The following is a 57,671-nucleotide window of genomic DNA, read 5'->3' on the forward strand; positions in this document are numbered from 1 at the left end:
GATCAACATCCAGCCAGCAGATGAAACAGCCAATGTGGGGGCGAGCAATCCAACGCTGAGCCTAGGCGCTACCGCTAGTGATGGAGGAACATTGAGCTATCAGTGGTATAGCAATACGGCTAACAGTACCACGGGTGGTATGGCAATCAACGGGGCAACCAGCTTAACGTATGCCGCGCCAACGACAAGTGAGGGAACGACCTACTATTATGTAATCGTGACCAACACCAACAATGGTGTAAATGGAACAAAGACCGCAATGGCGACGAGCAATGTGGCACAAGTAACGGTAAATGCACTGGTTCATGCAGCAGCCCCAACGATCAACATACAGCCAGCAGATGAAACAGTCAATGTGGGGGCAAGCAATCCAACGCTGAGCCTAGGCGCTACTGCTAGTGACGGAGGCACTTTGAGCTACCAGTGGTACAGTAACGTAACCAACAGCACCACGGGTGGTACGTTGATCAGCGGGGCAACCAGCTCAACGTATGCCGCGCCAACGACAAGTGAGGGAACGACCTACTATTATGTGACCGTGACCAACACCAACAATGGTGTAAATGGAACGAAGACCGCAACAACGACGAGTAATGCGGTATATGTAACGGTAAATGCACTGGTTCATGCAGCAGCCCCAACAATCAACATACAGCCAGCCAATGAAGCGGCCAATTTGGGAGCAAGCAGTCCAACGCTGAGTGTAAACGCTACCGTTAGTGATGGGGGCACGTTGAGTTATAAATGGTATAGCAATACCACCAACAGCACCACGGGTGGTACGTTGATTAGCGGGGCAACCAGCTCAACGTATACCGCGCCAACGACAAGTGAGGGAACGATCTACTATTATATAATCGTGACCAACACCAATAATGGTGTAAATGGAATGAAGACTGCAACGACGACGAGCAATGCGGCCCAAGTGACGGTGAGTGCGCTAATCGATGCAGCAGCCCCGACGATTAACACACAGCCAGCGGACGCCACCGTTGACGAGGGAGCGAGTAGTCCAACGCTGAGCGTAGGCGCTACGATCAGTGATGGAGGAACATTGAGCTACCAGTGGTATAGCAATACGGTTAACAGTACAACAGGCGGTACGCCCATCAATGCGGCAACCAGCTCAACATATGCCGCCCCAACGACAAGTGAGGGAACGATCTACTATTATGTAATCGTGACCAACACCAACAATGGTATAAATGGAATGAAGATCGCAACGATGACAAGCAATATTGCTGTAGTTGCCATTCAACAAGCACAAACGTATGTCATTGAGAATATTGCGGATCAAACCCCAGCAGCATTGATTCAGGGCTATGCCTCGGGTAGTCAAGAAACATTAACCAATATCATGAAAAATATTGGTACTGGTACATTGACTAACTTGGAGGTAATATCTGGTGGGACGAATGGGTCGGATTTTGAAGTAACACAACCTACAGTGTCTACCCTTAACCAAGGGGCTGAAACCAACTTCACAGTGAAGGTTAAAGATGGTTTGCCAGCAGGCACTTATACTGCGACGCTTCGTATATCCGCGGACAATATGCTGGACCAGACATTCCAAGTTGTTCAAGCGATCAACTTGCCAAACGCGCCGGCCAATCCTCAGGATTTGGTATTAACCCCTGGAGATCGGCAGGTTCAGCTGACTTGGAGTAATGTGCCGGGAGCGACATATTACGAAGTTTATTTATCAACAGTATCCGGTCAATTTAGCAGTAACGCAATTACCACCGTGACGGATGGGAACTATCGTGTAGAAAATCTGATTAATGGAACCACTTATTTCTTTATGGTGAAAGCAGGCGGATTGGGTGGCTTGAGTGCGGAGTCTAATGTGGCAAGTGCAACTCCACTAACAGTTCCAGAAGCACCATCATCCGTAATAGCAGTCGCTGGTAACGGACAGGCTACCCTTAGCTTTAATCCTCCAACAGACAATGGAGGAAGTGCCGTAACGTCATATGAGGTGAATGTTCTACCAGATAATAGAGTCGTGACTGGAACACGTAGCCCAATAATCATCACGGGATTAACCAACGGAACGAGCTATACGTTTACAGTGAAAGCAAAGAACCAAGCAGGGGGTAGTGAGTCTTCGTTACTATCCAATGCGATCATCCCGTTAGCACCAACAGGTAATGGCGGCAATACCGGTGGCGGAGGAAGTATTGGCGGTAGTGGAGGCAATACGAATCCAAGCCAGCCACCTACATCAGGAACTCAATTTCCAAACCCAGGAAATTCAGGTGTGGATGTAATGGTCAACGGGAAATTGGAAAACATCGGATCAGCAACTTCAAGTGAGCGAAATAGTCAAAGTGTAACCACAATAACGGTAGATTCCGTGAAGCTGGATGAAAAGCTTACAGCTGAAGGAAATGGAGCTACGGTCACCATTCTGTTAAATAAACAATCTGATGTTGTCATTGGGGAACTAAATGGCCAGATGATCAAGAGCATGGAGGATAAAAAGGCAACTCTGAAAATTCAAACGCCGTCTGCGACCTATACATTACCTTCTCAGCAAATCAATATCCAAGCGCTGTCCAATCAATTGGGGCAGTCAATTAATCTCAAAGATATTCTGATTCAAATTGAGATCTCGACGCTTGGAGCAGAGATGCTGCGGGTAATAACAGATGCGACTGAAAAAAATAGATTTACACTTGTTGCCCCAACATATAATTTTGAAGTACGTGGAATTTATGTTAATCGTACGATTAACATTACCCATTTCAATGCATATGTTGAACGAACGATAGCTATTCCTGAGGGAGTAGATCCCAACCGAATCACGACAGGTGTAGTCATCGACACGGATGGATCAGTTCGTCACGTACCAACTCAAGTCGTTGTAAATGATACGAATTATTATGCCAAGGTAAACAGTCTATCCAACAGTACGTACTCCATTGTATGGAATCCGATCGAATTCCAGGATATGCAAACTCACTGGGCTAAAGCCGAAGTGAATGATATGGGTTCTCGCATGGTGATGGAAGGGACAGGCGAAGGTATGTTCACCCCAGAACGAGATATTACCCGGGCAGAATTTGCAATGGTATTGGTTCGTGGCCTGGGATTGAAATTGGATTCATCCAAGAACGTATTCTCGGATATAGCTGCCGATGCATGGTACAGTCGCGCAATCAATACGGCCTATGAATATCAATTACTAGATGGCTTCAGAGATGGAACTTTCCGTCCTGACGACAAAATCACACGGGAGCAGGCCATGAATATTATGGCAAGAGCCATGGACATTACAGGGCTAAAAGAAAAGCTTCCCGTTCAATCGGGATCAACCGAGCTTCAAAAGTATATCGATATATCAGAATCGTCTGTATGGGCAAACAAGGGTATAGCTGAAAGCATACAAGCGGGTATTTTTTCAGGTAGAAGTGATGGTAAGCTCGCACCCAAGGCATATATTACAAGAGCTGAAGTGGCTGCAATTGTTGAGCGGCTTCTCCAAAAATCAGGATTAATCTGATTGCAATTAATCATCGGGGGTTATCCTAATCATGTCAGGTGAGGACATAATTAGGAGGCCTCTTTTTCATGTAGAAAATTCTGTTTAACGGGTCTTCCTCACATTCCTTGTTGTATTTCTGCGGCACATCTCGTACAATTTGGTGAAGTAATTCTGCATTGCGTTAATGTGAATGTGGAGGTTAAAGATTACATCAGGAAGCTGTACACAAGAAAAGGGGAGAATCGTTTGGAATCAAAGCAACTATCTAGAGGGCTAAAGCCCCGCCATGTAGAGCTGATTGCACTCGGAGGTACAATCGGCGTTGGTTTGTTCATGGGATCGGCAAGTACGATCAAATGGGCAGGTCCATCCGTGCTGCTGGCTTATTTATTGGCTGGTATCGTTATCTTTTTTGTCATGCGCATTATGGGGGAAATGTTGATTCAAGAGCCGGTCACGGGTTCGTTTGCAACATTTGCTCACAAATATATTAGTCCGCTTGCCGGATTTCTGACCGCCTGGAGTTATTGGTTCCTGTGGGTTACGGTGGGTATGGCGGAAGTTACGGCGATTGGCATCTATGTCGGGTATTGGTTCCCGGATATTCCGCAGTGGTTGCCTGCACTTGCTGGGGTGCTGATCATTGCGGCGGCAAATCTGGCGGCGGTGAAGTTCTATGGGGAATTTGAATTCTGGTTTGCGATGATCAAGGTGACGGCTATTGTAGCCATGATCGTGATCGGAACCGGGCTCATCTTCTTCGGCTGGGGGAACGGAGGACAGCCAATCGGGCTGTCGAATCTGTTCAGTCATGGCGGATTCTTCCCTGGAGGCATCAAAGGTTTCCTATTTGCACTGTGTATCGTAACGGCTGCGTATCAAGGGGTGGAGATGGTCGGCATTACAGCAGGCGAAGCGGAGAATCCAAAATACACCTTGCGTAAAGCGATCAAAAATATCGTGTGGCGTATTCTTATTTTCTACGTTGGAGCTATATTTGTTATCGTAACCCTGTACCCTTGGAACGAGGTAGGCGAGACGGGTAGCCCGTTTGTGCTCACCTTTGCCAAGGTTGGTATTGTTGCTGCAGCGGGGATCATTAACTTTGTGGTACTCACGGCGGCCATGTCTGGATGCAACAGCGGGATCTACAGTGCAGGACGGATGTTATACACGCTGGCTGAGAATGGGCAGGCACCTGCCTTTTTTAAAAAGCTGTCCAAAGGCGGGGTTCCCCGCAACAGTATCGTCATTACAATCTCCTTGCTGTTGATTGGGGTTGTGCTGAACTACCTGATGCCGGACTCCAAGCTGTTCCTGTACATCTACAGTGCAAGTGTTCTTCCGGGTATGGTTCCATGGTTCGCGCTGGCGTTCAGCCAGTTCCGATTCAGAAAGCGTTGGGGCAACGAGATGGCGGATCATAACTTCAAGTCCAAATGGTTCCCGATCAGCAATTACATTATCATCGTGTATCTGATTCTCGTCATTATTGGTATGGCGTTTAACCCGGATACGCGCTTGCCTCTGATAGTTGGAGCTACGTTTATGGCCATCGTGGTGGCTGGATATTTCGCATTTGGCATCGGAAAAAGACAACGGATAGATGGCGGCGAAGATCGCTAGTCTAATATTCAAAAATCAACTTATATCGTAATATCAACCATGCATTCCTTGAAACGATTGGAGAACCTGAGGGTGATTCAGCGTCATTCAGGGAGTGCATTTTTTTATCCACAAAATTCATGCTTGAATCTCCTGTAAATGGAGGTTTTAAGATGGGAATTATAAAGATTGCACTAAAGCCTATTTACACTTGCCACTTCGATGACAGAACAACCTTCTGATCGCTGTTATCCCCTGATTTTTTTGATTTAATTTTACAAAGGTGAAAATCTGAGGATAAAGGCGAACGCTGTCGCTTCTTCAGATTATTTCTGTCCTCTACGTTCTCGTGTAAATGTTTAGTTCAATTTATATAATAGCTGCTGCGCAATAATACAATTCTGATTTAAACGGTGGCAGAAAGGGAGGCTTTAAGCATATGAGGACAATAGAATGGATTTATCTTATTTTTAACCTGCTTATGTGTGTGGGGGTAATCGGGATTGGGAGACAGCCTCAACATTTTCGGAAAATGGTATGGGGTGGATTCGTCATATCGGGTGTGCTGTTGATCATCCATGGTGTGGTCGAAGGACTACGTTGGCCGATGGTTCCGGCGTATCTGCTCACGTTGGTTCCACTGGTTGTGTTATTTACAAAGGCAAGACGCCAGCAACAGTCAGATGTAACCTCGCTGAACAGTAAACGTACCGGGGCATCTTCTTCCACATCACCTGTGGCGGGGAAATTCGGACGTGTCCGAATCATCGTAACGTCTCTTCTGGTGTTGGTATACGCTGTTGTGAGCATTGGCTTACCGCTACTGTTCCCGGTGTTTTCGTTTGCCAAGCCAGCAGGTCCCTATGGAATCGGAACGGTATCCTACGACTGGACAGATAACAGCCGAGAGGAATTGCTGACGAGTTCTGCCGGTGATCAACGGGAGCTGATGGTACAGATCTGGTATCCAACGAATCCAGAAGCAGAGGGAGCAACAGCCCCTTATGTTAATAAGCCGGAGATCTACGGGAAAGCCTTCAATAAAATGCTAAAACTGCCAGAGCTTTTATTTTCCAGTCTGAGTCAGGTCAAAACACATGCGATTCAGGAAGCTCAGTTATCTGATGCCGAAGCCAAGTATCCGGTTGTTCTTTTCTCTCATGGTCTGCATGGCTATGAAACTCAGAATACGTTCCAAGTCGAGCAGCTGGTCAGTCAAGGTTACATTGTGGTGAGCATTAATCACACGTATAGCAGTCTGGTGTCCGTATTCCCGGATGGACGTGTGGCGCAGTTTGAATCGGAAGGGAAAGAAGGATTCGAGCAGCTGCAATTCAGTTACATGGACAAGTTGAATGAGACATGGGTGCAGGATGCACAGTTTGTACTGGATGAGGTAGAGAAGTTGGCTAAGGGGGACCCGAGTGGGCGGTTTACAGGACATATGGATCTGGACAAGATCGGCATGTTTGGGCATTCATTTGGCGGAGCAACGACAGTACAGATGTTAATCGATGATCCACGTGTGAAAGCAGGCATGAATATGGATGGTGTATTGTTTGGCGAGAAACGTATCCCTGCGGAAGGTGTGGGCAAGCCGTTCCTGATGATGAATGCAGACTCAACCGTTGCAGGTACAAGTGTCATGAGTGACGAGGAGATCGCTGCGATGGGCACGACCCGTCCGGAAGCCGAGAAATATTACGAGGAAGTGTACGCTCGGTATGAGCCGGTAACCGTAGGAGGGAACTTCTGGATGGAGCTGACCAACACCAAACATCTGAGTTTCTCCGACCTCTACCTGATCTCTCCACTGCTCGAATGGACACAGGGTGTAGATGCGCGGGGGACGCAACAGTTGGTCAACGATACGACGATTGATTTCTTCAACCACTACTTGAAAGGGCAATCGCTCCATATGGACAAGGAAGTGGGAGAACATGAATCCTATTCATTAAAAAAAGGTTAAACGTATAAATGGAAGGAGACTGAAATTCAGTCTTCTTCCATTTGTATTAAACGTAACCGCATGCCCTCCTGCAACAGGTTAATGCCATCTACAATCTGGCTCCATTCGGGATTCATCACCTTGCACAGCTTGTTAAAACGCAGAATGCGATCCGTCACAGAGTCGAGCATATATCGGGCCTGTTTGCGAAAAAATACTTCGGGTGTTTCGGCGTGCTCGACACTTGCATACATCAATACAAAGTCCCACACCATGCTTTGCACAGCAGGGCTATCGATTGCCCAACGCTTGTCCAGCACTTCGGTAGTGCGAATGCGAATAGCCTCCATTTTTTTCACCCAGATGTCCGCTTCGACTTGTGGCTGATTCGCCATAATGAAGAATGGAACCTCCAGCCGAGCCAGATCGGCCCAATAGGCCGGATCATTGATCATTCCCTGAATTTCCTTCCAGGCCAGTGTTTGCTGAGCCGTCAGTTTGGTATCTTTCATCATGTATTTATCAAAAAAGTGCAGAAACGACACTCTCCAATCCTGCGGAATGCTGTCCAGCAGATGGGATTCATCCACCTTGGCAGCAACAAATTGTCTTCGCCTGTTCGCATTGGCAGTCAGGGATTCTACCAGACTGGAGATGTAGGTGAGTGACTGTTCCGAATGCAGTGAAGTGTCTTCTTCATGCTGCTTCGCTTGCTGCAAAATGGAGAGCATGGAATTCATCGTGCCGATCTGGGTTTCCAAGGCTTCAATCTGTAGATCCAGTGCCTGTGCTACCGCCAGTTCACCCGACATGAGTTTTCGAATATCCGGTATGCTGAAATTCAGATAACGAAGCGTTGTAATGAGTTCGAGTTGCCATAGGTCTTGCGTTGTATAGAGTCGATGCCCACCTTCCGTATGATTGGAGGGTTGTAACAGTTCAATCTCATCGTAATAACGGATCGTCTTCACCGTGGAGCCGATCAGTTTGGCTGCTTCACCGATGGAATAGGGTTCTTTATTTGGGTTCAACGAGATCACCTCATGTTCTATTATACAATCTCCAGTTAGAGGAGATTCAATGTCAGACGGTTGTCAGGGAATTCTGGCGGGCTTAGTTTAAATTTCATCCATCTCGGTGGAGAGCGGCCGTGGTATCGGATTTACTTATAGTAAAAATAAAGAGGATCGTATATGATTAATATAGGTAAAATAGATATTTATACATAATTTACCTATATTAAAGAAAAGAGGAACTTATATGAGTTTAATGAAAAAGATGAAGTACGGTGTAACTGGTTTTACGCTTGGAGCCGTTTTTTTTGGTGGAATTGCTTTTGGAGCTACAACGAAAATTGAAGTTAGCTTGGATCAGATCAAGTTTATTGTAGATAATGTAGACAAGACACCTTTAAATGGAAAATTCAATAACAATGGCACTAGTGTTCCAGCATCGCTTTCTTACAGCGGAACAACTTACGTACCTTTGAAAATGGTTGGGAACATGGTAGGCAAAGAGGTTGCTTGGGAAGGAAAGACAAAATCGGTCCTGATTGGAAATGTAGTCGGAGAACAAAAGTCTTTAACCGACTTGCCACCGTTAAAGGTATCCTCAGGAGAAATTAAAACTAATGCAAGGATGGAAGTTAAAGGTACAAGGTATACTAATGGAATTAGGACACTTGTATCGGCTTATGATCCTGGTGTGCTGTCACAAAGTTACAATCTAAATGGACAATACAAGCAGTTTAATTTTGGGTATGCTTCAATTGGCACAGGTGGATCGGTAGGTCAAATATCAGTCTATGGAGATGGAGAAGAGTTATGGACCGGAAATGCTGTAACAGGCGTTGGTTTGAATGAGGCTTCTGTTTCCGTCAAAGGAGTACAGGAATTAGAAATCAGATTTGAGAATCAAAAAGGCGAGTATACATACACAGACATAGCTATTATAAATCCCGTCTTGATCAAATAAATTCGAATAACAGACAGCATAGGGGGCTTAGACTAGCGTGCCTAAGAAGACCGAAAACGCTGCCTTAGATCCGTTATAATCCCTTGATTGCTACCCAGCGACGGAGCGAAATTCAAAATCAAATTCACAAAAAGAACCGGCAAGCCGGTTCTTTTTGTTTGCGCCGAAGATTCTACGTGTCGCTGTCTTCTCCTGTAATTTTCAGATCCCTTTTCGACCGACCCGCTGTCTTCAGAAAACACGTAGAAACTGGATCAGCAAGCGAGTCGGTGAAAAAAGGTTCTAGTTGGGTATTATATATTAATCTAGAAATATATAACATATTGGTGCGCAAAGAAAATATGTTCAAAGAATTTCGCTAAGATCGCTTGAGCTGGCGAGAGCGGCGCCTAAAGTTAGCCGAGCAAGCCTAAAAGGCAAACCCAAAATCGGAGAGAAGGCTAAGCCACAAAGAATGCAGTGAAGTGTCTTCTTCATGCTTCCTCGCTTGTTATAAAACAGAGAGCATGGAATTCATCGTGCCGATCTGGGTTTCCAAGGCTTCAAAATCTGTAGATCCAGTGCCTGTGCTACCGCCAGTTCACCCGACATGAGCTTTCGTATATCCGGTATGCTGAAATTCAAATAACGAAGCGTTGTAATGAGTTCGAGTTGCCATAGGTCTTGCGTTGTATAGAGTCGATGCCCACCTTCCGTATGATTGGAGGGTTGTAACAGTTCAATCTCATCGTAATAACGGATCGTTTTCACCGTGGAGCCGATCAGTTTAGCTGCTTCACCGATGGAATAGGGTTCTTTATTTGGGTTCAACGAGATCACCTCATGTTCTATTATACAATCTCCAGTTAGAGGAGATTCAATGTTAGAAGGTTTTCAGGGAATCCGGGCGGGCTAGTTTAAATTCCACCCATCTCGGTTACAAAGGAAAGAGTGCAACTTTTACGAAAACAACTTCTGAACATAAATTTAACATTTACATGATAACGAAGAGCACAGAAATAACCTGAAGAAACGGAGTGCTCGCCTAAAAGCTTTCTGTAAGAAAGCTATATCGGAAGCATACGCTATCCCCAGATTTCCCCCTTATATAAGGGAGAGAAAAAAATCTTGGGATAACAGCGATCGGAAGGTTATTCTGTGATCGTAGTGATCAATGTAAATAACCGAGGAGGAATTGAACATGGCTAATCAAGACCAGCACACCATGCAAGACCCAACGACACAATATCCGAAGGCTACAACGGAGTGGAAACAGCAACAGGATGAGCCGGGGCTCCAGCGTGAGATGACCCCTGTTCCCGATGCGGGTGAGAAAAGTTATAAAGGCAGCGGACGTTTAACGGGACGCAAAGCAGTTGTGACCGGGGCCGACAGCGGAATTGGACGGGCGGCAGCGATTGCGTTTGCCCGTGAAGGTGCGGATGTCGTTCTGGCCTATCTGCCCGAAGAGGAAGCAGATGCGCAGGAAGTTGTGAAGCTGATTGAGGAAGCCGGTCGCAAAGCGATCACGATGCCTGGTGACCTGAAGGATGAGAAATACTGTGAAGAACTCATTGAATCTGCGGTAAAAGAGCTTGGCGGGATTGATATCCTCGCTAACGTGGCAGGTAAACAGCAGTTTGTAGAGCAGATTGCGGATCTGACTACCGAGCAATTCGATGCGACGTTCAAAACAAATGTCTATTCCATGTTCTGGCTCTGCAAAGCAGCTGTAAAACACATGAAGCCGGGCAGCTCCATTATCAACACATCATCGATTCAGGCATACAAACCTTCGCCAATCCTGCTGGATTATGCGACAACGAAGGCATCCATTAACACGTTCAGCAAAGCGCTGGCACAACAGGTGGGTAGCAAAGGGATACGTGTCAACGTTGTTGCACCTGGACCGGTATGGACACCGCTCCAGGTCGTGGGTGGACAACCAGTCGAGAAGCTAGCCGAGTTTGGCTCCAATACACCGCTTGGTCGGGCAGGACAACCTGCCGAGATGGCTCCGGCATTTGTATTCCTGGCAAGCCAGGAATCCAGCTATGTGAGCGGCGAGACACTGAATGCAAATGGCGGTACAGTTAGTCCGTAAGGTGTTAGATAATCCGATTATAGTATCAGAGGATACCATCTCCATAGTGGGGCGGTATCCTCTCTTTTTCGTTAGGACGAGAGAGAGAAATAAATATTTTTATATATGAAAGCGTTCTTATATAAAATGGGGAAGGTACATGGTAATATATTCAAGAACATGATCTTCGCTCCCAGATTTGAGAGTGCGTTGCTTATACAATGAATCTGTTCAGATGAATACACTATGCCTAGGAATCGAAGGAGGAATTCTGTAATGGCTAAGAATGTACTTAAACTAGGTGACCCTGTCATTAGCACGTACACATCATATGGGACATTAACATCCGTTATGCACGAAGATTTATGGCCATGGATTTTCAATAACTTTATACAAATCAGATATGCACATGGATGGGGAATTTTTTCGTTTGATTCTCATCAGTTTCTGCTAAGTACCTGTCCGGGAATTTCCTTTTACAACCTGCCGCAAGAAATTGTAATTAGCAAATGGGGAACATCACTTAAGCAAGTGATTACGGAAGCGATAGATATGGGGTATTATCTATATATTTATGCAGATAGATACTACCTTGCGTGTACAGACTATTATCAAAAAGAACATCTCATGCACGAATTATTGGTGTACGGGTATGACCTGGATCAAAATTTGATATACATTGCTGATAATCTAGATGATGGTAAATTCATACAAACCGTATGTAGTCTGGATGAACTTGAGAAAGGCTACTGGACCATGTCTAATGAGTACAGTTTTTGGACAGAAGTGAGATTTCTCAAGCCTATCCAGAATATCAATTATGCAATTCATGTGGAGCAGATTATTACGGCAATGGAAAACTATCTTAACTCAAGCGAGACATATGACTTAGTGAGAGATCAGAAATACGATTTTGGAATGCAAGCCATTCAACGCATCTTTACCGACATTGAGCAGGCAGCCCTAGTTGGAGAAGCATTGGATTCACGAGTCTTTCATCTTTTGTATGAACATAAGCTACTAATGGAGTTACGTTTATCTTATTTAATGGAGAAATCAATCATTGATCGAGATGAAATCTTTATGGAATTAAGCACTATTCTGAAACAGGACTACTTTAAATTGAGAAATATAGTTCTGAAATACAATATAACGCGTGATGCAAGTACACTAAATAAAATAAGTGAGAGATTGCGAGAGAATCTCATGAAAGAGAAAGCATTTATTTCTTCTTTTATTACGAGATTACAACAGGTTAAATCAATGGTTTGAAGTCATCTAACAATAGAAAAAAATCCCCTTTGCTTGTGAAAAAGCAAAGGGGATTCCTGTGTAACTAAGTTACTTCTGCTCTGGTTTCGGGTCCAGAATGGCATAACTGCCTAGCGTGGCTAATTGTGCTGTATTCAGAAGGGCTTCATCGACCGCAGCGAGGGCTTCACCGGCAGCTGTCATCAACTCATCAGAGTCAACAGGTGAGGCAAAGCGGAGAATAACCCGGTTCTCTCCTTTTTTAAGTTCACTCTCAGCCTTGGTTTTGTACTCATTAATGGACGCGACTTCAAGATCATTCTGCACATAATAATCATTGGCATCACTCTCGCCATTAAACATCGCGAGCTCGGAATCAAGCCAGTAATCTTGATCAGCTATTGTTTTCTGACTTGCAGCAGTCTCATCGTTGGCATTGTACAGGAAGTATGGGATGCCGGAGTTCGTCAGGTTGTTGGTGGCATCGACATGGAACCATTCGTTCCCGATCTTGACCTTGTTCCATGCATGTGGGACGCCGCTGGAAGCGCCCGTTACAACGATGCTTTCCAGTCCCGAGAGATCCGAGAGCAATTTGTAAACGGAAGCATAGCTGGCACATACCCCAACACCTTTGACCAGAATACCGTATGTGGTAAACGAGTCATTGAACTGCGGATCGACATTTTTAAAGTTGTTCTTCTCCGCATTTTCCAGCGCCGCATCATCATACTTCGCGTTATCGTTCAGATAATCGTAGATGGCTTTTCGTTTCTCGTCTTCGTTCATGCCATCCTTGATAATGGAAGCCACCACTTCGTTTGCTTTGGCAATAATCTCATCTTGCTTCTTCTGGATACTACTAGCCGATTCATTGTAATGAATGGAAAGGGTAAGCGTACCATAGTTGTATTCGAAACCTTCCACACCAAGAATCAATGGATTCTGGTACATCACTTTCAGAACCACATCCGAGAGTGTCGTGAAATTTTGAGCTTCGGGGAAAGCTTTTAACGAAATATTATCTTGTGCCGCAATCATGTTTTTGGCTAAAACTTCTTCCAATGCGGAATCTGCATTGATCATTGCATCACCTGTAGCAGGCTGAGGCACAGTTTCCTGATTACCTTGTTCTACATTTTGCTGTGTATTGGATTTCTGTTCATCTACCAGGTTGTCTTCTGCAGCTTCAGGAGCTGGAGCAGGTGCTTCGTTCGAAGTTTCCTCAGAAGCTATATCTGAAGATTTATCAGAATTATCATCGGAAGCCTCAGTAGATAGAGGATCAGTTGCATCTTCTGACGTCCCAGTATCGGTTGTAGACTCTGTAGTTGTAGATTCCACCGCCGGTTCTTCTTCTTTTTCCGTTGCAGACGCAGGTGCATCATGATTGTTGATAATCGTTGGCACATCAGGCGTAGGGACGTAAGGTGTGTCATTCTTTGGTTCCACCAGTCCGTTGCTGGAATCGGCTACGGTTTGCTGAGCAAGTCTGTCCAGGTCTGCTTGGGTCACATTTTCTACGCGCACGTAACTTTTCAAAGCTGTTCCTTTAACGTGAAAAGGAATATTCGTCTCATTGAACTCTGAAATTTCTACGCTTTTGGTATCATAGACAATGGTTTCACGAGCTAGAGAGCCGTCATTGTACTCAACTGTTGCTTTCTGAGGAAGTACATCTATATTCTTTAATTTCTCCCTATACAATTGTTCTTTCAGAGATGTTGGTAACTGGGAAGCAAGCGGAGCTGTAGGGACACCTCTGCTAAAATTGGATTCTTTGCCTCCGCCGATTGCAGTGACATAATATTCTCCTCGTATACCATGGTTCTGAGTGGTAGTTATCATTTCATTATAAGTGCCTAGCCCGCCTTTTCCGTCTCTCAAAAAATCATTGAAAGACGTCTCTGTCGTTACCGCAATATCTAAAGGCAGACTATTACTGAAAGCGTCCTCTGCGCCAGTTAGAGGTACATTGGTTTCGAAGTTGGTTAGGTCAGAACGTTTATAAATTTTATATTCAGTGGCACCTTCAACCTTGTCCCAGACCAACTTGAACCGTCTATCTTTGTCAATTTCGTATCTTAGGTTAGGTACGGGTAACTCCGATTTCACTGTAAACGGAATAATGATGGGCTGATCGAGTAGTGTTAGCTTCTCAGCATCCGGATCATAATTCAGACGAATGTAATAAATGGGGGCACCGCCCCAAGAACTTTGATCCTTGTTCATCATGGAATCTGAACTTAAAACGCCCCATCCAAGAGGTTTAATAGAAACACTATTGTCGTTTGTTTCTGGAATGGCATATACATCGCTTGCTTTGAGTGCTTTAATATCGGTATGTACACTAATAATGTCACTAGCTCGCAGGTTACTTTTACGTAAATCTGCTTTAAACTTGAACGTAAATTCTTCATCCTGAGCTACGTTGTACATCGGCATAATCGCTTGTTCCGATTCGGAGCCGTATTTCTGCTTCAAACTTAAAATGGTAGAACCTTCTACGACTTCTGTAGGATTATTCTCGGACGGACTGCTTTCCTGCTCAGTACTCTGGCATCCAGCCAGTAACAGGGTGAGCGCAAACATAATAAAAAATAGACGTTTCATGATACACCGCTTTCTTGTTTTTCTGAGTTGTTCAAATAGCTACGTTTCTACACACCGAAAGATTATCAGATATGGTTAAAACCCATACTCAATCCTCTTAACGGCTAAACCTCCTATTAATTTCCTGACATCCTTTGCTAGTTTATGGTCATATTGACGCATTGTCAAGGTGAGAGGGTAGGTTTTAAGTCCTGTAGAACAATAGAACAGATGTAATTCCGTAGCGTGTGTTCCATGTTAAAATACAAGAATTACTACATATTTATATATAATCGGATATTTTGAATAGACTGGAGTGGCTCAGATGACAGTAGAACAGATTGTCAGATCCTTTTTTGAAGAGGTCCGATCTGGCCGGAATCCGGATTATGCAAGCAGTGTAATGGCGGAACAGGTACTGGCCCATCAAGTGATATCCGAAGAAGAGGTTACGGTGACCCGAACGCCTTCCGATTATGCGGATCATGTGCGAGAGATGATCGAAGCTTACGGGGAGTTCTCACTTGAGATCCAGGAGTTGCTGACGCAAGGGGATAAAGTCTACGTGCGCTGGAGACAAACGGGTACCCATGTCGGAGACGTGGACGGATATACACCAAGCAACTTACCAGTGATCGAAATTGCGAGCGCGGTATACCGGGTGGCAAACGAACGCATTGCAGAATATTGGATTCAGATCGACAGATTGGGTATCGAGAAACAATTGGAACGGAATCGGAGCTGATTTTTTCAGCTCTTTTTTAGTTTTTGATTTTCTGTAAGCGTTCCCGTGTTATAATGGACCAAGTTGTATACAAGTTACCTAAAACGTTTTCTGCCTTTTGATTTCATAATCTGAAAGCGAGGTTCAGTGATGATTAAAGCAACGGAAGATAATCAGTATGTTGAACTAACAAGCCCGACAAGTTTACCGAAGGCATCCGGATTTCTTTGGAATGAAAAGATGATGATTCATGTAAATTGCCGGGGGTACGCGGTGGCCCAATTCATGCAGCCCGAACCTGCCAAATATTCGTACGCGCCCAACCTGGAAGCGAAGACATTCATGCAACCGGAGCAGCCATACTATGCCCACCATCCGGGACGGTTTGTCTACATTAAAGATGAAGTCAGTGGCGAAATCTTCTCAGCCCCGTATGAACCGGTTCGCAAGCAGGCGGATAGTTATACGTTCGCTGTAGGCAAACATGATATTCACTGGAAAGTGATTCAGGACGACATATGTGTCGAGATGTCCCTGCGCCTGCCGAAGGAAGATGTCATGGAGCTGTGGCGTGTGAAGGTAACCAATCTGTCTTCGAGAAAACGCAAGCTGAGTATCTACCCGTATTATACAGTCGGTTATATGTCATGGATGAACCAGTCCGGTTCCTATGTGGAAGAGTTACAGGGCATTGTCTGCTCGGCGGTTACGCCGTATCAGAAATATCAGGACTATAGCAAAATCAAAACCTACAGTGACAAAACCTATCTGCTTGCAGATCATCAACCGGCCGCATGGGAAGTGAATCAAGAAAGCTTTGAAGGCGAAGGCGGACTTCATCATCCTTCTGGACTTCAGTCGGAGACACTCGCTGGTGGAGAAGCGCGATATGAGACACCTGTGGCCGTATTGCAATACAGAGTAGATCTGGAAGCTGGTGCTGAGCAGGCCTACCGATTTATCTTTGGCCCGGCTCATGATGAGGCAGAGATTGAGAGCATCCGTCAGCATTATTTTGTGAAGCAGAATGAGGAAGGACAGGATGGTTTTACGGCTGCCGAGCAGGAGTATGCGAATTATATTGCGCAAGGGCAAGGGAACATCCAGATTGAGACACCGGATAGCTGGTTAGATAATGTCGTGAATCACTGGCTGCCTCGGCAGATGTATTATCACGGGAAAACAAACCGTCTCTCGACCGATCCACAGACCCGGAATTATCTGCAGGATAATATGGGGATGAGTTACATTCAACCGCAGGTTGCGCGGGCTGCGTTCCTGACTGCATTGTCACAACAGCATATTAGCGGCGCCATGCCGGACGGCATTATTTTGCACCCGGACGCAGAATTGAAATATATTAACCAGATTCCTCATACCGATCACTGTATCTGGCTTCCGGTCTGTATGAAGACTTATCTGGATGAAACCAATGACTATAGCATTCTGGAGGAACAGGTTGCTTTTACAGACAGTGAACAGAAGCTTTCCGTACTGGAACATATGAATCTCGCGATGCGTTGGTTGATCCATGAGCGTGATGAGCGTGGGTTGAACTATATCAATCAGGGTGACTGGTGTGATCCGATGAACATGGTGGGATACAAAGGCAAAGGCGTATCCGGCTGGCTGACCATTGCGACGGCATATGCTTTTAATGTTTGGGCAGAAATTGCTGAACAGGCAGGGCATGGCGATGTTGTGGCAGAATTCCGTCAGGAAGCCAATCAGACCAATGCGGTAGCGAATGAGTATTTGTGGGATGGGGACTGGTATGCCCGCGGCATTACGGATGATAACGTAGTGTTCGGTGTAAGCAAGGACGTGGAAGGACGCATCTATATCAATCCTCAGAGCTGGGCACTTATGAGCGGTGCTGCGGATCAGGATAAACAGGAGAAGTTAATCCGTGCGGTAGAGGAGCAATTGGAGACGCCATATGGTGTCGAGAAACTCGCGCCGTCCTTCACAGCGATGCGGGAAGATGTAGGCCGTGTTACGCAGAAACATCCGGGAAGTGCAGAGAATGGTGCAGTGTACAATCACGCGGCGGCGTTCTATATTTATGCGTTGTATCTGGTGGGCGAGAAGGAGAAGGCGTATCGTTTGCTGCGTAAAATGATTCCTGGCCCCGATGCCGAGGATATCCTCCAGCGGGGTCAGCTACCCGTATTTATCCCGAATTATTATCGCGGAGCCTATCGTCAATTCCCACGTACAGCCGGGCGCTCCAGTCATCTGTTCAACACCGGCACAGTACCGTGGGTGTATCGTTGCCTGATCGACGGATTGTTTGGCTTGCAGGGTCACGAGCAAGGGCTTCAGGTTCGCCCGCAGTTGCCAGAAGATTGGAACGAGGCATCGGTCACGCGTTTGTTCCGCGGAGCTGAGCTGCATGTAAACATGAAGAAGGATGCAACAGTCCAGACGATTGAAGTGCATGTTGACGGTGAACGGATCGAAGGTGACATCATCAAGAATATCCAAGCTGGCGTGAATTATGAGGTGCTGGTGAAGCTGCCTTTGTAGAAAGAGTACGGAGTAGGTGATAAACGGTGTGAAGAGTTTTGGACAATCACTAAGAAAAATTAAAAACTGCCTTTCCTTTATAGAAGGAGGGCAGTTTTTGCTTTCAAGATGTTGTTTTGAATTAATCTGTCTGTCAGACTGAATATGATAAAAGAATTCACAAGCAAAGCTTGATTAGCAAACACTCTATTCTTTGACTCTGTACCAGTAGCTATATATTTCCGAATAACCAAGCTTGGCGTAGAGCTTTAACGCAGGTGCATTATTCGCAACAACTTGCAGATAACTGGAGGTAGCACCTTGTTTTTTTGCCCAATGCAATAGATGCAAGATCATCTGTTCAGCAAGTCCCTGATTCCGGAAATTAGCGTCTGTAATGATATCATACAATCCAATATAGCCACGTTCGATGACACCAAACCCGCAAGCGACGACCTGCCCGTCAATCAACAGCGAGATGAAACCTGCCTTTGTTCGGATATTGTCCAACATTAATTCCGTCGTTTTCCGTTGCAGATCATTCATCTTGTTCAGTCGGCAAAAGTGATCTAGCCACGCTGTGGTCAACTGTTCGTCGATCTGTACAGCTTGGTGTACAGGTTCTTTTATATCATCTAGACTCCGAGTCTGGATATGGGTCAGATCGACAACGCCATACCCTTTTTCTTGCAAAAGCTGGTCGAGATGATCCGGCTGAATAAACGGTGTGATTTTGAATATGGTATTTAACTGATTGGAGGCATAGATGCGCTCACATTCATCAATCTTTTCATGCACATCCAGAGTGGAGTAATGGATAGGTTGAACGGAGTTTGCACGCTTGGTATATCCTTTGGCAAAACGGAGTACCCAACCGTCATATAATAAGGTGGACAAGGGTTGCCAGTGATTAAGGGATAGTTCTTCAATGGTTTTGTATTCTGAATCTATGGTATGCGTCATATCCAACCTCCGATTTTATGATTAAATAATAATACATAATAATGTATAAAAATACAATACGAATATATATATCGTCGAACAGTATGCATTATAGCCGGAGATGGTATACAATTTGATTGAATGAATAATTTCAGAAGCGGAGCGCGTTATGTTGACGATAGAATTAAATAATCACAGCATTAACTGTCATATCCAATACGGCAAACGCAAGAAAGTGTCCATCACGATGGACTTGCCTTATATGGTAACAATCAAAGCACCCAATGGTACCAGTGAAGACATGATCCGGCAACTTGTAGAGCAGCACGGGGATGTGATTTTGAAGAAATCCGCTCTGATGCAGCGGGCGCTCGATGGTCCTCAAGCCAAGGAATACGAAGATGAGGGCAAGGGGAAGTTTCTGCTTTTTGGCAAGGAGCATGCACTGCATGACTTAATCCCTGTAGAGGGGCTGACAGAAGAAGAGCTGCGAGCGAATCTGAAGAGGTTTTATTTTGCCGAGTGTAAACGCAAGATTGGGGAGCGCATCGGACGTTATCAGCAAGAGTTGAAGGTGAAACCGAAGTCAGTAGAGATCGTAGATTCTCCCACCAAGTGGGGCAGTTGCAGCTGGGACAAAAAACTTACGTTCAATTACCGCTTGGCAATGGCGCCACTGGAAGTGATCGATTATGTCATCATTCATGAACTTTGCCATATTCACCACATGAATCATGATCGCTCCTTCTGGCGGCGGGTTGGCAGTATCATGCCGGATTACAAAACAAAAGAAGATTATCTGATGCGAAATGGTCGGGCCATGACGTTGTAATTCCAGACCCAAGCTTTCACTTGGACACGATAGATCCCTCTATTATTATTCTTAAAATCCGCGAAGGTCCCACTGTTTGCAGTGAGCGGCTTCGCGGATTTTTGTTGTGTCTGGATCAGGAGTGGGTTACTTGAACGCCGTATTGTTTGAAAAAATGAGTAACCGCATCCATGTCCATTCGGTCATTGAACAGATGCTCAGGATAATAGATGCCTGGAGCCATAGGCTTGTCCGTTGGCATCATCAGTATCTTCTCGGCTTGCACCGCAGCGCCGAGTGCAGTCATATGAGTTTGACCGAGTGGGTCAGAGACTGTCATCGTTCGTTTAACGTCGTTTCCTTTTGCATCCATCCCTTTCAATTGAATGACCAGATGATGTGCACTCCCGGTTCCCGGATTATAGAGCAATTTCCGCCGGAATGGCTGGAAACGTTCACCACTGATCATCTTCCACACTCCGGTTTTGACCAATCCGGCGAGTGCATAGGTAGATACTTTACTATCGAATGAAATACGGAAACTGGCGGAATCGATATGGCTGGTATGAGGCAAAGTAACGTGATCGGGTGTATCCAATCTGTAACATGGGGTCGTGTACCCGTTCGGAAAATGTACTTTAACCGGATCTGTCATGGGATAGACAAGCCGGTTCATGTTGGATTCGGTCACCTGAAAGGGAATACTCATCCGATCCATAAAAGCTGCTGAGTCAGGCCCGGCTTTATCTCGCAGCGAGTACAGGGCATGAATGTTTACTTCGACATGTTGCAGAGTGTTAGAAAGTATCATGGCAAATAAAGAAGCTGTTCCTGCCATCCATCCAGAGGATAGCACTACAGGGGCATGAAGTTCCTCCTGTTCTACTGTACGGATCGCTTGATTGAACACCTCCGTCCAGCGTGTTACATCGATAAGTGGAATTTTTCTCCGCACAGCCGATACCAGTAGCCGATCATCCAGATCGTTCACTGCATTAATGATTAACGATATATTCTCTCCTGCGTGAATCAGTGGATCGTCTGCATTGGTATCAACAACAATCGTTTGGACACGATTGGATGGAAAAGGTGCTGCTTTACCCGCAGAACGACCTCCCAATACCAATTCCAGATCAGGATGCCTGTCATGCAAAATGCGGGCAAGCTGTGCACCTACAGCACCATAACCTCCAGCGATAAGAACTCTTTTTCTATTCATTCGATAAACCTCCGTTGATATGTTTATGTGCTTATACGTTTAAACTATTGAACATAATAGAGTGAAGAAAAGGAATGCAGTACACCAGCGCGGTATGCGCTAGCTCTGACATTCCACTTCCACGAGATGAACGAGCTGTTTGAGTATTGCGATCGCATCGTTGAACTCCAGTTTGTAATACATCTCCGTACCTTTTTTCTGAACCGATAACAGCCCGGATTGACGCAATATTTTCAAGTGATGAGAGACCGTAGGGCGTGACATGGGAATATGCTCTGCAATCTGGGATACGTTCATGCTCTCTTGATCAATGAGCAGCGATATGATTCGCTGGCGAACGGGGTCTCCCAAACCTTGAAGATAAGGACTTAGATTCTCGAAAATATCAATAACTTTTTGGTTACCCATCGATTCGTTCATGGCTCACTCCGTTATAATGTTTAATTGTTTAAACGTATTATAATGCTTAGTTCACTTAAAAATCAAATTTAACATTCCAAGTTGCAGGAAAATAGCTGTTCCGCTTGTCCATTTGAAGTACAATAAGAGCAAATATGCCCGTACCACGAATCCATTGATGTATCCGTGGTGGAAGGAGTCCAAGATGGCTGAGAGTAACCATTATTCGGTGCTGGTAGATGAATATATCTCGGAGTTTACACCTGATGTACAGGTGAGATTACAAGCGTTAAGACAGATTATTCGCGAGTCGGCTCCGAACGCCGAAGAGAAGATCAGTTACAAGATGCCTACGTATGCACAGCATGGGAATCTGGTTCATTTTGCCGCATACCAGCATCATATTGGGTTTTACCCTGCTCCGAGTGGGATTCTGGCATTCAAGGAGGAACTCTCTAAATACAAAGGGGCCAAGGGATCTGTCCAGTTTCCGCTGGACCAACCATTGCCGGAGGATCTGATCCGCCGGATTGTGGAGTATCGGGTGAAAGAAAATGTGGAGATCGCGCTGGAAAAGAAACGCAAAATTAAAAAGGACGAGAAGTGATCTTCAACAATTAGCTAATACCCTACCCTATACTTTCAAAAGAATGGACATATAGACCGTTACCTTAATCAAAGGGACGGTCTTTTCTGTCTGCATACGCATGCCGATCAGTACCGATTGCAAGCGTTACTCCCTTTCAGCGATTTTTCAGCCAGAGCCATTATAATACTCACGGAATCCTGTAATGGAAAAGGAGTTTTGGCATGTCTAAGATGCTGCATAAGTCGTTTTATCTCATTTTGCTCGTGTTTGTTGCTGTGTTTATTGCTTCGTCCTTGGTGGTTCGGGCCCAGTACAACTACGCCTTGTATGGGGACAATCCCATTTTGGGCATGCAGCAGTGGAGTATTTTTCTCCCGGTCATTCTTTTGCTTCTTGGTTCAGGTGTCGGGTTATATGCGCTGTGTCTGAAACTGAACAAATACAGTCCGAAAGTTGTCATTCCAATCGTGCTGTTATGTTCTCTGACCCTTCAGATCATCATCATTTTCGTATTTCCGAGAGTACCTACCGATGATTCGCAGACCGTTCTTTCACTGGCGATGAACATGCTGTATAACCAAGACTACTCTTCGTTTGAAACGGGTGGTTATCTGCACATGTTCCCGTTCAACTACTCGATCGTATTGTACCTTAAGACGTTGCTATATCTGTTTCCCGATAACTACCTGGTCATCAAACTATTTAATATTTTGTTTTCAACATTAACGACTTTAATGATTTATCTTATTTATAAACAAGTGAATGACAGATCCACGGAACGTGATTACGGTGTGTTGATCTTTGCAGCAACGTACCTGCCTGCCTTGTTCCTGAACAACCTGATCTATAACGATGTGATTGCCACAGCATTTCTGACATCTTGTCTTTACTTTATCATTCGTTTTGTGCGTGAAAAGTCTTGGAAAACAATCATCCTTGCCGCCATTTTTCTCGCGATGGGCAATTACTTTCGAAGCATCGGCGTTATCTTGTTAATCGCAGCTATCATATATATCCTGCTGAATATGCGGAGCATCGGAGTGAAGAAAGTTGTCATTTCCATCGGTGTGCTGGCTATGTTGTTTAATGTACCAACCTGGACTCAGAATGCGGTTCTTCAATCTTCCGGTGCTGTGAGCGAACCTGTTGGAGAGAATGCCGCGCCAGTCTATATGTGGCTGAATATGGGGATTAATCTGGAGCGCTTTGGTTTCTGGGACAATATGGAGAGTTATCAGATCTATCAGAGGCAGGCCAACTACAATAAGGCCGAGAGCGCAGCATTGTTCAAACAGGAGATTGGCAGCAAGCTGTCCGAAGCAAGTGCGAGTGACTTGGTGCAGATGTATTACAAAAAGATCATATGGACCTGGACCGAAGGGACATACCAGATGGACCGATACGGAATCGGCAATGAAAGTTCCATCGGTGCCGGAAGAGGAAGGGGAGGCGGAATCGCAGGGTCCTATAGTTATACCAATGCGGTAACAGAACTGTTGCAGGGGGATTCGGCTTATCGTACGGGGTTACTGTGGATCGTATATGTGATGAATTTCCTGATGTACTGTTTTATCCTCATCCGGTTGGTCGGTGGAATTCGTCGTAAAAGGTATGACGAAGTTTCATTGATTCTGGTCATTCTCGGATTCATCGGATTTTATATTCTCTGGGAGATTAAGTCCAGATACATCTACCCGGTATATCCGCTGTTGGTTGTGCTGTCCTATATGGGGTTCAAAGACACGTATGACTTCATATTCCATCGTAAAGGTACCTTGGAGCAATATTCCCTGAGAAAAAGGTGATCATATGCGAAAAAAACAATATTTCACATCGGTTACGCTATTCCTGTTGCTAGGATGCATGGTTATGCTGACGGCTTGCGATGTTATAACCGCCCAGAATATTACCAACACTGGTTCTGTGCAAGGTATGAACGGGTTTGGCATGCCAAATGGTGGCGGTCTGGGCATGAACGGTGGAACATCGAGAGGTGGAAGGGGAACCCCGGGCATGAATAATCGAACAGGCAGTCCCGACATGACGCAAAGGATGATGAATGCCGACATTACGGGTAGAGTCATCTCCGTGAATGGAAACACAGTTACGCTGGCGTTACTTGAGGTGCAGGCCAACTCATCCCCAAGCATGGAATGGAAGGATACCGGAATGGAGATGAAATTGAATATAGGCGATGATGTTGATATCACTGAAGGCATGGGAACGCCTCGTTCGGGCAATTCCAACCCAAGTGCAAATTCGTCCATTCAAGTGTCTGATCTTCAAGAAGAAAACATCGTGATGGTGTGGTATACGGACAACACCGAGACGGTGGAACGGATGATGGTTGTCCAGTAAAAGATGATGGAGTTATCGTCATTTTGTAATTGCTTACATTTGGCCTATGGGTTATTATGGAAACAGCTGTTTTTTGAAGGGAGTGAGCGTCATGAAACGACGGTCTAAGATGGTATGTTCGATCACTACAAATAAGGTAAGAATGAACTGAATAATTTGGGCAGATCATTCAGATACAGTGTGGGACACTTCCGGTTTTCCAGTCGATCTGAGATCTGCTGATATATAGGGATATAACTGCTCATTTTTTTCTGGCGTATGCGAGGTTTATTTGCTTGTGCAAATTTCTCATACACTCAGAATTTTTAAAAGCCGCAGGCATAGCCTGCGGCTTTTTGCGCGCAAAAATAGGCATTCGTGTGCTATAAACGATCCACAAAAAAACGATCAAAAAGGAGAAATGCCCATGTTAACATTAAAACATTTATTTCAAAATAACGACCTTGCCGAGATGATTCTGAAGAATTGGAGTTATGATCCCGAATCGCTGGACATGTTTCAGTATTATCGCATCTCCTCCAATGCGGTGTATCCGTTTAGAGATCAGGGGGAAGTCCGATTGCTTCGATTTGCCCCGGTAGAGGAAAAAAATCAAATCAACCTTAGTGCTGAACTGGAGTTCCTCCGTTTTCTTCGAACGAATCATTATGGAGCCATGGAGGCTGTACCTTCTCATTTAGGGACAGCACTTGTAGAGGCTCACACCCCATGGGGAACATACTACGCTTCCGTATTCAAGCGAGTCCCCGGATCGCAGTTAGGGAGCATTCAACTGAATGACTCTATCCTGTACAGCTATGGTCAGGCATTGGGTGAGCTGCACCAGCTATCGCGTATATTCAAGCCTGAGCAGGAGGAGAAGCGGCGCTGGACCTATACAGATGTTTTGGATTGGATGCAGAAGATTTTGGAGGATTTTCCTGCGGAGACGGCTGCTCTGAACGAGGTAGAGCTTCTCCGAACGTATTTTGCAGCATGGCCGATAAACAAGCAAAATTTCGGGCTTATCCACTACGATTTTGAACCGGACAATGTCTTCTATGACGAAAAAAACCAGTCTTGTTATGCCATTGATTTCGATGACTCGATGTATCACTGGTACGCAATGGACGTGGAACAGAGTCTGGATAGTTTACGTGAGGAGATCGAGCCTGAACAATGGGAGCAGAAGAAACAATTGTTCCTGAACGGATACTGGTCCGAGACAGGAGAACGTTATGATCTGGAGAGTATGTTCCCCGCTTGTCGCCGTTTCGCCAACTTGTACGGCTATTTGCGTATGCTTCGATCTGTTGCAGAGCAGTGGTCACATGAGCCGGAGTGGATGAGCGGACTAAGAGCAAGATTGAGTCGGAAGATGACAGAACAGGCAGAGCAATTCGGAAAGGTAGTCAACAGCTAAGGTGTTCCAATTCATCCCAGGATAATCAAGATCCATGAGCACTGAATTTTGGAAACATTCACGTAAATCCGGTCCCGCGGTCAGATGCAGATTCTGGATCTATCACGGGACTTTTCAGTTTGTACGAACTTTACCGAATAATGGAACGGAGGTGGATAACTTGTAGAAAGATTGGTTGGGATTTTCATTATTTTCATATGGAATGGGTGATATTGATGTCGGAATATCTACATTTTTGTTAAAAAAACAAATAAAATAGTTATTGATTAAATATGGGTGGAATGATAAGTTGTAATTAACTTATTTTAGGATAAATTATATATAAAGGAGAATTAGATGGGAAATGTATGTGTTGATTTGCATCCTTTAACAGAGCATCAACGAAGAATATGGTACATGGAAATGTTATATCCAAAATCAGATGTATGGATGATTACATCCAAGATGAGCATACCGGAACCGATCGATTTTACCTTGCTAGAGCGGTCGATTAACAGGGTTCTGAAGAATAACGAACTGCTTCGAACTCGTATTGTACTGGATCAAGGTGAGAATAAACAATACATCCAACCTTATGAGTACAGATCACTCAAGCATATTCATGAAGATCCAGCCTTAACGGATGAGACATGGACGGAGTATGTGGATAACCATCCGATTCATGTACACAGTGAAGATCTATGTCAATTTTATACGTATGAGGGTCCTGGACAATACGGATACATCATTCAGATTCACCATATTATCTGTGATGGTCTGGGATTATTCCAGTTGACCGATGAGATTACGGCAACCTATCATGCCGAATTGAAAGATGATAATGCAAATAGAATGGAAACTACGATTCACGATTATGAATACTATATCAATAGTGAACAACAATATCTCGCTTCCAAACGCTATGCGAAAGATCAGGCCTTTTGGAGAGAGAAGTTTCATACGATTCCCGCATTTATGGAATTGAAAGCGCATAATCCCCTTCTAACTCACACCGCAGCCAGAAGAAAAACGATGAATATGGATCACTCCATGTATGTACGTTTGAAAGATTTCTGTCGTCAGAAGAATGTCAGCGTATTCACCTTTTTTCTCTCAACTCTAGCTATTCTGCTGAATAAACTCACTCACCAAACCGATTTGGTCGTTGGAACCAACTACGCGAACCGCACGAGTAAAACAGATAAAGACATGATTGGCATGTTTGTCACCACCATACCTGTCAGGATCGGGGTAGAACCCTCTGAAACCGTGTTAACCTTGCTGCAACGTATTTCCAATGAACAGAAAGAAATATTGCGTCATCAGAAATATCCGTATAATCAGCTGATCCGTGATCTAAGAGAGTCGCTCTCACTACCGGAACTGAACAGACTGTTCGGTATATCACTGGTCTATCGTCCAGAACGCTTTGACAAGATGCAAGGACATGATGTCTATATGGACAACAAGTTTAACGGACATGAGACGAATGATCTGCTTATCAACATTATTGAAAAAATCAATGAGGATCGTATCATATTTCAGATGGATTATCGGACCCAATTGTTCAGTGAACCGTTCATGGACAAGCTGTTCGATCAGTTTCTTACGGTCACGGAAGCCGTTCTGGAGCATTCTGAACAAAGAATTGAACAGATCAGCATTGTAAGCGAAGCCGATAAACAATCGATGCTTATCGAGTTTAATGATACCGAGGCGTCTTATCCTAGCGACAAAACGGTCATTCAGTTGTTTGAAGAACAGGCAGCTGCTACCCCTGAACATACAGCACTTATCCTGGGGGATAAGGAGATGAACTATGAACAATTGAATGCCAGAGCTAACGGCTTGGCTACGACACTGATCAGCAGAGGAATCAAGCAGCGAGAACTGGTAGGCATTATTGCAACCCACAGTATGGAGATGGTTATCGCGATTCTGGCTGTTATGAAAGCCGGGTGCGCTTATATTCCGATTGACCCCGAGTATCCTGATGAACGAATTCAGCATATTTTGAAAGATTCTCAGATAAGGTTTGTCCTGGTTAATCAGCGTATCGATTTGTCGGACAGTCTAGAAATCATTCATATCCGTGAAGATAATGATGGGCATTTACCAGCAGGTAATCTGAACTTGACCATAGATATGAAGGATCTGGCTTATGTCATCTACACATCAGGGTCAACTGGAGCACCGAAGGGTGTATTGGTGGAGCATAGGGGATTGACGAACTATATATGGTGGGCGAGTCAGACCTATGTTACTGACGGTAAAACGACTTTTTCCCTGTATTCATCCATCGCTTTTGACCTGACTATCACATCCATCTTTACGCCGTTGATTACGGGTAACACGATGATTATCTATAACTCGTCTCATAACAAAGCGTTGATTGCGGATGTTGTTCTGGATCCGCGAGTAGATCTGGTCAAGCTGACTCCAGCACATCTGCAATTGATTCAGGACATGAACATTATGGACAGATCCAATGTTCGAACATTTATTGTAGGTGGCGATAATTTGAGTACTTCGCTGGCTGCAAATATTACTCGGCAAAGTAAGCATGAGGTTACCATTTTCAATGAATATGGACCGACAGAGACAGTGGTGGGCTGTATGATCTATGCCTACGATCCTCATGTTGATCAAACGGAGTATGTGCCTATCGGCAAGCCTATTCAGAACACATCCATATATGTGTTTGATCAATCACTGCAATATGTTCCTGTTGGTGTTCAGGGTGAATTATTGGTTGGGGGAGACGGCGTGACCAGAGGTTATCTGAACCAACCCGAGTTGACGGGCAGAAAATACGTCGAACACCCGGATCGTCCAGGCGAGCGCTTGTACCGGACTGGGGATCTATGCCGGTTAAGAGAAGACGGTCAGATGGAATATCTCGGAAGAATGGACGATCAAGTGAAGATTCGCGGGTATCGAATTGAACTGGGTGAGGTCAAGGCAGCTTTTTTGAAAATCAAAGGAGTTCGGGATGTTGCTGTAAGCGTTAAGAAGGATCAGCAATCCCGTCAGTTATGTACTCATTACGTCAGTGAAGCATATGTAACCCGGAGGATGATTCGAGATACCTTGGCATCTCTGCTGCCGGAGTATATGGTTCCCACACATCTGATCAAGGTGTCTTCCATTCCACTTACGATTAACGGCAAGATTGATTACTTGGCGTTATCGATAGAGAAGCCACAATCGGATGAAGACAATGTGTATGTGGCGCCGAGTTCAAGCATGGAACAGACGATATCTGCCATCTGGTCTGAGATTCTTGGCCTGGACAAGGTGGGGGTGACGGACCATTTCTACGAACGGGGTGGTGATTCACTGAAGTTGATTCAGATCTATACCCGACTTTCCGAGATAGGTTTTGAGTTTTCGATTAACGATATGTTTAATTTCCCTACAATCCAAGCCTTAAGTTCACATCTGGAACAGGTCATGGAAGGAAAGGAAGGCATGATAAGCATGGAACACAAGACAATAAAGAGATCCAAAGTGGATGTATTGAACGGAATTATGGACAAGCCGATCTTCCTTTCAACAGAGATTGCGAGCGTTGATCCGGCGCTCAAAGGTGTGATGTCATTCAATCAGGAATCCCTGTGGCTGGTTGAACAGTTCGAAGGAAAGAGCACCAAGTATAACATTCCCGGACATGTCATTTTCGAAGGCGCATTCTCGGAAGAGGCATACGTCTATGCATTGAATCAGATCCTACAGCGGCATGATGTATTGAGAACGTATTTTGTTGTAGAGAACAATACACCTGTGCAGCGAATCAGACCTTACGAGCCTTTTGGCATAGAGGTCCAGTATACGCTGAGGGATGACTCCCAAGCTAGTCTGAAGCGTGTGATTGAAGAAGAATCCAAACACCAATTCAACCTGGAAACCGGGCCGATGTATTATTTTGGATTGTATCAGATCCATGCACAACAATATTTTTCCTATTTTAATTTTCATCACATTATCTTCGATGGTTGGTCGCAGGATATCCTCATGGCTGAACTGGGGTCATACTATAATGCTTATCTGAGGGGAGAAAATGCAGCAATAGAGCATTTGAGTATTCAATATTCCGACTATTCACATTGGCAAAAAGGTAAATGGATGACTGAAGAATTTCCGACAGTTCTGGATTATTGGCGCAACCAGTTGGGAAGTACCGTCAACCGATCGGTAAAAGTATTGCCCTATGACCGGGAGCCTTCAGTGAACAACGTGGATACCGGAGATATACTGCTCGCAGAAATTCCGATACAAACCATTGAAATGATCAAAAAGGCCGGTATGAAAAACAATGCCAGTCTGTACATCACCATGCTCACCGCCTACAAAATGTTGCTGTACTTTTACTCGGGTGAAATCGAGATCGTCGTAGGAACACCCGTCGCAAACCGGAATCGTGCAGAAGTGCAGAAGTTGATCGGATATTTCTCCAACAGCCTTGCCTTGAAGACGGTCATGGACCCGGAACAGTCCGTAAATGCCCAGATTATTTCGGTTAGAAATACGGTATTTGAAGCGTTTGATCATCAGGAGATGCCTTTCGGCAAGCTGATTGAACTGCTGAACCCGGATCGTGCTTCGGGGCTCACCCCGTTCTTCCAGACGTGGTTTGTACTTGATGTCAAAAATACGTACAACATCGAAGGACTAAATATTGCTCAGAATGAAATTTTGTGGGGACACAGCGGCAAGAGCAAGTGGGATCTGACATTAAATCTTATCGAAGCTGATCATGTAATGAATGTAGTGGTGGAATACAAAACAGAGTTGTTCGGCAAATCCACCATGAAGAGATTCCTGCATGATTATATGGCAGTAGTAGAGCTGATTGCAGCTGATTCCTCCCGGAGTCTTCAAGCTGTTCGTCATGATTGGGAGGTGATGGCCCACGAGTACAAGATGGTGTTGCTGAATAGCAGTAAGAGCAAAAAGAAATTTAACAAAATTAAATCCTAGGAGGATTAACGATGAAGAAGAAATTTGATAAAGGCGCGCAGATGGTCATCCAGAAAGAAATTGTGAAGCAATCGTTTCTGGAGGAAGGTCAGGAACTGCCGTTGGTAATCAAACCCAATGTAGCCGGTCTGGATCTGAATCAATGGTATCTCAACAATAAGGATACGGTAGAAGAGAAAATTTTGGAATATGGTGGCGTGCTGTTCAGAGGTTTTGATACTACCACACCAGAGAGCTTTTATGGGTTCATCGATGTAAGCTGCCCCGAACCGCTCAGTTATAAAGAAGGAGCGACACCGAGAACCCAAGTACAGGGCAAGGTGTATACATCAACGGAATTTCCGAACGAGGAGACTATTGCACCGCATAATGAATTGTCCTACGTCATGACATGGCCCAAAAAAATCTGGTTCTCCAGTATTGTTGTTGCTGATGAAGGAGGAGAAACACCTATTGTGGATGTACGGAAAGTATATAACCTCATTGATCCGGACATTCGGGATGTTTTTGCAGAGAAAGGCTGGATGTTGGTTCGAAACTATGGAACCGGATTCGGACAGACCTGGCAGTATGTTTTCCACACGGAGTCCAAGGATGAGGTCGAGCAATATTGCCTGGACAACAACATGACTTGCCAATGGAATGAGGATGGAACATTGACAACGAAGCAGGTGAGACCGGCTATTACGATCCACCCGGATACCAATGAGAACCTGTGGTTTAATCATATTGCCTTCTGGCATAGCAGTAGCCTGAACGAGGAAGTTCGCAACTTGATGCTCGAAGAATTCGGAGAGAGTGGCTTGCCATACCAGACGTACTATGGAGACGGAACTTCAATTGATGCTGATGTGGCTGCACATATTCGTCAGGCTTATGCGGATGCCACGATCGCCTTTCCATGGCAAGCGGGAGATATTCTTATGCTGGACAATATGCTGGTGGCGCATGCACGGAACCCGTACCAGGGAGATCGGAAAGTACTCGTAGCCATGGGAGAACCGGTGAGTCGTTAAGCCTCAATTGCGACTTAAGGAAAATACATTCGAACTGAAAATACATTAGAAATGTAGGAGGATTGAACATGGAAAATGTAATGCTGGGTTATCCCCTTTCACCACAACAGAAACGACTGCATGAACTGAATAATAACGGATTAACATCACGCGTCCCAAGTGTAATTGCTGTTAACATCAAAGGTGAGTGCTCAAATGGTCAGATTGAATTAGCCGTGAAGAGAATAGCCGAGAAATACAGCGCACTTCACACTTCCATAGAAGCCGATCCCAATTATGGGGTCCATCTTCAGAAAGTAGATTCGGAGACCAGAAGCCGATTCCGTACTGCATATTCGGATGAACCGATTCAGGAGCAGGATCTCCAAGGGCTGATCCGAAAGGAGTTGGACACATGGACAGGTGATTATTCACTGGAAGCCATTAACGTGGATCTGTCCGAACGTTCCAAATTGTTGATTCTCGCTTTTGATCCGCAATTCTCGGATATTGAACCTGCCGTTATTCTTGAAGACTTGTCTCAATTCATTGCGGCCGAGGTAGACCCTGAACTTTTGGAAGAAGAGGTACCGTATTATGCTGTATCCGAGTGGTTGAATGACCTGTTGACCAATGATGAGCACGCGGAGGAAAGAAGTTTTTGGAACAATAAACGGTTTGATCATGTTGATAAACAATTGTCCATGGTATCCGGTAGCGGAACCACGAGTATTACGATGGCAAGTTTCCCTGTGGCAGGGTCACCAGAATTGTGGGCTGAACTTGAGAAGGTAGCAGAGAAAACTGGAAGTACAATAGATAACGTTGCGCTCGCCTGCTGGAATTTGACTTTGCATCTGCTGGGCGAGGATAAGGACCTAACGGTTGGCGTACATACGCGTGGCCGACAAGATGAGGATTTGGAGAAGGTTGTCGGTGCATTGAATCGATACGTACCTCTGTACTCGGGCTTGAAAGAGGACGACACGCTGGCTCAGTTTTTCCAAAGAACGACGAGTGAAGCGAAAGATAGTGCAGAATATGCAGATTATTTTGACTTCAAAATGTTTAGCAAATCGGATTCGAGTCAATCTGTGTTCTCCTATGGATTCGAGAGTCGGGATGCATCATCCGTGGTGGAATCGGTTGGTTACACATTCTTGGTTGTGTATCAGTCGGAACAGATTGAACCGGTTCACCTTGGACTTAACATCCAGCAATACCCTGAACGTAGAGATATCGTTCTTCGATATAACAAGGAAAAGTACACTCCGACAGAGATTGGCTACGTAGCAGATATATTCACACATATTTGCAACAAGGCCTATGTCAATCTGGATGAAACCGTATCGTCCAACATCATCCCTGATCATCTGACATTTACATTGCAATCGATTCTTCAAGGAGAAGTTCGGGAATATGCAACTTCTACATTGATAGAGATGCTGGACGAGCAAGCCTCGAAGACACCAGATCAGATTGCGATTGTGTCTGGTAAAACACTGCTTACGTTCCGGGAGATCCATGAGAAGTCCAAACAGCTTGCCCATTATCTGCATCGGACAAGAAGTGTCGGGCATGGAGATGTAGTCGGGGTAAGCGTGGAGAGATCTCCTGAGCTGGTCATAGCCCTTGTGTCTGTGCTTCGGGCAGGGGCAGCTTATGTACCACTTGATCCGGATTATCCGAATGAGCGATTGTCCTATATCTGTGAGAATGCCCACATTGAAACGGTGCTGTTGTTGAATAAAAACAATGAACGGCTCAATTCCCTTTTTGCCAATCCTGTATTTCTTGAAGAAGAAGGTGAGGCCATTGCGACCGAGCCCACAGACGCACCGGCAATCGGAGTAGATGCCAGAGACATCGCCTATATCCTCTATACTTCCGGTTCCACAGGCAGACCCAAAGGGGTCAAAGTGTCACATCAGGCCATCAGCAACCATATGCATTGGATGAACAATGAATTTCCACTGAGCGGGGAAGACGCTGTATTGCAGAAAACATCAATTAATTTCGATGCATCAGTATGGGAATTCTATGCACCGCTCACTACGGGCGCAAGGCTGGTTCTTGCTGAGCCGGACAAGCATGCTGATCCCGACTATCTGCTCGATATTATTCATAAGGAACGAATCACGACGTTACAGGTTGTACCTACCATGCTTCAGGCTTTGGTGGAAAAAGAAGCGCTCTCTTCAGCACCGTTAAAAAGGGTGTTCAGCGGCGGAGAGAGACTGGGAATTCCACTCCAGAAGGCTTTCTTCGATAGATCCAACGCTCAGTTGATTAACTTGTACGGCCCAACTGAGGCGAGTATCGATACGACGTACCATATCTGTGACAGGGATAACGTTCATGAAACGATCGGCAGACCCATTCATAATACGAATCTGCTCGTGCTCGACTCGAACCTGAATCTTGTCCCGCCAGGTGTTGCCGGAGAGTTATATATCAGCGGGAAGGGCCTGGCAGATGGATATGTGGATGAACATCTTAATGATCCGGCTTTCCTGACACATGCTTATACGCCGGACAAGGTGATGTACAAAACCGGCGACAGAGTGCGTTATTTCCCTGATGGTCATATCGAATACATTGGCAGGGTTGACCGGCAGGTGAAGTTAAGAGGGTATCGGATCGAACTCGGCGAGATCGAGAAGGTTCTAAATGAACACCCTCATGTGCGACTTGCAGCGGCGAAGTTGCAAGAGAAGACTGAACCATTGCTGGCTGCCTATGTAGAACTGGATACCGATGGAGAGATTCAGGATGTCAAACAGTGGATTTCATCCGCACTTCCCGAATATATGATTCCGAACGTCATCCAGGTACTGGAGCATTTACCGCTGCTGAGCAATGGGAAAATTGATTATCACGCCCTGCCGGATGTGGATATCAGTTCCGAGGCGGAATATGCCGCACCAACGACAAGCGTTGAGCAGATTGTTGCCCAGATCTGGAGAGCGGTATTGAAGCGGGAGCAGATTAGTATTGATGAGAACTTCTTTGCACTAGGAGGGCATTCGCTTATCGCAACGCAGGTCATCTCTGGAATCAGACAACAGGTAGGTGTTAATCTGCCGCTACGTAAAATATTTGATGCGCCTACCATTCGTGAATTGTCCGAAGTGATTGAGAATCTGTTGTTGGAAGCGAATGGATATTCTGCGGAGGGTAATTAAGTGAAAAAATCAGGTGCAGTAATAAACAAAAGCGAACTGATTGATCGAATATTAAGTCAGATGAATGTGACCAATACAGTACAGCGCACTTCTCGTGACATAAATCGCTTTCCGCTATCTTTTGCTCAGAAGAGGTTGTGGCTTCAGCAGCAGATTGAGCCAGCAAGTACGGCTTATAACATGGTTTTTGCCAATGAGATTATGGGAGAGTTCGATAAGTCTGCATTCGAACAAGCTATCGGACTGCTGGTGGAGAGGCAAGAGGCATTACAAGTTCGGATGGATGCCGAGGAAGGCATACCTTATCAATATATTCAGGAAGACCAACCGGATTATGAATGGGTTGATATATCAATGTATCCGGGCGATCAGGCTGAAAGGCAGATTGTAGATGGAATTGAAAGGGCCGATGGCCCTTTTGATTTTACCCGGGATAGATTATGCAGATTCAAAGTATTTAAGCTGAACGATCACCGCCACATTTTTGTTCTGATGATGCATCATATCATCTCGGATGGTCAGTCGATCGAGATCATACGAAGAGACCTGTTATCTTATTATGAACATTTCCGCGGAGTGGGCCCTTTGCCGACATATGACGCATCCGCGACCCAATATATAGATTACGCAGTATGGCAGAATCAATTACTGGAAAGTAAGGAGTTTGCTAATCAGAAGAGGTACTGGATCGATCAACTGAAGGGGCACTCCTATACGCTCAATTTGCCATATGACCATGAACGTCCACAGAAACGGAGTGAAGAGGGGATATCAATATACTTCACGATTCCGGCACCTCTTACCAGCAGATTAAGAGAGATTTCGGAGAAGCATCATTCCACGTTATTTATGGTGATGTATACCTGTTTTGCGATTTTGTTACGCAAGTATTCGGGTGAAACGGATCTGATGATTGGTACGCCTGTCTCCAATCGGCCACAGTCCGATCTGGAGAAGATCGTGGGTTTCTTTGTTAATACACTGGTACTGCGAAGCCGTATCAATGATCAACAATCATTTCTGGAGCACCTGGACGCTTCCAAAAATACGATCCTTGATGCATTTGACCATCAGGATGTACCGATTGATCTATTGTTCGATGACCTGATCCAATCTAGAACCACAGGATATTCGCCATTGTTTCAGGTCATGTTCAGTCTGGGGAAAGCGGGCCATTTTGAACAGAAAGATCAACAGGCTGTGTTCAGGGAGATCAAGCTGAAGCAGATCAACACATCCAAATTCGACATGTCCCTGGATTTGACGGAAGATCAGGATGTGATTAAGGGTACGTTTGAATGCAGTCGGGATCTGTTCCACGTGAGTACGATCGAACGCTGGGCCAGTAATTTTATAGCGTTGCTTGAACATATTGTGGATTATCCAGGAAAGCCAATCGCAGAGGTTGAAGCCGTTAGTGATGAAGAACGACAGAAAGTTCTATATGAATGGAACGATACCGTAATGGATTACCCTGATCATCTCTGTGTACATCACCTGTTCGAAGCATCTGTAGCCCGAACCCCGGATCAAGTGGCTGTGGTATATGGGGAAGAACAATTAACTTATCGTGATTTGGACCGCCAAGCGAATCAATTGGCTCATCTTCTGATCGAAAAGGGAATCGGACCTGACAAGGCGGTAGCCATTGGCATAGAACGTTCGCTGCATTTGCCCATTGCCCTTCTAGCCGTGTTAAAAGCGGGAGGAGCTATCGTGCCTCTGGATCTGGATGCACCTGTCGAGCGTAACCGTCACATGTTAACAGACTCGGAAGCGTCGATCTGTCTCATCAATACGAATGCGTTGCCGATTCCCGAGGATGTTGCCCTTCTGATCGACGTATCTCAGCCTGAAACATATACGGACAAGCCGATGACAGTTCCACAGTCACAAGTAGGGCCTGATCATTTGGTAGCTATTTATTATACGTCAGGCACTACAGGGAAACCGAAGGGGGTATCTGTGCTGCACCAGGGGTGGGTGAACCGGATCTGCTGGATGCAGCATCAATTCAAGCTGGAATCCCATGAAACGGTACTTCAAAAAACAACCCTGACCTTTGATGATGTCGGTCTTGAATACTTCTGGACATGGATGGCAGGGGCAAGGGTTGCCTTGTTGGAGCCAGGATTCCATCGTGATCCGTATGCGATTATTCAAGCTTTGAAGCAATATGAAGTGGCCATCGTCTTTTTTGTTCCGAGTATGTTGAAAATGATTTTGGAGCGAATTGGTGGGGCGGATCTGGAGCAGTTAGCGTCATTACGGGAAGTATTCTCTAGTGGAGAGGCATTAAAGCCCGAGATGGTTGCAGCGTTCCACAACCATCTTCCCAAGCGTAATCTGCATAACAGTTACGGGGTAACCGAGGTTTCCATTGATTCGACCATTCATATGAATGTGCAAGTAGAAGGTCGCCGTGCTCGAAGAAATATATCCATTGGTCGTCCAATCGGGAACAATTTCATCTACGTTTTGGATGAAATGCAGAATCCGGTGCCCATCGGGGTTCAGGGCCATTTGTATATTGGTGGTGTTGGGCTGGCGAGGGGGTACTATGGAGATCCCGTGAAGACCGGACAGGCTTTCTTCGTGAACCCGTTTACGGATGGAAGGATATACAGGACGGGTGACATTGCTTATTACGACGCCACTGGCAAATTATATATTGTCGGTCGAATAGACAATCAATTGAAGATCAGAGGCATGCGTGTAGAGTTGGGGGAAATCACCGATGTAATCTCCAGACACGCTGATATTCAGGAGTGTGCGATGCTGGCTGAGCGATGGGGAGAAGATGAAGAACTTTCACTGAGTTCCTATATACAGCTGACTCCATCTTCTAAGATTCTCAGTACGGACCTTCGCAACTTCTGCCGAACCCTGCTGCCAAGTCACATGATTCCCTCACGTTTCATTACGATTGATCATATTCCGCTGAACAGTAACGGTAAGTTGGACAAGGCGGCGCTGAAGCAGCTGGATCATGGCACATTGAAGGATTATATTGCTGCCCCGCAGGATGAGCTGGAAGAAAAGGTCATGCAGATCTTCATGGATATCCTTGGTGTGGATACCGTGCATCTTCATGAAAGCTTTTTCGATCAGGGTGGCCATTCAATCAAAGCGGTCCGTTTAATGGATGTTCTGAACAGAACATTTCATACCGAGCTATCCGTGATCACTCTGTTTGATTACTCCACCGTGACCGAGATTGCACATATCATTCGGGAGGGGAACTTTCCTCAAGACCAATCGTTTGTTGTGTTGAAAGAAGGCGGCCGTAAAGATGAAACCCCGCTGTTCCTCATTCCAACAGGTGGTGGCAATCTGATCAATTATTATGAGTTGGTTAGTCAACTGGAAGGATTGAATATTTACGGGTTTGTACCAAAAGGATATGAAAATGACGAAGAACCGCTCTATACCATCCAGGAGCTGGCTCACTATTATTATGGTGTTCTTACACGATTCAATCCGGTAGGCCCGTACCGATTACTGGGTTGGTCCTTTGGTGGCAATGTGGCATTTGAGATGGCACGGATCATTGAAGATGCGGGACAACAGCTGGAGTGGTTAATCATTCTGGATGCACCTGCCCGAAGCCATGAACGGGATGTTCGTCCAATAAATAAGATGGAGGCTCTTGCCGAATTAGCACACAATAACGGATATGAGTTCAAGCGCAATACTGACTATGAGGAACAGTTAAAAGAAGCCATGAATCACTTCCCAGGTGAAAACACGCTTAGACATCTCAAAGTGCGTTTGGCCAATGAAGTGGCCTTTGATAACTACTATTCAGCAAAACCGATTCAGTCCGATATCCATCTATTGTACGCAACCGCTCAGGATGAACGAAGTCCTGTTCCGTTAACGGATGCACAAGTTTGGCATGCCAAGACGACAGGTATATGCACTTCAATTCCGATTCCAGGTCATCATGAGAATCTGATCGACTACAATCATGCAGTGAATGTGGCCCAATATGTGAATCAAATGGTGAAGGGATGATCAGATGACTTTTGAAACGATGGAAAAGATCATGCCTCCATTGAACATCTCCAATCACAATCTGCGAAAAGGAATCGACATTCTGAAGGAAAGCATTACTTCTGTTTTGACGTTGCAAGAGGTGAAGGTTGTACAAAAGATTTAACTTTCGAACAGAATAACAGATTGAACCAAGCGAAGCAGGAATGACTTCGCTTGTCTTCATTCTTCATAGCTGCATGAAAGAGATGTTGAGTGAGATACAGGTTCGACGTAGGCGGAGGTGGACCATGGAGATTTTCAAAAACAAGAACTTCAGTTTGATGTTTTTTGGCAGAATCTTAACCAACATTGGAGATAGCTTATATGCGGTATCCGCCATGTGGCTGGTCTACAATCTGGGAGGCTCCTCATTTTATACTGGACTCGCGGGATTTTTGTCCATTTTGCCGAAGCTTATTCAACTGTTGTCCGGACCGATGATAGATCGGATCCCGATTCGAGGGATTCTGGTATACAGTCAATTAATTCAGGCCTTATTGTTATTAATTGTGCCTATTGCAGCGTACTATGATTTTCTGAGCGTCGGCTTGGTATTGGTGATCACCCCTATTTTGAATATATGTAATACCTGGGTGTACCCTGTTCAGATGTCAGCTCTACCAAGGGTATTGGAGAAACACCAACTCACGCAGGGCAATTCCCTGTTCTCCATCGCTTATCAGGGGATTGATGTGGCTTGTAATGCTATCTCCGGGATGCTCATTGTTGCGCTAGGTGCGGTGTCTTTGTATTTTTGGAATGCCATCGGTTTCTTCATAGGTGCTTTATTATTCTCTCAATTGCGGATTGCTCCTTATATCATGGAATCGAAAATGAAGAAGGAACAGGGTACATATGATGAGACTACTGAACAGGCGAGTGGAAGTACACCGTCAGGAATGCGTTTGTTTTTAAGGAATTACACCGATGATATGGTGAGTGGAATCAGGCTGCTTACACAGACGGCATTGGCCAAGTTACTCTTTGGCATTATGGTAATTAATGCTGCAGGAGGAGCGACATTTAGTGTACTTCCCCTATATAGTGATCAGATCGGCGGAGCCAACATCTACGGGTTGATGCTGATGGCACAGGCGCTTGGCAGCGTCATAGGTGCAACATGTGCACCGTATCTCAGACTGGAAAATGTACGTTTGGGTCGATTGTATTCTGTGGCATACATCATATCAGGAATTGCCTGGATTGGGTGCATATTTACCCCGTGGAGCTGGCTGAGCATTCTGGTATATGGACTGGCCTGGGTTCCTGGCGGAGCCGTTAACGTCATCATTAATACCGTTGTTCAGAAGGGGGTACCGCAGCAATATTTGGGTTTGGTGTTCTCCGCGACGATGGCGTTAAGCGGCATAGCCATGCCAATCGGCAGTCTGATCGGTGGTACGTTGGGAGTCTGGCTACACAGTTCTACAGTCATCACTTTATCTGGAATTACCGTTGTTCTGGTAGGGGTATACTGGATGCTTGATCGCGTATCCCGCAACCTGCCCAAGACGGAGCAACTGGATGAAGGACATTTCAATTTCACACCACGGGGCGGCACGGCTCGCTCGAATACCGAAATGGGGGCTTAACGCTGACATAGCATAATGAGCCCGTCGTTTATCTCTAAATTTCATGTGTGAAAAAATAAAAAAATGGCACCTCCAGAAAGGCCATGAGGATAACGACTGGTTATCCCGTGCCTGTTCCATGAGGTGCCCTATTCAGGTTCATTCATGTTAAACCATGTTAAACGCCACCTGAGCAATGGAATATTGCAGGTTAATTGTTGTTACTCTGTATAATCACTTATCGCAGTTCGCCCCGCCTCTACACTAATCCAGTAGGCATAATCTTCGCGCACGTCCACATAGAGGTTAAGTTCCTTCGCATCAAGGTTACTTACCGTTAGTTTGAAATTGCCATAGGCATCTGTTGTAACCTGCTGCGTCTGGATGTGCTCTACAACAGGCGAAGGACCATGGATTTTAATTGGCATCGTCTGGTTGGCATACGTCGGGAACGTACCTTGAAGGACTAGTGTGTGATCGGCGGAATATACTGCTTTCATGGTCTGATCCGGTAGTCCGCCATTCTTTTCATTCTCGGTAGCTTCAGTGGCATTCTTCGGTCTGCTCCATAGTTCGAAGCCGTTTTCCTTCAGGTTCTGGAGAAAAACAACGGCCTCTGCCCGGGTCAAGGATTCTTGTCCCGCATAACCTTGCACCGTAGCTGCGGTTTTGCCTGAAGAGTATCCCATGTTCAGCAGATACCGGATGGCATCGTCATCCTGGGTATAATTTTTACCGCCAAGCCCCGCCACGATTACGGCTACTTCTGTTCGGTTCAAGGCATGATTGCGCAGCTTCGGATTCTGTTTGCTGGCATCCAGTTTCAGATTCAACGCGGAAGCATAGGTATAATAACGATCACTCCAGATGTTTCCTTTGACAGCTTGTCCCTCTACAGCATCGATGCTCTGAATGACATGGGAATTCGCATACAGCTTGAACAACATGGAGAGGAATTCGGCTTCACTTACCTGATTATTGGGTTTGAACGTGTCATCCTCGTATCCACTGACCATCTCCTGTTGAACGGCCCATTGAATGGCATCTTTTGCCCAATGTGTGCGGATATCAGTTAATTGGGGAATTCCCGTTACCGTAACAGAGACAACTGCTTCTTTCCCTTCAAAACGAATCCGAATTTCGGCTTTACCAGCCTGAAGTCCAATGATTTTACCATCCTTGATGGCGATGCGATCTGACGTCGTGGTGAAGGAGACGTTAGATTGTGGAACATAGGATGTTCCGTTATCATTCACGGCAGTGATCGAAGGCAGATCAATCTGTTCTCCAGTTCGAACGTTCAGGTTTGGTTGTCCTGGTGTTATACGAGTAAGAGTTGTATCTTGTACACCGTCCACATGGAAGAAACGCGTGGAGTATGAGATTTCCGCCGCTGTACCGTTCTTCTTTTGCAGACCTGTAATTTGAATGTTGAACGTATCGCCGTTTTTTAACAATTGCACATCGTCGGGACGGAAGATGATGGCGTAGCCATATCCATATCCACCTGTCTCTACATTGAAATACGCTTGATTAAACCATTGTTTATCCGCAGGGTCCACGTTGTAATAACCGGTTGGAAAGCCGCTGTTCTGATACTTGGCGTTAAAGGTCCACGTACGTTGATCGGAAGTCCGAGTCATCTCGACCTGTACCTCAGACAGTGATGGCTTCGCAAATACATCTGTATTAAGTTGAACAGACCAGGCCTGTGTGCTGCCAAAGGCTTCGATTGGAAAAGCGCCTTGATTCGGGAACAGACTGTAATTGAACGAAGTTCCCCCAGTTCTGCTTTTATCAAATACCTGCATGGCACTATAGTACTGATCATATGTCTTGCCTGATTCACTACGAGTGGCAAGTCCAAAACCGATTCGTTGTAGTTGTGGGCTCAAAATCCAGCGCCGGTGACCCAGTCGATCAATATTGGAGGCATCTGAATCATTCATGTAGGCCTGAATGCTTTTTGTCAGGACGTTATTCTTGACACTGCTGGTAACGTAAAGATTGGAGCTGCTGGCAGACTTTGAACCTGTGTCAAAGAAATCCTTTGGCATATCTCCTGGCTGCTCTGGATAATGGGATAGGTAACCACCTGTGGAGACCACAACAGCCCCATGCTGGGCTTGACGATTCAATGTCGGGTCAAGCACAAGATCGCCCTGTAGCCCCGTGATAAAACGATAAAAATTGGCTGCGTTCAGCCCTTGTTCCAGATAGGCGTCACTTACCACACCAGCAGAGTAGGGAGCACTTGTCGAAGGTGTCTTTGTATATAGGGGAGATGTATCATTGACATTCATCCACTGATTCCACTTCTGGACAATCTCCTGCTGACTGCGCTCAGGTAACAAACTGTCGACCTGTTCCGCATGTGCCGCTTGAGCACCCCATAATAGAAACAGCAGGCCTGCCAAGGGTAGAGCGAACAGCGAATGCATTTTATGTTTCGGATAAACCATGTTTCCAACCCCTCTCAATTCTGGACGTACGAAGAACATATGCATGTTCAGCATTATGGTATATTCATCGACATTACAGTTGGTTTTGCTTAGAGCCAGACATAGTGAGCACAAGGTCGAGTGTGCGGAGGGGAGTGTTTGAATGAGTAGAACCGGTGGTTCATTTGTGGAAAAAAAGAGCACAGGCCAGCCCCACTGATACGGGACAGCCTATGCTCTTTCTACATATGTATTCACTCTTTAGTCGAGACTCAGGTCGAAATCAGGCTCACACATATAATCTAATGGGTACAGATCATCCCGTGCCGAGATTAATGCACGGAAATGAAGATAAAGATTATTGGGCTGTTCCACAATGCCACCAACACGATGAGGTATGAGTTCAGCCACGACGAAGACATCTTGGGCATTGTTACATTTAAAAAGAACATTCTTCGGATGAATGACTTCCTCCAGGTAACTGTATGTCATCACATGAAATGTTTGTCCACGCCAGTTTGTCTTGATTACTTTATAGGAATGTGTGCGAACTAGATCCAGATAACGTTCCAGCTGGAACGTATGTTCAAATTGCGTAATATAGCCTTTTTTATCTACATCAATCGTAAACTCCACATCGTAGCTCACATGCATTTCATCTCTATAAGTTCCGTTCATGACCTTCATGGCGTCAAAGTGTGATCCGAAATTCGGATCTTCCACATAGGGAATGGTAATGAGTTCGGGGTCAACATGATCAGTGATCTTACTGTTCATAGAAGGTGCGCTGTAATACTTTGATGGCTGAAGATCAATTGATCCGATCATGCTTCCAGGAAAACCGGGGCTGCAAGATATTCGCATAGTCATCTCCTTCGTTGTTGGTCAGTAGTTAGACGAACGAGTAAGAAGAAAGTTGCATCAGAATAAGGAAGTGAAGGACGGGAAGAACCCAGTATGTCCATCTCCCAACATCGGGCAGGAACGAGTGGTAAGTAAGTTTTCTTTTCATATGAACAGGGGTACTGGCACTATTTCCAATCTACCTACTCTTTTGATACAGTAACTGTAGGACATATCGGAGGTATATATCATGTAGGGAACAATGTTTTCATGGATGGGTCATGGAGAACTGTGCCCCATATCGCTCTCAGAGAGGAGTCCATCGAATGAATGTGAATGAACATGTGATCGAACAGCAGTCTCTTACCTTTGTGGGCATCAAACGAACGTTCTCTTGTGTGGATGGAGAGAATTTAAGGGAAATCCCAAAGATGTGGCAGGATGCTTTGGCAGACGGCATTGAGGAACGTTTAAACGGGTTAAATAACGGAGCTATTCCCGGTCTGGTGGGCATCTGCGTAGATCAGAGAGAGCTGAAGGACAATCAAATGGAGTATTGGATTGCTACCTCTTACTCAGGTGAAGTGCCTGAAGGTTTGGTGCCTATCCAACTCCCCGCGTCCAATTGGGTTGTATTTGAAGCGGATGAATTAAAGCCGGAGGCGATACAACGGTTGTGGCACCATATTATGACAGCGTGGTTTCCTTCCACTTCATATAAGCATGCAGGGATTCCGGAACTTGAAGTGTACAGAGGTCATGGAGCACCTCCCCAAGTCTGGATACCCGTAAAATCACTGTGAGCAAAATTGAAATAGGAGGTCTACGATGTTATCCCATAAAGTGATTGATCATTGCCAGGAACAAGGTTGGTGGCATGAAGATGTTCCGGCAGCATACGAAGAAGCATTACGGAAGCTTGAGATTGATTTTCAGTCGGATTTTGCACAATTTTATCTACATGCAGAGGATGGACCGACTTTTTATAGCAGGCATCAGGAGTTGTATCAGATCTGTTGGTTTATGGAGAACACCGTATATATGGAAGATGTGAATGTAGCACAGCTCACATTGGGGCTCCCTGAGGCATATATTCCACTAGATAGTTTTGAAGGTGAAGGTGGATTTTTCTACAACCGTCGGACGGGAGAAGTGGTGCTGGTGGAATTGGGGGAGTCCATCGAACGGTTTCTTAATGGCGAGAGCAAACCGCAGTGGGCTGATTTCAATGCTTTTCTGGAGTGGTATTTCATCCTGGAGGAGGAGACGGTGCAATGAAAGAGCTGACACCGGAACATGCCGAACTGGAGCGACAAATTATTGAGACCGTAGAAGCCGGTAATGTACTGGACGAGACGCAGCAGCATGAACAAGCCCTCATCTATTATGATCAGGCATGGGGCATGTTGCCGGAGCCAAAGATGGAATGGGAAATTGCAAGCTGGATCGCGTCCTGCCACGCGAATGCACATATGGATCTGAACCAATATGAACTGGCGAAGCCGTGGGCTGAGATATCGTTACATACGCGGAGTACGGATAACAATACGAGTCCATTGATCGATCTCGGCATGATCTGCATGAGACTTGAACAGCATGACGAGGCATATTCGTATTTGCACCAGGCGTATGAGTTCGGCAAAGAGCGTGCATTCCAGGGCAGCCCGAAGGACGTGTTGAGTTATTATAAGAAAGAGCGTGCCAAGCGTACGTAGCGTGATTCCGACCATACCATGAAACAAAAAGGGTACCCCGGTTTGGCCAAACATGACCATAGGAGTACCCTTTCGATTATTACGGAATGTTCGACTTCATCTAATCCGAAATGTTACGCGTATAGTATTCAATAATATCCTTACGACGGATAATACCGAGGAAGACACGATCGACATCCACCACGGGCACAAAATTTTGGTCAGCTGCAAGTGTCAGCATATCCTCCATTTCAGCCTCAATGAATACACATTCATTATATACCCGATTGTTAATCTCATGGACTTGAACCTGATCCATCGTATCAAAAGTCAATCCGGGTGTATTTCGCATTTTCCATAACAAATCGCCTTCGGACAGGGTAGCAACATATTTTCCATCCTGGTCAATCACGGGAATGGCGGTGTAGTGGTGCGATTCCAATTGCTCAATAGCATCTTTCATGGAAGCGGTAGACTTGATATAGGCCACTTCGGCTTTGGGGAGTAAAAAATAGCTGATTTCCATCATCGGGCTCCTTTTCAGCCTTTTGCATAGCAAAAAAGCTTTAGTATGTAATCTCACTATCCTTATTTAAACATATTATGTGAGCTTTCGGCTATTTTTAATGATAAATTCGTCAGATTTGTTTCATTGTTTAAATGGCGCTGGAAATCTATAGTGTATATTAGAGGTGATGTAACCATGAAATCCAAACGTAAATTAATGTACGGACTGCTGCCCATCTTGTTTGCAGGTGGAATCGGAATGTATCTATACATGCAGAATAACAAAGAAGCAGAAGCCAAGCCCCAGACTACCGTGAATCAGTACATAGAGCATCTGCAAAAAAAAGAGTTTGACCAGCTATATACCTTGATGACGTCTGCTTCGTTGCAAGAGTCCGGCATGGACAAGGAACAATTTGTTGAAAAATACAATGCGATCTATTCGGGCATGGAAGTATCCACCGTCAAGGCGGAGATTAAGCCTGTGGATGTTGCCCAAACGGCTTCCGATGGCAGTAAGACCGATGCAGAGAAACAAAACCCGGATACGTATGAGGTGGATTACAACCTGCAACTGACAACTTTTTTGGGAGAAGTCAGTGAGACGCATACATTGAAACTGGTTCGGCAGGAGCTTGAGGATGGGGGCAAAAACTGGCAAATTAACTGGCAGCCATCGTTGATCCTGAATGACATGGTAAAGGGCAGTAAGGTGCGAGTGAGGACACTGTTCCCGGATCGTGGAGACATTGTAGATCGTGATGGCTTGCCACTGGCTACCAAGGGCACGATGAACGAATGGGGCATTGTACCTGAGAAACTTGGTGATAACCCGGACCAGATGATTACACGAATCGCAAGTCATTATCAGGTTTCGGAAGATGCCATTCAAAAGGCGCTTGCGCAGACATGGGTGAAGCCGGAGTACTTTGTCCCGATTGGTTCAACGGAGGAGTTTGACGTGCCAGAATCTTTAAGCGGGGTTACGATGCAGAGTAAGGAAATCCGTTATTATCCACTCGGTGATGCGGCTGCACACCTGATTGGTTACGTGCGCAAAGCCACCAAAGAAGATCTGGATAAGGATACAGAAGGCTATTATCGCGCAGAGGATTGGATTGGCAAAGCGGGTTTAGAGCAGTCCATGGAGAAACAGCTGCGTGGTGAACGTGGTGGTTTGATTGAAATTACGGATGAAACCGGCAACTCCCGTTCTGAGCTTATTCGTAAGGATGCTGTAGATGGACAGAATGTTCAACTGACGATTAGCTCCAAACAACAGAAGAAATTGTATCAGACATTGTCCAGTGGAGGAGACGCCGGTGCGATGGTTCTGATGAATCCGACGGACGGCAACTTGCTGGCGTTGGTGAGCGCACCTTCCTATAACCCGAACAAGATGGTTACAGGACTTACACAGGCAGAGTGGGATGCTTACTCGGCGAATGAGAAGCTTCCTTTTATCAATAGAGTTACTACACGATATGCACCAGGATCAACCTTCAAAGCGATAACTGCGGCGGCAGGCCTAATGGAGAAGGTAACGACAGCAGACAAAACTCATGAGATTTCCGGTTTGCAGTGGCGTAAGGATGACAGTTGGGGCGGATATTACGTCAAACGGGTGAAGAGCCTGAGCCCTGTCAATATGGTCGATGCCTTGGTGTATTCCGATAATATTTATTTTGCGATGGAAGCCACCGAAATGGGCAGTGCAAAGTTCATCGATGGAATTCAAAAGTTTGGGTTTGGTGACAATTTCGGGTTGGATGAACTGTACCTGAAGCCAAGTCAATATGCGAATGAGGCTCACAAAGACCTTTCCTCCGAGGTGCTACTGGCTGACACATCCTATGGACAGGGTGAAATGTTAATGTCGCCAATTCATCTCGCTGCTGCCTTTACGCCGTTTGTGAATGAAGGAAAGCTGGTGAAGCCTGTTCTGATTGTTGGCAAAGAAACATCTGACCTTGAGGTGATCATTACACCTGATGTGGCAAATTCGGTCAAAGACGCTTTGAGAGAAGTCGTATCTCGCCAAGGCGGTACTGCACACACATTGAGCTCTGTTGCTGGCAGTCTTGCAGGTAAGACCGGCACGGCCGAACTGAAAGCGAAGAAGGGTCAGCAAGGGTTGGAGAATGGCTTCTTCGTCACCTTTGATACTGAATCACCATCTTTTCTGGTGGCAGCGGTGATCGAGGAAGTTAACGGCCGCGGCGGCAGCCATTATGTGGTGGATCGTTTGAAGCCGTTCTTGGAGAAGCTTAAATTGAAGGAACAGTAAACCAACAGTTTACAGTTATTTAAAAGCTGGTTGAAGAATTCATTATACTGAGATGTGATTAACTCAGGACTGATTCTACTTGTGTGAATGGTAGTGTAGCAACTATTATTCACACAGAATCAGGGTATGAGTTTTTTTGTTGTCCAGTAATACCTCTGCGCTGAGTCCGCCATTGACGTCAAAACCAGACTTGCAATAAGAGAAATAATGGATATAATAAGTTTAAACAACATTTTAAATGACGTTTAAATCGTTATTTAAAAATATTTAAATTGACGCTCAAATACATGCTCATCGTTTATTTCAGACAAAAATACGGGGAGGATACTATGGAAACTGACAAAAAAGTGGAAACCAAAGAGAAGATTTTGCGTGCCACACTGGATTTAACCAAGAGAGAAGGTTTTGAAGGTATAACGATAAAAAAAATTGCAGAAGCCTCAAGCACAAATGTTGCATTAGTTAATTATTATTTTGGTTCCAAAGAAAACTTGATCAACGATTCCGTGAAGTTGATATTGAACAGCTTTGAGTATACCTTTGGTATACTTGATGACCATTCATTACCAGCACGAGTTAGATTAAAGCGATTTTTACTGGATTATTTGCACGTTATCCTCGAATATCCAGAGTTGCTCTCCAGAATTATCCTCATGGGTAAGACTGTTTTCGCATCCCAACATGAATATGGGGCCTTTTTAAACTTACTCGGTTTTCCGAAGATTAAGAGTGTTCTAAAAGAAATAACGGACGAACAACAGCCCGAGAAACTGATGACAATGACGGTACAGATTTTTGGAGCGCTTTTTCTCCCGGCACTTATGAGTCCGATTCTTGAATCCGGAGCTTCCGTGAAGATTGCACCTATAGAGGAACAAATTGACTTGCTCTTTGACAGATACTTTCATTAAAAACCTTGAATTGAGGCGATTGGAATGAATGTGCTCAGAAAATACTGGCAGGACTTAGGATTGGTCATTGGACTTCTTGTATGTATTTATGTTGCAGTGGATTGGGAAACGATTCCGCGAATCAACAGTATTTTATGGTTCAGCTTCGTAGCAATCCTCCTTCATCAGTTTGAAGAGTATCGTTGGCCGGGTTACTTTCCAGGCGTATTTAATACGGTCTTATTTAAAAGTGATTCACCAGAGAGATATCCGCTAAATAAACAGTCTGCAATGATAATTAATGTCTTTATTGCTTATCTCTTTTACTTGATCCCTGTTGTGTTCCCATCGGTAGTGTGGCTGGGGCTGGCTCCTGTTTTGATGGGCTTTTTCCAGATTGTTTTCCATGGACTTGTCTTGAACGTAAAAGCAAAAACCATCTATAATCCAGGTCTGTTTACCGCGATATTTCTACATTTGCCAATTGGGATCTGGTATATCCGCTACGTGCATGAGTATCAGTTAATAACCGTAACAGACTGGATCGTGGGTGTGATTTATTTTGCCATCGCAGTCTATATCTTCATCGTAAAAGGAAATACGTGGCTAAAAAATAAAAACTCCATCCATACCTTTTCACCTAAAGAATTAGCTCTCCGGAATAAAAAATAAATGTATAAAAAGGCTATCCCCATTTCATACGAAGGGATAGCCTTGGACATTATTTATTTGTGGACTTCTGCTTATTTCCGGGCAGTTAGCATAAAACGGGCCGAGTTGGTACGAATGCCTTGATCGCATCGATATGTTTCCACAAACTGCTGGAATCGCTCAAGGTCAGAGGCTGTTTCTCCAAAACCGGGAATGATCGGTGCATGGGTGAGCAGAAACAGCAAATCATCAGGTGTGGCGTAATACTCAATCGCATCATATTCACGGGCCTGAATGTCATGAAATCCAGCTTCGTGAAGTTCATGCTTGTAATGTTCCATCAAAGTACCAGGTTGAATGCCGAGGCTTTGTCCACGGCCGAAAACTTCTGAAATGTTGGATTTATCGTGTTCGCTGACCTGCTGAGTTAGAAATATTCCACCCGTATCAAGTACCCTGAATACTTCTGAGGCAGAGAAGTCGGAGTGTCTGGAAGATACCACATTAAAGAAAAAATCAGGAAAATCCAGTTTTTCTGCGTCCATTTGAAGAAAGCGTACATTGGAATGAGTTCCCGCGGAATGAGTCTCCGCAGCCAGGAGATTCTGTTGTGCAGTTTCAATCATTCCTTGAGCGAGATCAATTCCTACCAATAACAAGGCTTCTTCTGCAATGGTCAGAACAGCTTCTCCACCACCTGTTCCAATATCGAGTAACAGATCGGACGATCGTGTATGGCGAACAACTTCCTCATAGAAATTCCATCCGATCTTCTCCGAGACAACGTTCATGGAGCTGAAGTTCCAGCCATTCGTCCGGCCTACGCGTTCATAAAAGTCAGCATAATCTATGTTGTTTTTCATTTTCATTTCCTCCAATGTGAGTTTGTTTGAACAGGATAAGAGAGTTGTGCATATCGTTCTATTGTAAATTGTCGAATGGGATCAAATGGACAGACGTATCCCTTGATAGCTGGTACGCGTTTTGACCCAGCCCGACGACTACTTACTTCGAACAATACGGAGCAACATCCGTGTCACCTCACAAGTTGGAATGTCTCCATTATATTCAATTGACAGCGTATACGCGAGGTGTTATTTTGAGGTGGAATGTATTCTATGAGTTCGAGGTGATCCATGGTGGCTATTCGTGCTAAGCAGATTTTTGTCAATTTACCTGTCCAAGATTTGAAGAAATCCGTTGAATTTTTTACCAAGGTGGGATTTGAGTTTGACGCCAATTTTACGGACGAGTCTGCTACTTGTATGATCATCGGGGAAAATATTTACGCCATGCTTCTGGTGGAGGAACGTTTCCAATCCTTCATCTCGAAAAAAATCTCCAATGCTGCCGATACAACCGAAGTCATCGTTGCCCTGTCTGTAGATAGCCGTGAGCAGGTAGATGTGATTGTACAAGCTGCCCTCGATGCAGGAGGGAAGCCATCCAACGAACCACAGGATCATGGATTCATGTATGGATGGAGTTTTCAGGATCTGGATGATCATCTGTGGGAAGTCTCCTATATGGATCTAAGTGCTTTTCCTTCGGAGTGACAAAATGAAAATTAGTAGAACCTTCCTAATATTAGGAAGGTTTTTTTGCTTCTTTTCTGCATCCATTTATTATCTGAGGTATGCATTCACACATCCCCATGTACATGGACATGAATAGGATAACCCGAGCTTTTTAAAAAGGGACGACAGTCAGCCAAAGCATCGGTTGGACAGGGCGGTAACGCATTTGCGATCAATGCCAACGAACTGGGCAACATCCGGGTGCGCGCAGGACAGCAGGGCTGAACAGGAGAGATACCGCGTGTCGATATCTCCTTCTTCGTTTATGGAAAACACGCACCGAATTTATCCGGATAACATATGGTGTAATTTACCTTTTTGCTATATGATAAGTGTCGATTCATGTTGACGTTTTGTACCGAAAGATGCTATAGCTCATGTACTAGAAAGTTAGAAGGTAAGTATACATACGTTTCTTTTTGATGGAGGGATTAGGATGTATTGTCACATATGTGGGACCAAAAGTAGTCCTGGGGATAGTACGTGCAGAAAGTGTAACACAAAACTGAAAGATGCAAGCTCCACAGAGGAACAGATCTGGGCGGAAACAGCAGTGGGTTTGGAAAAAAGAACAGGAGAAACAGCCGAATTATTATCCCGGCAGCAACAGCCTGCACTCAGACAGGGCAATACCAGTCAAGGCCGCGCATTTAGTTGGATCATTCCACTGTTACTGGCAGCCGTGATGGGGGCTTTACTAACGTTCTACTACAAGCAGGAGATGGGTATTAATGCGGAGGTGAAGTCTCTGCATCAACAGGCGGAACAAGCTGCACTAGAGGGGAAATATAAAGAGGCTCTTCAACTGCTAGACACCGCTCTAGTGAAACGACCAAACTATGATGCACTTATACAGGATCGTCAAATTACGGCGAAAGCGTTCAATCTGATGAATCAGTTGAATGAGGCTGCCACAAGTCTGAAAACAGGAAAACTCTCAGAAGGAGACAAATCCATTCAGACAGTAGCGAAAGTACTGAAAGAGCGAGAAGAGCCTGTTTTCACCAAAGTGCGTGCCACATTAAGTAATAGGAAGGTTACGCTGGCTGTGCTGAAGGTGAAGAAAGAAATCGATAGTTTGACGACAGTAGAGGCACTGGCTGAGAAGCTGGATACGATATCGAATCTGAAGGGTAAGGAAGCCGAAGCAGTAGAGAAGCAAATTGTTGATAAGCTGGCAGGGATTAGCTATAAGCAGGCTGAGCAGCAAGTCAAGACAAAGGATTTTACAGCGGCATTGCAAACGGTCGATCAAGGGCTGTCTTATGCGCCGGAGGATGACAAACTGACAGCGTATCGTGATCGAGTGCTAAGTGAGAAGAAGAATTTCGAAAAAGCGGAAGCCGAACGAATTCAACTTGCCGAACAGCAGGCAGCAGAAGAAGATCTGAAGAATCGAACGTCGGCAGTGAGCATTGTGAATGTCGAAGCAACGCTTGATATGTATGGTGACCTGTATATTAGCGGTTCAATCATTAACAATGCAACTCGGCCGATCTCTTCCGTCACCGTTATGGTAGATATATATGGTACAGACGGCACTTATCTAGGGCAAACCTATGTGGATGTGTATCCAAGCTGGCTTGAAGTGGGTGAAGAAGGATTTTTTGAGACGTATTATTATGGTGTATACCAAGAAGCAGAAGTATCTGTTGTGAATGCAACGTGGTATCTGGAATAGGAGGACAGGTCGGAATGGGCAAACGAATATGGAGCACCATTATATCCAGTGCAATCATTATAGGAGCCGGAGCAGGAGGCGTGTTCTGGATTCACAGTTATACAGCAGATCAGTTGCAGGCTGAACCGAGATTGGCAGTTGTTAATGCGAAAGAAACAGAAAACGCAGCATCCAAACCGTCCTCCAAGACAGCCGTGAAGAAAACACGTAAACAGATTATTGAAGAGAGTCAGAAGAAAGTGGTTACGATCGAGAGTAGCAGCGGGCTAGGCTCCGGTTTTCTCTATAATGATCAGGGAGATGTTGTAACCAATGCTCATGTGGTAGAAGGTTCGGAGGAAGTGACGATACGTACTCTGAATCATGAGGAATACAAAGGAACCGTAATTGGAATCGGGGAAGAAACAGATATTGCTGTTGTTCGAGTACCTGATCTGAAAAAGTTGAAACCGCTGGCTATCGCCAAATCTAAAGCCGAGACTGGAGATGAAATCCTAGCTCTGGGGAGCCCGCTGGGATTAGAGAACACGGTAACTACAGGCATTATCAGCGGTGTTGGACGCAGCTTCGAAATTGCGCCTTACATTTACAGCAATCTGTATCAGATCTCGGCGCCGATTACCCATGGCAACAGTGGTGGACCACTAATCAACGCAGAGACGGGCGAAGTACTTGGTATTAACTCAGCCGTTGTGGAGCAGGAGGGTGGGATCGGGTTCAGTATCCCAATCACTACCGTGCTGAAGCAAGTGCAAGCCTGGTCCAAGAAACCATCCAGCACAACGGCGGTTCAGACGGCTGGTGGTAATGGATCGGGATCGACCTCTGCTTCAGCGAAAGCAGAATGGGCGGTGACCGAGTTTTACAACAGTCTGAATCTAGGTGACTATGTTACAGCTTATGCTATGCTCGGAAGTGAATGGCAGAGTGGCACAAGTTATGCCAAATTTCGTGAGGGTTACCTGAATACCAGTTATGTGACGATTGGAGAGGTCTCCTCTATAGACAAGGGCAATGACGGGATGGAAGTGACTGCAGTGATTACAGCCGATGAACGCAGGGATGGCGAATATGTAACCACGAAGTATAAGGTTACATATCAAGTTGCTTCTGAGAATGGCCAATTGAAAATACTGCATGGTAAAGGTAAGAAAATAACATAAAATAAATCAAAAAAGGAGAGTTGGCTGATGTGCTACTCTCCTTTTTTTGATTGCTTATATTGGGTGCATCTGTTAAAATACAGAACGAATGTTCAGTATGGATGGGACGGAGTGAAATGGAATGAATATGAATAAAAAGCAACTTCAAACCGAGCAGACCAAGAAGAAACTTGCGGATGCTTCCAAAGCCCTTTTTGTACAAAAAGGTTATAAAGCAACATCCATTGAGGATATTGTAGCTGCGACGGGCAGCAGCAAAGGCAATATATATTACCATTTTAAAAGTAAAGAAGGTCTGTTCCTCTATCTAATCGATGAATGGGACCGAGAGTGGGAAGAGAGCTGGGCGGCCAAAGAACATCTCTATCACACCTCCACGGAGAAGATTTATGGTTTGGCGGAGCAATTAGTTCTGGACGATATGAATCACCCCCTGACGAAGGCGGCTGATGAGTTCTTCACAGGGGAAAAGAAAGAAAATGATATTGAGGAGCGGATCTCCTTAATGTTTGAGCGGCATATTCAATTTAATAAACAAATGATAGAGCAAGGCATTGAGAGTGGTGAGTTCAAAGCAGACAATGTAGATAATCTCGCACTGATATTGGAAAGTACCATTATTGGTCTTAGTCAGATGTCACGGGGGATGGAGCCTGATCAGGCTCTTGCGTTATACCGCCAGGCCGCCAGTGTATTCTTACATGGGATTGCAAAGGATAAAGCTTAAGCAACATTTTGACAACTACGGAGGATGGAATCATGGCATTACTTACACGGAACAGGGGCGCACTGCTGCTGTTAATGTTTAATATTTTTCTTGTTTTTACGGGTATTGGTCTGGTTGTGCCGATCATGCCTGCGTATATGGATCTACTGCAAATCACCGGATTCACGGTTGGATTGCTGGTAGCGGCATTCTCCTTCACCCAGTTTCTGTTCTCCCCGCTTGCGGGTCGATGGTCGGATACATGGGGACGTAAAAAAATTATCGTTGGCGGCATGCTGATCTTTGCCGTATCGGAGTTTATGTTTGGTGCGGTCAATGCACCAGTCTTGCTCTTCGCGGCCCGGATGCTTGGTGGTATTGGTGCGGCGATGATCTTCCCGGCGGTTATGGCTTACACCGCAGATATTACAACAGAGGAAGAACGCGGCAAAGGTATGGGATTGATTAATGCAGCCATTACAACCGGATTTATCATCGGACCGGGAATTGGTGGATACATTGCTGACTTTGGCATTCGAATTCCGTTCTACGCCGCAGGGGTTGCCGGGTTGCTGGCATCGATTATCACATTGATTATTTTGCCTGAATCCACGCGAAGCACAGGAGAGCAAACTAAACCTGTAGCTGGCGCAGAGAAGGTCAAAGCTCCGGGTATGGTATCCCAATTGCTCAATTCATATCGTGAACCGTACTTTTTCAGCTTGATTATCGTGTTTGTTATGGCATTTGGTCTGGCGAACTATGAGACGGTATTTTCACTATTTGTGGATCACAAATTTGGCTTCACGACCAAAGACATTGCATTTATCATTACATTTGGTTCCATCGCGGGTGCGGTTGTGCAAGTATCCCTGATCGGTTGGTTGCTCAATCGGTTTGGTGAAAAGATGGTCATTTCAGTCTGTCTGTTATTTGTAGCCGTATTTGTACTGTTGACCTTGTTTGTAAGTACGTACTGGATGATTCTTGTCGTAACGTTTATCGTCTTTCTGGGTATGGATATTTTACGTCCGGCGATCAGTACACAGATGTCTAAACTGGCACAAGAACAACAGGGCTTTGTGGCCGGATTGAACTCGGCGTATACCAGTTTGGGGAATATCGCAGGCCCGATCGTAGCTGGAGCATTGTTCGATGTGAATATTAACTATCCTTACGTTTCGGCAGCTGCCGTTCTGGCGATCTGTTTCCTGTTATCCCTACGGGTACTCAGAGGGGCCAAAGCGGTAAAACAACCGAAGGCTGAAATGTAATTTTATAATTGGAAATGAAGTACATTAACACAAAAAAACAGTCGATCACACCTAACGTGTGGTCGACTGTTTTTTTTATGATATTAAAGGAGTACGGTATTAACGAATTTCTCCATTCGTTTCAATCAGTTTTTGATACCAGTGGAAACTCTGTTTGCGGATACGTCTCAATTCCTTGATATCAAATTCCTCACGATCCACATAGATGAATCCATAACGTTTGCTCGACCCTTGATGTGTGCTGACCAGATCGATCGCAGACCAAGGGCAGAAGCCAAATACATCCACGCCGTCCGTAATTGCCAGTTGAATCTGTTCGATATGTTTATTGAAAAATTCAATACGATATGGATCGTTAACCACGTCGCCTTCCTCCAGTTTATCAAATGCACCCAGACCGTTTTCCGTAACAATCAATGGCAGATGATAACGGGAGTAGATCTGACGCAGGGTAGAGCGGAAGCCCACCGGATCAATTTCCCAACCAAACTCCGTTTTTTGCAGATTGGGATTCACAGATCCTCTATATGCGCCTGGTTCACCCACAATTTCATGCTGGTCTCCTGTATGAGAGAAGTCATTACCATCGTTCAGACTTTCACCAACCGTCTGGGAAGTGTAATAGTTAAACGCAATAAAGTCAGGATTTCCTTGCGCCAGGATGTCCATATCTCCGTCTTCAATGACAGGCGTATATCCTTTCTCTTCGAGATAACTCCAGGCAATATGATTATAACGTCCATATACCGCCATATCGAGATAGAGCCAGTTACGAATGGCAGCATAGTTATCAGCCGCGAGTGTGTCTTCTGGTTTGGAGCTCGCCGGGTAAATTACACCGATATTAGGGGCTGGGCCAATTTTGGCTTCAGGCAGCATTTCATGACATAGCACCATGGCTTTAGCTTGAGCAACCAGCATGTGGTGATTTTGCTGATACAGTGTTTTTTGCGGATCAACAAGTGTTGTATCCAGTGTACCCAGAGAGCCGGGATGCAGGATCAACATATTTTGTTCGTTGATGGTCAGCCAATATTTAACCCGATCTCCGTAGTTCTCATAAAGGGTCTTGGCATATTGTTCAAAAGCATCAATCGTTGCACGGTTGGACCAGCCACCTTTTTCTTCAAGGGCGTAAGGAAGATCGAAGTGATACATCGTCACTATGGGTTCAATACCGTATTTAATTAACTCATTAATGAGAGAATCGTAAAAGGCGAGTCCCTTCGGATTCACTTCACCCGCTCCTTGCGGATAGATGCGTGTCCATGCGATGGAGAAACGGTAGGCTTTGAAGCCCATTTCAGCCAGCAACGCCACATCTTCTTTGTACATGTG

Annotated in this window: 41 protein-coding genes (2 of these 41 only partly in view); 30 read left to right on the forward strand and 11 right to left on the reverse strand. The window is 45.2% G+C overall.

The genetic code is table 11. The features are described 5' to 3' along the window. The 3 genes from ACETMN_RS04340 to ACETMN_RS04350 form a co-directional block, all read left to right on the forward strand. Window positions 1-3,505 carry the 3' portion of an S-layer homology domain-containing protein gene (locus ACETMN_RS04340; protein ID WP_411735827.1) on the forward strand. 629 nt of this gene lie to the left of the window's left edge, so the window shows 3,505 of its 4,134 coding nt (coding positions 630-4,134); its start codon lies off the left edge, out of view; the stop codon is at window positions 3,503-3,505. A 228-nt stretch (window positions 3,506-3,733) separates the two neighbouring features. Next, entirely contained in the window at window positions 3,734-5,113 is a 1,380-nt protein-coding gene (locus ACETMN_RS04345; RefSeq protein ID WP_091019689.1) for an amino acid permease, read from the forward strand. A 418-nt stretch (window positions 5,114-5,531) separates the two neighbouring features. After that, the gene (locus ACETMN_RS04350) at window positions 5,532-7,061 is read left to right on the forward strand and encodes an alpha/beta hydrolase family protein (protein ID WP_091019687.1); all 1,530 of its coding nucleotides are present in this window, start codon (window positions 5,532-5,534) and stop codon (window positions 7,059-7,061) included. Window positions 7,062-7,087: 26 nt separating this feature from the next. Here ACETMN_RS04350 and ACETMN_RS04355 read toward each other — a convergent pair whose 3' ends face one another. Beyond that, a complete protein-coding gene (locus tag ACETMN_RS04355; protein ID WP_179198645.1) occupies window positions 7,088-8,071 on the reverse strand; it encodes a MerR family transcriptional regulator in 984 nt (327 codons plus the stop codon). Window positions 8,072-8,300: 229 nt separating this feature from the next. Here ACETMN_RS04355 and ACETMN_RS04360 point away from each other — a divergent pair, with 229 nt between their 5' ends. After that, complete coding sequence (locus ACETMN_RS04360) at window positions 8,301-9,014, forward strand: NPCBM/NEW2 domain-containing protein (RefSeq protein WP_091019683.1); 714 nt, start codon at window positions 8,301-8,303, stop codon at window positions 9,012-9,014. A 513-nt stretch (window positions 9,015-9,527) separates the two neighbouring features. On the opposite strand, the gene ACETMN_RS04365 is transcribed toward ACETMN_RS04360, so the two are convergent. Then, window positions 9,528-9,824, reverse strand: coding sequence for a MerR family transcriptional regulator (locus ACETMN_RS04365; RefSeq protein ID WP_411735828.1), 297 nt, complete (start codon window positions 9,822-9,824; stop codon window positions 9,528-9,530). 370 nt (window positions 9,825-10,194) lie between these two features. On the opposite strand from ACETMN_RS04365, the gene ACETMN_RS04370 reads away from it, so the two are divergent. Both ACETMN_RS04370 and ACETMN_RS04375 read left to right on the forward strand, forming a co-directional pair. Continuing rightward, entirely contained in the window at window positions 10,195-11,097 is a 903-nt protein-coding gene (locus tag ACETMN_RS04370) for an SDR family oxidoreductase (RefSeq protein ID WP_341072434.1), read from the forward strand. Between the two features lie 255 nt (window positions 11,098-11,352). Next, window positions 11,353-12,348 (forward strand): hypothetical protein, encoded by a 996-nt coding sequence (locus tag ACETMN_RS04375; RefSeq protein WP_341072435.1) that lies wholly within the window; start codon window positions 11,353-11,355, stop codon window positions 12,346-12,348. A 69-nt stretch (window positions 12,349-12,417) separates the two neighbouring features. Here the strand turns inward: ACETMN_RS04375 and ACETMN_RS04380 are convergent, their stop codons facing one another. Next, window positions 12,418-14,940 carry a transglutaminase domain-containing protein gene (locus ACETMN_RS04380; RefSeq protein ID WP_411735829.1) on the reverse strand — a complete coding sequence of 841 codons (2,523 nt, stop codon included), beginning with the start codon at window positions 14,938-14,940 and terminating at the stop codon, window positions 12,418-12,420. A gap of 304 nt (window positions 14,941-15,244) precedes the next feature. Between ACETMN_RS04380 and ACETMN_RS04385 the strand changes: the two genes are divergently transcribed. Beyond that, window positions 15,245-15,664 (forward strand): ester cyclase, encoded by a 420-nt coding sequence (locus ACETMN_RS04385; RefSeq protein ID WP_105602140.1) that lies wholly within the window; start codon window positions 15,245-15,247, stop codon window positions 15,662-15,664. 129 nt (window positions 15,665-15,793) lie between these two features. After that, window positions 15,794-18,172, forward strand: coding sequence for a GH36-type glycosyl hydrolase domain-containing protein (locus tag ACETMN_RS04390; protein WP_341072439.1), 2,379 nt, complete (start codon window positions 15,794-15,796; stop codon window positions 18,170-18,172). Window positions 18,173-18,358: 186 nt separating this feature from the next. Here ACETMN_RS04390 and ACETMN_RS04395 read toward each other — a convergent pair whose 3' ends face one another. After that, the gene (locus ACETMN_RS04395; protein ID WP_091019669.1) at window positions 18,359-19,114 is read right to left on the reverse strand and encodes a GNAT family N-acetyltransferase; all 756 of its coding nucleotides are present in this window, start codon (window positions 19,112-19,114) and stop codon (window positions 18,359-18,361) included. Between the two features lie 151 nt (window positions 19,115-19,265). Here ACETMN_RS04395 and ACETMN_RS04400 point away from each other — a divergent pair, with 151 nt between their 5' ends. After that, the gene (locus ACETMN_RS04400) at window positions 19,266-19,925 is read left to right on the forward strand and encodes a M48 family metallopeptidase (protein ID WP_373419898.1); all 660 of its coding nucleotides are present in this window, start codon (window positions 19,266-19,268) and stop codon (window positions 19,923-19,925) included. Window positions 19,926-20,040: 115 nt separating this feature from the next. Here the strand turns inward: ACETMN_RS04400 and ACETMN_RS04405 are convergent, their stop codons facing one another. Next, complete coding sequence (locus ACETMN_RS04405) at window positions 20,041-21,123, reverse strand: saccharopine dehydrogenase (protein ID WP_091019665.1); 1,083 nt, start codon at window positions 21,121-21,123, stop codon at window positions 20,041-20,043. Window positions 21,124-21,222: 99 nt separating this feature from the next. Further along, window positions 21,223-21,543 (reverse strand): ArsR/SmtB family transcription factor, encoded by a 321-nt coding sequence (locus tag ACETMN_RS04410; protein ID WP_091019663.1) that lies wholly within the window; start codon window positions 21,541-21,543, stop codon window positions 21,223-21,225. Window positions 21,544-21,727: 184 nt separating this feature from the next. Between ACETMN_RS04410 and ACETMN_RS04415 the strand changes: the two genes are divergently transcribed. The 10 genes from ACETMN_RS04415 to ACETMN_RS04460 all read left to right on the forward strand — a co-directional run bounded on the left by ACETMN_RS04415 (window position 21,728) and on the right by ACETMN_RS04460 (window position 40,640). Continuing rightward, a complete protein-coding gene (locus ACETMN_RS04415) occupies window positions 21,728-22,129 on the forward strand; it encodes an iron chaperone (protein ID WP_091019662.1) in 402 nt (133 codons plus the stop codon). Between the two features lie 203 nt (window positions 22,130-22,332). Beyond that, window positions 22,333-23,916: an ArnT family glycosyltransferase gene (locus ACETMN_RS04420; protein ID WP_341072440.1), complete on the forward strand. Its 1,584-nt coding sequence runs from the start codon at window positions 22,333-22,335 to the stop codon at window positions 23,914-23,916. A 4-nt stretch (window positions 23,917-23,920) separates the two neighbouring features. Next, window positions 23,921-24,469, forward strand: coding sequence for a hypothetical protein (locus ACETMN_RS04425; protein ID WP_341072441.1), 549 nt, complete (start codon window positions 23,921-23,923; stop codon window positions 24,467-24,469). A gap of 406 nt (window positions 24,470-24,875) precedes the next feature. Then, window positions 24,876-25,871, forward strand: coding sequence for a phosphotransferase enzyme family protein (locus tag ACETMN_RS04430; RefSeq protein WP_341072442.1), 996 nt, complete (start codon window positions 24,876-24,878; stop codon window positions 25,869-25,871). 336 nt (window positions 25,872-26,207) lie between these two features. Further along, a complete protein-coding gene (locus tag ACETMN_RS04435) occupies window positions 26,208-30,830 on the forward strand; it encodes a non-ribosomal peptide synthetase (RefSeq protein WP_091019655.1) in 4,623 nt (1,540 codons plus the stop codon). Window positions 30,831-30,841: 11 nt separating this feature from the next. Further along, entirely contained in the window at window positions 30,842-31,846 is a 1,005-nt protein-coding gene (locus tag ACETMN_RS04440) for a TauD/TfdA family dioxygenase (RefSeq protein ID WP_091019653.1), read from the forward strand. A 68-nt stretch (window positions 31,847-31,914) separates the two neighbouring features. After that, a complete protein-coding gene (locus ACETMN_RS04445) occupies window positions 31,915-35,010 on the forward strand; it encodes a non-ribosomal peptide synthetase (RefSeq protein WP_091019651.1) in 3,096 nt (1,031 codons plus the stop codon). After that, complete coding sequence (locus ACETMN_RS04450) at window positions 35,011-39,027, forward strand: non-ribosomal peptide synthetase (protein ID WP_091019649.1); 4,017 nt, start codon at window positions 35,011-35,013, stop codon at window positions 39,025-39,027. 19 nt (window positions 39,028-39,046) lie between these two features. Further along, window positions 39,047-39,172 (forward strand): hypothetical protein, encoded by a 126-nt coding sequence (locus ACETMN_RS04455; protein WP_258171884.1) that lies wholly within the window; start codon window positions 39,047-39,049, stop codon window positions 39,170-39,172. 124 nt (window positions 39,173-39,296) lie between these two features. Further along, window positions 39,297-40,640 (forward strand): MFS transporter, encoded by a 1,344-nt coding sequence (locus tag ACETMN_RS04460; RefSeq protein WP_091019648.1) that lies wholly within the window; start codon window positions 39,297-39,299, stop codon window positions 40,638-40,640. 200 nt (window positions 40,641-40,840) lie between these two features. Here the strand turns inward: ACETMN_RS04460 and ACETMN_RS04465 are convergent, their stop codons facing one another. After that, window positions 40,841-43,081, reverse strand: coding sequence for an S-layer homology domain-containing protein (locus ACETMN_RS04465; RefSeq protein WP_179198642.1), 2,241 nt, complete (start codon window positions 43,079-43,081; stop codon window positions 40,841-40,843). A gap of 240 nt (window positions 43,082-43,321) precedes the next feature. Further along, window positions 43,322-43,888 (reverse strand): hypothetical protein, encoded by a 567-nt coding sequence (locus ACETMN_RS04470; protein ID WP_143786572.1) that lies wholly within the window; start codon window positions 43,886-43,888, stop codon window positions 43,322-43,324. Window positions 43,889-44,229: 341 nt separating this feature from the next. Between ACETMN_RS04470 and ACETMN_RS04475 the strand changes: the two genes are divergently transcribed. From ACETMN_RS04475 to ACETMN_RS04485, 3 genes are read left to right on the forward strand one after another with little or no spacing between them, the layout of a single operon-like run. After that, window positions 44,230-44,706 (forward strand): GyrI-like domain-containing protein, encoded by a 477-nt coding sequence (locus tag ACETMN_RS04475; RefSeq protein WP_091019642.1) that lies wholly within the window; start codon window positions 44,230-44,232, stop codon window positions 44,704-44,706. Window positions 44,707-44,731: 25 nt separating this feature from the next. Beyond that, entirely contained in the window at window positions 44,732-45,181 is a 450-nt protein-coding gene (locus tag ACETMN_RS04480; protein ID WP_411735830.1) for a hypothetical protein, read from the forward strand. Then, window positions 45,178-45,618, forward strand: coding sequence for a hypothetical protein (locus ACETMN_RS04485; RefSeq protein WP_091019639.1), 441 nt, complete (start codon window positions 45,178-45,180; stop codon window positions 45,616-45,618). Before ACETMN_RS04480 ends, ACETMN_RS04485 begins: the two co-directional genes overlap by 4 nt. 100 nt (window positions 45,619-45,718) lie before the next feature. On the opposite strand, the gene ACETMN_RS04490 is transcribed toward ACETMN_RS04485, so the two are convergent. Continuing rightward, window positions 45,719-46,123 (reverse strand): CBS domain-containing protein, encoded by a 405-nt coding sequence (locus ACETMN_RS04490; RefSeq protein WP_074093601.1) that lies wholly within the window; start codon window positions 46,121-46,123, stop codon window positions 45,719-45,721. A 177-nt stretch (window positions 46,124-46,300) separates the two neighbouring features. Between ACETMN_RS04490 and ACETMN_RS04495 the strand changes: the two genes are divergently transcribed. The 3 genes from ACETMN_RS04495 (at window position 46,301) to ACETMN_RS04505 (ending at window position 49,953) form a co-directional block, all read left to right on the forward strand. Continuing rightward, window positions 46,301-48,391, forward strand: coding sequence for a penicillin-binding transpeptidase domain-containing protein (locus tag ACETMN_RS04495; RefSeq protein WP_091019637.1), 2,091 nt, complete (start codon window positions 46,301-46,303; stop codon window positions 48,389-48,391). A 329-nt stretch (window positions 48,392-48,720) separates the two neighbouring features. Then, window positions 48,721-49,302: a TetR/AcrR family transcriptional regulator gene (locus ACETMN_RS04500; RefSeq protein ID WP_091019635.1), complete on the forward strand. Its 582-nt coding sequence runs from the start codon at window positions 48,721-48,723 to the stop codon at window positions 49,300-49,302. A 24-nt stretch (window positions 49,303-49,326) separates the two neighbouring features. Beyond that, the gene (locus tag ACETMN_RS04505; protein WP_091019633.1) at window positions 49,327-49,953 is read left to right on the forward strand and encodes an HXXEE domain-containing protein; all 627 of its coding nucleotides are present in this window, start codon (window positions 49,327-49,329) and stop codon (window positions 49,951-49,953) included. Window positions 49,954-50,024: 71 nt separating this feature from the next. Here ACETMN_RS04505 and ACETMN_RS04510 read toward each other — a convergent pair whose 3' ends face one another. Continuing rightward, the gene (locus ACETMN_RS04510; RefSeq protein ID WP_091019631.1) at window positions 50,025-50,795 is read right to left on the reverse strand and encodes a class I SAM-dependent methyltransferase; all 771 of its coding nucleotides are present in this window, start codon (window positions 50,793-50,795) and stop codon (window positions 50,025-50,027) included. A gap of 276 nt (window positions 50,796-51,071) precedes the next feature. Here ACETMN_RS04510 and ACETMN_RS04515 point away from each other — a divergent pair, with 276 nt between their 5' ends. The 5 genes from ACETMN_RS04515 (at window position 51,072) to ACETMN_RS04535 (ending at window position 56,333) form a co-directional block, all read left to right on the forward strand. Beyond that, window positions 51,072-51,488: a VOC family protein gene (locus ACETMN_RS04515; RefSeq protein WP_047840603.1), complete on the forward strand. Its 417-nt coding sequence runs from the start codon at window positions 51,072-51,074 to the stop codon at window positions 51,486-51,488. A 580-nt stretch (window positions 51,489-52,068) separates the two neighbouring features. Continuing rightward, window positions 52,069-53,190 carry an FxLYD domain-containing protein gene (locus ACETMN_RS04520; protein WP_143786571.1) on the forward strand — a complete coding sequence of 374 codons (1,122 nt, stop codon included), beginning with the start codon at window positions 52,069-52,071 and terminating at the stop codon, window positions 53,188-53,190. A 14-nt stretch (window positions 53,191-53,204) separates the two neighbouring features. Beyond that, window positions 53,205-54,353: a S1C family serine protease gene (locus ACETMN_RS04525; RefSeq protein WP_091019628.1), complete on the forward strand. Its 1,149-nt coding sequence runs from the start codon at window positions 53,205-53,207 to the stop codon at window positions 54,351-54,353. Between the two features lie 127 nt (window positions 54,354-54,480). Continuing rightward, the gene (locus ACETMN_RS04530) at window positions 54,481-55,080 is read left to right on the forward strand and encodes a TetR/AcrR family transcriptional regulator (RefSeq protein ID WP_091019814.1); all 600 of its coding nucleotides are present in this window, start codon (window positions 54,481-54,483) and stop codon (window positions 55,078-55,080) included. 32 nt (window positions 55,081-55,112) lie between these two features. Continuing rightward, entirely contained in the window at window positions 55,113-56,333 is a 1,221-nt protein-coding gene (locus tag ACETMN_RS04535; RefSeq protein ID WP_091019627.1) for an MFS transporter, read from the forward strand. A 99-nt stretch (window positions 56,334-56,432) separates the two neighbouring features. Here ACETMN_RS04535 and ACETMN_RS04540 read toward each other — a convergent pair whose 3' ends face one another. Beyond that, window positions 56,433-57,671 carry the 3' portion of a glycoside hydrolase family 1 protein gene (locus ACETMN_RS04540; RefSeq protein ID WP_091019625.1) on the reverse strand. The gene runs 171 nt beyond the window's last position, so only the last 1,239 of its 1,410 coding nucleotides appear in the window; its start codon lies beyond the right edge, outside the window — the gene reads right to left on this strand; its stop codon occupies window positions 56,433-56,435.

It is taken from the genome of Paenibacillus sp. M2, assembly GCF_046713495.1.
In the GTDB taxonomy this organism is placed as follows: domain Bacteria; phylum Bacillota; class Bacilli; order Paenibacillales; family Paenibacillaceae; genus Paenibacillus; species Paenibacillus amylolyticus_B.

Coding starts and splice junctions, on each gene's coding strand:
- ACETMN_RS04350 (WP_091019687.1), top strand. CDS start 5,532: ATGAGGACAATAGAATGGATTTATCTTATTTTTAACCTGCTTATGTGT.
- ACETMN_RS04360 (WP_091019683.1), top strand. CDS start 8,301: ATGAGTTTAATGAAAAAGATGAAGTACGGTGTAACTGGTTTTACGCTT.
- ACETMN_RS04370 (WP_341072434.1), top strand. CDS start 10,195: ATGGCTAATCAAGACCAGCACACCATGCAAGACCCAACGACACAATAT.
- ACETMN_RS04375 (WP_341072435.1), top strand. CDS start 11,353: ATGGCTAAGAATGTACTTAAACTAGGTGACCCTGTCATTAGCACGTAC.
- ACETMN_RS04380 (WP_411735829.1), bottom strand. CDS start 14,940: ATGAAACGTCTATTTTTTATTATGTTTGCGCTCACCCTGTTACTGGCT.
- ACETMN_RS04385 (WP_105602140.1), top strand. CDS start 15,245: ATGACAGTAGAACAGATTGTCAGATCCTTTTTTGAAGAGGTCCGATCT.
- ACETMN_RS04390 (WP_341072439.1), top strand. CDS start 15,794: ATGATTAAAGCAACGGAAGATAATCAGTATGTTGAACTAACAAGCCCG.
- ACETMN_RS04395 (WP_091019669.1), bottom strand. CDS start 19,114: ATGACGCATACCATAGATTCAGAATACAAAACCATTGAAGAACTATCC.
- ACETMN_RS04405 (WP_091019665.1), bottom strand. CDS start 21,123: ATGAATAGAAAAAGAGTTCTTATCGCTGGAGGTTATGGTGCTGTAGGT.
- ACETMN_RS04410 (WP_091019663.1), bottom strand. CDS start 21,543: ATGAACGAATCGATGGGTAACCAAAAAGTTATTGATATTTTCGAGAAT.
- ACETMN_RS04415 (WP_091019662.1), top strand. CDS start 21,728: ATGGCTGAGAGTAACCATTATTCGGTGCTGGTAGATGAATATATCTCG.
- ACETMN_RS04420 (WP_341072440.1), top strand. CDS start 22,333: ATGTCTAAGATGCTGCATAAGTCGTTTTATCTCATTTTGCTCGTGTTT.
- ACETMN_RS04425 (WP_341072441.1), top strand. CDS start 23,921: ATGCGAAAAAAACAATATTTCACATCGGTTACGCTATTCCTGTTGCTA.
- ACETMN_RS04430 (WP_341072442.1), top strand. CDS start 24,876: ATGTTAACATTAAAACATTTATTTCAAAATAACGACCTTGCCGAGATG.
- ACETMN_RS04435 (WP_091019655.1), top strand. CDS start 26,208: ATGGGAAATGTATGTGTTGATTTGCATCCTTTAACAGAGCATCAACGA.
- ACETMN_RS04440 (WP_091019653.1), top strand. CDS start 30,842: ATGAAGAAGAAATTTGATAAAGGCGCGCAGATGGTCATCCAGAAAGAA.
- ACETMN_RS04445 (WP_091019651.1), top strand. CDS start 31,915: ATGGAAAATGTAATGCTGGGTTATCCCCTTTCACCACAACAGAAACGA.
- ACETMN_RS04455 (WP_258171884.1), top strand. CDS start 39,047: ATGGAAAAGATCATGCCTCCATTGAACATCTCCAATCACAATCTGCGA.
- ACETMN_RS04460 (WP_091019648.1), top strand. CDS start 39,297: ATGGAGATTTTCAAAAACAAGAACTTCAGTTTGATGTTTTTTGGCAGA.
- ACETMN_RS04465 (WP_179198642.1), bottom strand. CDS start 43,081: ATGGTTTATCCGAAACATAAAATGCATTCGCTGTTCGCTCTACCCTTG.
- ACETMN_RS04470 (WP_143786572.1), bottom strand. CDS start 43,888: ATGATCGGATCAATTGATCTTCAGCCATCAAAGTATTACAGCGCACCT.
- ACETMN_RS04475 (WP_091019642.1), top strand. CDS start 44,230: ATGAATGTGAATGAACATGTGATCGAACAGCAGTCTCTTACCTTTGTG.
- ACETMN_RS04480 (WP_411735830.1), top strand. CDS start 44,732: ATGTTATCCCATAAAGTGATTGATCATTGCCAGGAACAAGGTTGGTGG.
- ACETMN_RS04485 (WP_091019639.1), top strand. CDS start 45,178: ATGAAAGAGCTGACACCGGAACATGCCGAACTGGAGCGACAAATTATT.
- ACETMN_RS04490 (WP_074093601.1), bottom strand. CDS start 46,123: ATGGAAATCAGCTATTTTTTACTCCCCAAAGCCGAAGTGGCCTATATC.
- ACETMN_RS04495 (WP_091019637.1), top strand. CDS start 46,301: ATGAAATCCAAACGTAAATTAATGTACGGACTGCTGCCCATCTTGTTT.
- ACETMN_RS04500 (WP_091019635.1), top strand. CDS start 48,721: ATGGAAACTGACAAAAAAGTGGAAACCAAAGAGAAGATTTTGCGTGCC.
- ACETMN_RS04505 (WP_091019633.1), top strand. CDS start 49,327: ATGAATGTGCTCAGAAAATACTGGCAGGACTTAGGATTGGTCATTGGA.
- ACETMN_RS04510 (WP_091019631.1), bottom strand. CDS start 50,795: ATGAAAAACAACATAGATTATGCTGACTTTTATGAACGCGTAGGCCGG.
- ACETMN_RS04525 (WP_091019628.1), top strand. CDS start 53,205: ATGGGCAAACGAATATGGAGCACCATTATATCCAGTGCAATCATTATA.
- ACETMN_RS04530 (WP_091019814.1), top strand. CDS start 54,481: ATGAATAAAAAGCAACTTCAAACCGAGCAGACCAAGAAGAAACTTGCG.
- ACETMN_RS04535 (WP_091019627.1), top strand. CDS start 55,113: ATGGCATTACTTACACGGAACAGGGGCGCACTGCTGCTGTTAATGTTT.